The sequence below is a fragment of the Streptomyces sp. NPDC043726 genome (assembly GCF_056436565.1).
Map to the genome: position 1 here is coordinate 453711 of NZ_JBWKCI010000006.1, position 57671 is coordinate 511381.

A 57671-nucleotide genomic window follows, 5' to 3' on the forward strand; every position below is an offset into this window, starting at 1 on the left:
ACCGGACCGCTCACGGGGCCTGGCCGATCGTGCGGACTACTTCACGCTAATGACCGCGAGTGCGCCGATCCGGCTGGTGGAGCGGCAGTATGCGGGCAGTTCGGCAGGGCACTCCGAGCAGGGCGGTGGGCAGGATGCGGGGTCCGTACGTCGTCGTACGGACCCCGGCGCGCGCTGGATGTCAGATCCGGGCCGGCCGCAGCCTGCGCGCGAGTACCTCCCCGATCTCCCGCAGCGGTTCGGCCTCGGTCATCCGGGCGTGCTCGCAGTCGACGGCGAACTCCTCGACCCGGCCCATGACGTACGGCGCCCAGGCCGCCGCCCCCGACCGGTCGGCCGGGGTGCCGGTGGCGTCGAAGAACAGTGCGCCGCCGCCGAACCGCACGTCCGGCACATAGCGGTAGCGCATCCGCAGGTTGTCGGCCGTGGTCGCGACGACGGCCGCCGCCTGGGCGTGCTCAAGCCCTGCGAGCACCGGGTCCGTCCGCCGCAGCGCCTCGGCGAGCTCGGCGATGTCGGGGACCGTGTCCGCGCAGCGCACCTGGACCGTCTCGCCCCGACTGCCGAGGAGGGCGGTCAGCACATGCCGGCCGTCGATCTCGGGCGCCGTGAACCCGTCCGGGAGCGGATAGGAGTCGAGGAGGGCGAGCAGGGCCACGTCCTCTCCGGCCGCTTCGAGACGGGCGGCTACGGCGTGCGCGACGAGCCCGCCGAAGGACCAGCCGAGCAGGTGGTACGGGCCGTGCGGCTGAGCCCTGCGGATCTCCGCGAGGTAGTCGTCGGCCATCTCCTCGATGGACACGGGTGCGTTGTGGGTGCCGTCGAGCCTGCGCGCCTGGAGGGCGATGAGGGGCCGGTCGGCGCCGAGGTGCGGCAGCAGTCCGGCGTACCCCCAGCTCACGCCCGACACGGCGTGGAAGCAGAACAGGGGCTCCTCAGCGGCCGTGCCCTTCGCCGCCCTGATGGGCAGGACCGCGTCGAGCGGGTTCCCGCCGCCGCCCGCCGCGATGTGCTCGGCGAGCAGGGCCGGGGTGGGGCTCTGGAACAGGTCGCGGATGGTGATGCGGGTGTCCCAGACCGTGCGGACCCGGCTGATCAGCCGGGTGGCGAGCAGGGAGTGTCCGCCCCGGTGGAAGAAGTGGTCGTCGATGGTGACGGACGACAGACCCAGGGTGGCCGCGAACAGGCCGCACAGGATCTCCTCTGCCGGGTTGCGCGGGGCGCGGCCGCTGCTTTCCGCGTCGAGGTCGGGCGCGGGCAGGGCGCGGCGGTCGAGCTTGCCGTTGACGGTCCGGGGCAGCTCGTCCAGGACCACCAAGGCCGAGGGCACCATGTGCACGGGCAGCCGGGCCGCCATGTGCCGGCGCAGCGCCGCCGTGTCGACGCCCTCGCCCACGAGGTAAGCCACGAGTCGTTTGTCGCCGGGGCGGTCCTCTCGTACGACGACCGCGGCCTGCTGGACGTCCGGGTGTGCGGTCAACGCGGCTTCGATCTCGCCGGGTTCGATACGGAAGCCGCGCAGCTTGACCTGCTCGTCGCGGCGGCCGAGGTACTCCAGGGCGCCCTGCCTGTTCCAGCGGGCCAGGTCGCCGGTGCGGTACATGCGGGAGCCGGCCGGGCCGTACGGGTTGGCCACGAAACGGTCCCCGGTCAACCCCGGCTGACCGATGTAACCGTGCGCCAGGCCGTGACCGGCCACGTACAGCTCACCCGGCACACCCGGCGGCACCAACTCCAGGTTCCCGTCGAGCACATAGGCGTGCTTGCCGAACAGCGGCCCACCGACCGGAATCGCCCCCTGCTCGGCCCCGATGGTGTGCGTCGTCGTGAAGCCCATGCTCTCCGCCGGGCCGTAGCCGTTCAGCAGGTGCAGGTCGGGGAAGTGGGCCAGTGCCTTCGCCGTATGGACGGGGGATGCGGCTTCGCCGGCGGTCATGGCCTCCCGCAGGTACGTGAACACCGAGGGGTGTTCGTCGAGCATGTGGTTGAAGAGGCTGGCGGACATCTGCAACGACGTGACCCCGTGACGTTCCACGAGTTCCGCGATCTGGTGCGGGTCGGTGTGCTGCCCCGGCTGGAGAACGCACACACCACCGTGCAGCAACGGCCCGAACACCTCCAGCGCGAAGGCATCCCACGACACCGGGGAACACTGCAGGAAGGTCTGCTGCGGCCCGAAGGCCAGATAGTCCGGCCCGACGAAAGTCGCCGCGAGGGCCCTGTGCGAAGCGGAAACGCCCTTCGGCTTGCCCGTAGACCCGGACGTGAACATCACACACGCCACCGACTCCGGCGTCCCGCCCGACGTCACAGCTGCACCCAACTCCAAGCTGATCCGCGTGACTTCACGCGTCAAGTCGACAATCGCCGCATCCGTGCGAAGCTCCGCCAGATGCTCCTGCGTGATCACAGCACTCGGCGCCACCTGCTCCAGCACACCATTGAGCCGCTCCACCGGGAACTGCGGATCCAGCATCGTGTAACCGGCCCCCGCCTTCAGCACCGCCAACATCGCGGCCACCATGTGCGGCGAACGCTCCACATGCACACCCACCAGATCACCAGGCCGCACACCCCGCCCCGACAGATACCGAGCCAGCCGGTTCGACCACACATCCAACTCCCCGTACGTCACCTCCTGATCCTCGAAGATCAGGGCCGTCGAGTCCGGCATGCGCGCGGCCTGTCGCGTGAACAACCCGTCCAAGCCGAGCGACGGGGCCTCGGAGGCCGGGCCGGACCACGTGGTCAGCTGCTCCCGCTCCTCGGGCGCGAGCAGCGGGACCGAGCCCAGCGTGGTGTCGGGGTCGGCCGCGGCCGACTCCAGCAGGAGCAGCGTGCGCTCCAGCAGGAGTTCGACCGTCCTCGGCTCGTACAGGTCGGTGGCGTACTCGACGGTGATGTCGAGGCCGGCCGGGCTGCCGTCGGCGGCCCGGCGCTCACCGAACGCGAAGGTCAGGTCAAACTTCGCGATCCGCAACTCCGGCTCGAGGAAGGCCGTTTCGAGCCCTCCGAGGTCGGGGGCGTAGATGGCGGTGTCGCCGACGGTGAGCATGACCTGGAACAGCGGATGCCGGGACGCCGAACGCTCGGGGTTGAGCACCTCGACGAGCCGGTCGAACGGAAGGTCCTGATGAGCCCACGCGGCAAGATCCGTTTCCCGCACCCGGGCCAGCAACTCACGGAAGGTGGGATCACCACCCACGTCCGTCCGCAGGACCAACGTATTGACGAAGAAGCCCACGAGATCATCGAGAGCCTGATCCGTCCGGCCCGCGACCGGCGAACCGATCGGGACATCCGTTCCGGCGCCGCACCTCGCCAGGACCGTGGCGACGGCGGCCTGCGCGACCATGAACAGGGTGGTTCCGGTCTCGCGCGCCAGCCCGGTCAGGGCAGCGTGCGTGGTGGCGGGGGCGGTCACCTTGTGGGTGGCCCCGCGATAGGAGGCGACTGCGGGCCGCGGCCGGTCCGCCGGCAGCGTGGCCTCCTCGGGCAGCTCTGCCAACTCCTGCTGCCAAAAGTTGAGTTGGCGCTCCTCATCGGTGGCGAGGAGGTTCCGCTGCCACAGGGTGTAGTCGGCGTACTGGACCGGCAGCGGTGCCCACTCGGGGGCACCGCCCTGGCAGCGGGCCGTGTACGCGATGGCGAGGTCCCGCAGGAGCGGGCCGTTCGACCAGCCGTCGGAGGCGATGTGGTGCGTCACCAGCAGGAGCACGTGCTCCTCGGGGGACAGTTCCAGCAGATCCGCGCGGATGGGCAGATCGGCGGAGAGGTCGAAGGTGACACCGGCCGCACGGGCCAGCGCCTGGGGCAGGGACTCCTCCGTCACCGGGGTCACCGGGAGCGCGAGGTCGGTCTCCGCCGCGGAGCGGATCGCCTGGTGAGGCGTGCCGTTCTCGGAGGGGAACGAGGTCCGCAGCGCTTCGTGCCGGCCGAGCACGTCGAGGAGTCCGCGGTGCAGCGCCTCGGTGTCGAGCGCGCCAGTCAGCCGGACTGCGAGGGGGATGTTGTACGTCGGAGAGGGCCCCTCCAACTGGTCCAGGAACCACAGTCGTTGCTGAGCCGAGGACAGCGGCAGCCGCTCCGGCCGCTCCCCCGCCGCCAGCGCCGGACGCCCTTCCTCGGTGCCGCTCACCGCGATCAGCTCGGCCAGCCGTACCACCGTCGGGCACTGGAAGATCTCCCGCACTCCGAGTCGTACGCCGAAGGCCTCCCGGATCCGTGAGGTGAGCCGGGTGGCGAGCAGGGAGTGGCCGCCCCGGTGGAAGAAGTGGTCGTCGATGGTGACGGACGACAGACCCAGGGTGGCCGCGAACAGGCCGCACAGGATCTCCTCGGCCGGGTTGCGCGGCGCTCGGCCGTCGCTGGCCGCGTCGAGATCGGGCGCGGGCAGGGCGCGGCGGTCAAGCTTGCCGTTGACGGTCCGGGGCAGCTCGTCCAGGACCACGAACGCGGAGGGCACCATGTGCTCGGGGAGGCGGGCCGCGGTGTACCGGCGCAGGGCGGCCATGTCGACGCCGACTCCCACCACGTAGGCGACGAGTCGTTTGTCGCCGGGGCGGTCCTCGCGTACGACGACCGCGGCCTGCTGGACGTCCGGGTGCGCCGTCAGCACGGCCTCGATCTCGCCGGGTTCGATACGGAAGCCGCGCAGCTTGACCTGCTCGTCGCGGCGGCCGAGGTACTCCAGGGCGCCTTGCCTGTTCCAACGGGCCAGGTCGCCCGTGCGGTACATGCGGGAGCCGGCCGGGCCGTACGGGTTGGCCACGAAGCGGTCCGCGCTCAAGCCCGGCTGACCGATGTAACCGTGCGCCAGGCCGTGACCGGCCACGTACAGCTCACCCGGCACACCCGGCGGCACCAACTCCAGGTTCCCGTCGAGCACATAGGCGTGCTTGCCGAACAGCGGCCCACCGACCGGGATCGCCCCCTGCTCCGCGCCGATGGTGTAGGTCGTCGTGAAGCCCATGCTCTCCGCCGGGCCGTAGCCGTTGAGGAGGCGCAGTCCGGGGTGGGCTTCCAGGGCGCGGGCCACATGTGCCGGTGAGGCTGCCTCGCCGGCGGTCATGGCCTCACTCAAGTGCGTGAACACCGAGGGGTGTTCGTCGAGCATGTGGTTGAAGAGGCTGGCGGACATCTGAAGGGTGGTGACCTCGTGCCGCTCCACCAGCTCGGCGATCTGCTGCGGATCCGTGTGCTGCCCCGGCTGGAGAACGCACACACCACCGTGCAGCAACGGCCCGAACACCTCCAGCGCGAAGGCGTCCCACGACACCGGAGAACACTGCAGGAAGGTCTGCTGCGGCCCGAAGGCCAGGTAGTCCGGCCCGACGAAGGTCGCCGCGAGGGCCCTGTGCGAAGCGGCAACGCCCTTCGGCTTGCCCGTAGACCCGGACGTGAACATCACACACGCCACCGACTCCGGGAAACCACCGGTCGCCACAGCCGTGCCCAACTCGGAACTGATCCGGGCCACTTCACGCGTCAGATCGACGATTTCCGCATCCGTACGAAGCTCCGCCAGATGCTCCTGCGTGATCACAGCACTCGGCGCCACCTGCTCCAGCACACCATTGAGCCGCTCCACCGGGAACTGCGGATCCAGCATCGTGTAACCGGCCCCCGCCTTCAGCACCGCCAACATCGCGGCCACCATGTGCGGCGAACGCTCCACATGCACACCCACCAGATCACCAGGCCGCACACCCCGCCCCGACAAATACCGAGCCAGCCGGTTCGACCACACATCCAACTCCCCGTACGTCACCTCCTGATCCTCGAAGACCAGCGCCACGGCCTCCGGCGAGCGCGCCGCCTGGCCGGTGAACAGGCCGTCGAGGCCCAGCCGGGGGGCCGGGGTGGCGGGTCCGGCCCAGAGCGCGAGGCGTTCGTGCTCACCTTCGGTGAGGAGGGGCAGGCCGGAGACGGGCAGGTCGGGGGTGGACACGGCCGCGGTGAGGAGTCGTACGAGTCGGTGGGCCACGGCCTCCGCCGTGGCGGGGTCGTAGAGGTCGGTGGCGTACTCGACGGTGATGTCGAGCCCGTCCGGGCTGCCGTCGGCGGCCCGGCGCTCGCCGAAGGCGAAGGTCAGGTCGAACTTGGCGATGCTCAGTGAGGGGGTGACGAACCGCGCTGTCACGCCGGGGAGTTCAGGTTCGCTCACCGTCGTGTCGCCGACGGTGAGCATGACCTGGAACAGCGGATGCCGGGACGCCGAACGCTCGGGGTTGAGCACCTCGACGAGCCGGTCGAACGGAAGGTCCTGATGAGCCCACGCGGCAAGATCCGTTTCCCGCACCCGGGCCAACAACTCACGGAAGGTGGGATCACCACCCACATCCGTCCGCAGGACCAACGTATTGACGAAGAAGCCCACGAGATCATCGAGAGCCTGATCCGTCCGGCCCGCGACCGGCGAACCGATCGGGACATCCGAACCGGCGCCACAGCGTGCGAGGACGGTGGCGACGGCAGCCTGAGCGACCATGAACACGGTGGTTCCGGTCTCGCGCGCCAGCCCGGTCAGCGCCTGGTGCGTGGCGGCCGGGCAGGACACGGTGAAGGTATCGCCCTGGTACGAGGCGACTGCGGGCCGCGGCCGGTCCGCCGGCAGCGTGGCCTCCTCGGGGAGGTCCGCCAACTCCTGCTGCCAGAAATCGATTTGGCGCTCCTCGTCGACGGCTAGGAGGTTCCGCTGCCACAGGGTGTAGTCGGCGTACTGCACCGGCAGGGGCGCCCAGTCGGGTGCCGCTCCCTCGGTGCGGGCCGCGTAGGCGCGGGCCAGGTCGGCGAAGAAGGGCGCGTTGGACCAGCCGTCGGAGGCGATGTGGTGCGTGACCACGACCAGGACGTGGTCCTCCCCCGACAGCCGCAGGAGAGCGGCACGCATGGGGAGTTCCGCCGACAGGTCGAAGACCCCGGCGCACTCCTCCGCCAGCGCCTCAGCGAGGTTCTCCTCGGTCGACACCCGCACCGGCAGGCGTACGTCGATCTCCACTGCCGACAGGACGAGTTGGTACGCCTCCCCGTCCGCGACCCGGAAGACCGTGCGCAGCGCCTCATGCCGTACGACGACGTCACGCAGCGCGTGGCGCAGTGCACCGGTGTCGAGCGCGCCGGTGAGACGGACGGCGAGCGGGATGTTGTACGTCGGTGAGGGGCCCTCCAACTGGTCCAGGAACCACAGTCGTTGCTGAGCCGAGGACAGCGGCAGCCGCTCCGGCCGCTCCCCCGCCACCAGCGCCGGACGCTCCTCCGCGCCGCCGCTCGCCGCGATCAGCTCGGCGAGCTGGGCCACGGTGGGGTGCTGGAACATGTCGCGGACGGTGATCCGGACGCCGAAGGCGGTACGGATCCGGCTGACGAGCCGGGTGGCGAGCAGGGAGTGCCCGCCGAGGCGCAGGAAGTGGTCGTCGATGGTGACGGAGGGCCGGCCGAGGACGTCCGCGAAGAGTCCGCACAGGACCTCCTCGGCGAGGCCCCGGGCCGCGCGGCCCTCGCTGTCGGCGCTCAGGTCGGGCGCGGGCAGGGCCCGCCGGTCGACCTTGCCGTTGACGGTCAGCGGCAGGGAGTCCAGGGCGACGAAGGCGGCCGGGACCATGTAGTCGGGCAGCACCTCGGCGGCGTGGCGGCGCAGGGCGGCGGTGTCGATGTCCGCGCCGACGGCGTAGGCCACGAGGCGTTTGTCGCCGGGGCGGTCCTCGCGGACGATCACGGCGGCCTGCGCCACGGCTTCACAGGCGACCAGGGCCGACTCGATCTCGCCGGGCTCGATCCGGAAGCCGCGCAGCTTGACCTGCTGGTCGGCGCGGCCCAGGTACTCGATCTCGCCGTCCCGCGACCAGCGCACCAGGTCGCCCGTGCGGTACATCCGCGCGCCCGCCGGGCCGTAGGGGTCGGCCACGAACCGCTCGGCGGTCTGGCCGGGTCGGCGCAGGTAGCCGCGGGCCAGTCCGGCGCCCGCGATGTACAGCTCGCCGGGGACTCCGGGGGCGGCCAGGCCGAGGTGCTCGTCGAGGACGTAGAGGCGGGTGTTGTCCAGGGGGCGGCCGATGGGCAGGGCGCCCGGGTAGTCGAAGGGGCGGCGGACCGGGCCGGAGGTGGCGAAGGTGGTCGTCTCGGTGGGGCCGTAGCCGTTGACGACCTGGAGGCCGGGGCAGGCGTCCATGACCCGCCGTACCGCCTCCGGTGGGACCACGTCGCCGCCGGTCCACACCTCGCCGAGGCCCGCGAACACGGCGGGGTCCTCCTCGGCGACCAGCCGGAACAGGCCCGCGGTCAGCCACAGACCGGTGACGGACTCCGCTTCGAGTACGGCGGCCAGGGCGGCCGTGTCGAGGACGCCGGCCGGGGCCACGGCCACCGTCCCGCCGGTCAGCCAAGGCACCCACAGTTCGAAGGTGGAGGCGTCGAAGGTGTGCGGGGAGTGGAAGAGGACGCGCCGGTGCGCGGGGCGGGTGAAGCCTTGGTCGAGGGCGAGTTCGGCGACGTTGCGGTGGGTGATGGAGACGCCCTTGGGCACGCCGGTCGAGCCCGAGGTGAACATGACATAGAGCCACTGGTCGGGGTGGACGGCCACCTCGGGCGCCGGGCACGGGTCGGTCCCCAGGCCACCGGTCAGGTCGTCCACCGGCAGGACGCGTGTCCCGGACTCGGCCACGATCTCGTGGTCGGCGAGCGCCGGGTCCACCAGCAGCAGCGGCGCCGCGGTGTCGGCGAGGATGCGGGTGAGCCGGGAGGCCGGGTCGACGGGGTTGAGGGGTGCGTAGACACCGCCCGCCTTGACGATGGCCAGAAGGGCGAGGACGAGGTCGGCGGAGCGTTCCATGAGGACGGCGACGACGGTCTCGGGGCCGACGCCCTCGGCGACGAGCCGGTGCGCGAACCTGCTGGAGACGGCGTCGACTTCGGCGTACGTCCAGGTGCGTCCGGCGTGGCTGAGCGCGACCGCGTCGGGGGTGCGGGCGGCCCGCTCGGCGAACAGTTCGGCGAGGGAGGCGTCCGGGACGGGGCTTTCCGCGCCGGCCCAGGTGTCCAGGAGCAGGGTGCGCTCGGCCGGGTCGAGCAGGTCGAGGCCGGACAGCGGGGTGTCGGGGTGGGCGACGGCCTCGCCGATCAGCCGCAGGAGCCGGGCGAGCAGGGCCTCGACGGTCTCGGGGTCGTAGAGGTCGGTGGCGTACTCGGCGGTGATGTCGAGGCCGGCGGGGCGCCCGGCGGTGTCGAGGTGTTCGTCGAAGCCGACGGTAAGGTCGAACTTGGCGGTGCGGGTGGCCGAGTACTCCGCTCGCGCGCGCAGTCCGGGGAAGTCGGGGGCTTCGGTGGAGCCGGCCTGGACGAGGGTCAGCATGACCTGGAACAGGGGGTGGCGGGCGCCGCTGCGCTCGGGGTTGAGGACCTCGACGAGCCGGTCGAAGGGCAGGTCCTGGTGGGCCCAGGCGGCGAGGTCGGTGGTGCGCGCCCGATCCAGCAGCTGTCGGAAGGTGGGGTCGCCGGAGACGTCGGTGCGCAGGACGAGGGTGTTGACGAAGAAGCCCACGAGGTCGTCGAGGGCCTCGTCGGTGCGGCCCGCGACCGGGGAGCCGATCGGGATGTCGGCGCCCGCGCCGGAGGCGGCCAGCGCGGTGGCGAGGGCGGCCTGCGCGGCCATGAAGAGGGTGGCGCCGCTCTGCCGGGCGAGGTCCACGAGCCCGGCGTGGGTCTCGGGCGGGCAGTGGGCGGTCACGGTGTCGCCTCGGTAGGAGGCGACGGCCGGCCGCGGCCGGTCGGCGGGCAGTGTGGCCTCTTCCGGCAACCCGGCCAACCGGTCCTTCCAGTAGTCCAGTTGCCGGTTCATCAGGCTGTCCTCGGCGTCCGGCTCACCGAGCAGCTCGCGCTGCCAGAGGGTGTAGTCGGCGTACTGGATGTCCAGCGGCTCCTGGTCGGGGGCGCGGCCTGCCGTGCGGGCCCGGTAGGCGTGGGCGAGGTCGCGCAGCAAGGGGGCGATGGACCAGCCGTCGGAGGCGATGTGGTGCATGACGACGAGGAGGACGTGCTCGTCCTCGGTGAGCCGGATCAGCCGCGCCTGGACCGGCAGTTCGCGGGCGAGGTCGAAGACGTGCGCCGACTCGGCGGCGAGGACGTCGGCGAGGCCGTTCTCGTCCGCCGGGACGACGGGCAGCGCGACCCGGGCGTCCTCGACGGGCAGGATGTGCTGGTACGGGGTGCCGTCGCGCTCGGGGCACAGGGTGCGCAGACTCTCGTGCCGGGCTACGACGTCGCCGAGGGCGAGGTGCAGCGCGTCGGCGTCGAGGGCGCCCGTGAGCCGTACGGCGAGCGGGATGTTGTAGGTGGCGGAGGGGCCCTCCAGCTGGGCGAGGAACCACAGGCGCTGCTGGGCGTACGACAAGGGGATCACTGGGAGGCTCCCATCCGGCGCATCGGCCGCAGCTTGGGGCGCGCGCTCTCGGCGCGGTCGAGCCGCTCGGCCAGCCTGGCCACGTTCGGGTTCTCGAAGAGGGCGGGGACCGGCAGTTCGGCCCCGAGGACGGTCCGGATCCGGCTGATCAGCCGGGTGGCGAGCAGGGAGTGCCCGCCGAGGCGGAAGAAGTCGTCGTCGATGGAGACGGAGGGCAGTCCGAGGACTTCGGCGAACAGTCCGCACAGGACTTCCTCGCGCGGGTTGCGCGGGGCGCGGCCCGTGCTGTCGGCGCTCGGGCCGGGGGCCGGCAGGGCGCGCCGGTCGAGCTTGCCGTTGGCGGTCAGCGGCAGGGCGTCGAGGGCGACGAAGGCGGAGGGGACCATGTAGTCCGGCAGCGTCTGCTCCGCATGGCGGCGCAGGGCTGCGAGGTCGACGTCCGCGCCGACGACGTAGGCCACGAGCCGTTTGTCGCCGGGCCGGTCCTCGCGGACGACGACCGCCGCCTGCGCGACCGAGACGCAGGCCACCAAGGCGGATTCGATCTCGCCGGGCTCGATCCGGAAGCCGCGCAGCTTCACCTGCTGGTCCGCCCGGCCCAGGTACTCGATCTCGCCGTCACGCGACCAGCGCACCAGGTCCCCCGTCCGGTACATGCGGGAGCCGGGGGTGCCGTACGGGTCGGCGACGAAGCGTTCGGCCGTGAGCGCCGGCCGGTCCAGGTAGCCCTGGGCGAGTCCGCTTCCGGCGATGTACAGCTCGCCGGGGATGCCGGGGGCGACCAGGCCGAGGTGCTCGTCGAGGACGTAGAGGCGGGTGTTGTCCAGGGGGCGGCCGATGGGCAGGGCACCCGGGTAGTCGAAGGGGCGGCGCAGGAGGTGGGAGGTGGCGAAGGTAGTCGTCTCGGTGGGGCCGTAGGCGTTGAAGACGGTCAGGTCCGGGCAGGCGTCCATGACCCGCCGTACGGCCTCGGGCGGGACCACGTCACCGCCGGTCCACACCTCGTCGAGGCCCGCGAACACGGCGGGGTCCTCCTCGGCGACCAGCCGGAAGAAGCCGACCGTCAGCCACAGACCGGTGATGGACTCCTCGGTGAGCACGGCGCCCAGGGCCGCCGTGTCCAGCAGGCCGGGCGGGGCGACGACGAGGGTTCCGCCGGACAGCAACGGCACCCACACCTCGTACGTCGTCGCGTCGAAGGCGAGCGGCGAGTGCAGCAGGACCCGGCGGTGCGCGGGGGTGGTGAAGCGGTCGTCGGCGGCCAGCTCGGTGACGTTGCGGTGGGTGACGGCGACGCCCTTCGGCACCCCGGTGGAGCCGGAGGTGAACATGACGTAGGCGAGCTGGTCGGGGTGGACGGTCACCTCGGGTGCCGTGTCCGGCAGGGAGAGGGACGGGTCCTCCGTCACGTTCAATGCGCGTGCGCCGTCGGGGAGTTCGAGGTCGCGGTCGGTCAGGAACACGGTCGCGCCGGACATCCGTACGATGAGATCGATACGGTCCTTCGGGTAGCGGGTGTCCAGCGGGACGTACACCGCGCCGGCCTTGACCACCGCGAGGATCGCCACGACCGCCTCGACGGAGCGTTCCTGGAAGAGGACGACCCGCGAGCCGGGCCGGACGCCCTCGGCGATCAGCCGATGGGCGAGCTGGTTGGCGCGGCGGTCCAACTCCGCGTAGGTCAGGCGTTTTTCGCCGCGTGAGAGGGCGACGGCGTCCGGGGTGCGGGCGGCCTGCTCGGCGAACAGCTCCGGCAGCGAGGCGGGGGGAAGGTCGCGCTGAGTGCCGTGCCAGGTGTCGAGCAGGTGGGCGCGTTCGTCGTCGGCCAGGACATCGAGGGCTCCGATGGGGACGTCAGGGGTGTCGGCGGCGGCCCGCAACAGCCTGACCAGGCGTGCGGTGACGGCCGACACGGTGGCCTGGTCGTACAGGTCGGTGGCGTATTCGACGGTGATGCCCAGTCCGGCAGGGCCGCCGTCGGGCGCGCGGTGCTCGTGGAAGGTGAAGGTGAGGTCGAACTTGGCGATGTCGAGCGCGGTGAACTCCGACTCACCGCGCAGACCCGGCAGTTCGGGCACGGGGTTGGCCGCGTCGGTGACCGAGAGCATGACCTGGAAAAGGGGGTGGCGGGCGGCGGACCGCTCCGGGTTCAGGGCCTCCACCAGCCGGTCGAAGGGCAGGTCCTGGTGCGCCCAGGCCGCCAGGTCCGTCTCCCGCACCCGGTCGAGGAGTTCCCGGAAGGTGGGGTTGCCGCTCACGTCGGTGCGCAGCACCAGCGTGTTGACGAAGAAGCCGACCAGGTCCTCCAGGGCCTCGTCCGTACGCCCCGCGACCGGGGAACCGACCGGGATGTCGGTCCCGGCGCCGGACCGCGACAGCAGGGCCGCGGTCGCCGCCTGCGCGACCATGAACAGGGTGGTGCCGCTCTCACGGGCCAGCTTGGTCAGCGAGCCGTGCAGGCCCGCGGGACAGCGAACGGCCAGGGACGCGCCCCGGTACGAGGCGGTCGTGGGCCGCGCCCGGTCCGCCGGGAGCGTGACCTCTTCCGGCAGTCCGTCCAAGGCCCGGCGCCAGTAGTCGAGTTGGCGCTCCTCGTCGGCGGCGAGCAGCGCCTGCTGCCACAGCGCGTAGTCGGCGTACTGGACGGGCAGCGGCTCCCAGCCGGGCGCCGCGCCCGTGACGCGTGCGGTGTAGGCGGCGGCCAGGTCCCGCATCAGCGGGGTGCTGGACCAGCCGTCGGAGGCGATGTGGTGGATGACGAGCAACAGCACGTGCTCCTCGTCCGCGACCCGCAGCAGGTCGGCGCGCACGGGCAGGTCACGCGCGAGTTCGAAGGTCGTGGTGGACAGGTCGCGCAGTACGGAGGGCAGGGCGTCGCGGGTCGCCGGGATCAGTGCCATCGCGGGCCGGGCGTCCCCGGCCTTGAGCACCCGCTGGTACGGCGTGCCCTGGTCGGCCGGGAACACGGTCCGCAGTGCCTCGTGCCGGGCGACGACGTCACCCAGGGCGAGGTGCAGGGCGTCGGCGTCGAGGGCCCCGGTGAGCCGTACGGCGAGCGGGATATTGTACGTGGCGGAGGGGCCCTCCAACTGGTCCAGGAACCACAGCCGCCGCTGGGCCGCCGACAGCGGCACCCGCTCCGGCCGCTCCCCCGCCGTCAGCGCGGGCCGCCGGGGCGCCCCGGCGGAGTCGGCACCGGCTTCGGCCTCGATCTCCGCCATGAAGCGCGCGAGACCGGCGACAGTTGGGTGCCGGAACATGTCCCGCACCGACACCTGCGCGCCCAGCGTCCGCCGGATGCGGCTGACGAGCCGGGTGGCGAGCAGGGAGTGCCCGCCGAGGCGGAAGAAGTCGTCGTCGATGGAGACCGCGGGCAGCCCCAGCGCGTCCGCGAACAGCCCGCACAGCACCTCTTCCACCGGCGTACGGCCCTGGCGGCCCCCCGGCCCGGTGCCCAGCCTCGGTTCGGGCAGGGCGCGGCGGTCGAGCTTGCCGTTGGCGGTGAGCGGGAGCAGGTCCAGTTCCACGAAGGCGGACGGGACCATGTACTCGGCGAGACGCTCGGCGCAGTGGGCGTGCAGGGTCTCGGCGTCGGTGCCTCCGACGACGTAGGCGACGAGCCGCTTGTCACCGGGCCGGTCCTCGCGGACGATCACGGCGGCCTGCGAGACGTCCTCGTGGGCGACGAGTGCCGACTCGATCTCGCCGAGCTCGATCCGGAAGCCGCGCAGCTTCACCTGCTGGTCGGCCCGCCCTTCGAAGACGATCTCACCGTGCTCGTTCCAGCGGGCCAGGTCACCCGTGCGGTACATCCGTTCCCCGGCCGGTCCGAACGGGTCGGCGACGAACCGCTCGGCGGACAGGCCCGCACGCCCGACATACCCCCAGGCGAGGTGACTGCCGGCCACGTACAGCTCGCCCACCACTCCGGGCACGACCGGCCGCAGGCCCTGGTCGAGGACGTACATGCGCGTGTTGGCCATCGGAACGCCGAGGTGAAGCCGCTCGACGACCCGCTGCCCGGGCCCGAAGGCCTGGTAGCTGCAGAAGACCGTCGACTCCGTCGGACCGTAGGCGTGCACGACCGTCGTCTCCGGACAGACCTCCAGCACCCGCTGCAGCGCGGACGCCGACAGCACGTCACCGCCCGTCCAGATCTCGCTCAGGCCCGCCAGCGAGTCGATCGCCTCCGAGGCCATCGCGTCGAACAGTGCCGTGGTGAAGTAGGCGGCGGTGATGCGGTGACGGGTGAGCGCGTCGCCGAGTTCGGCCACGTCGACCTTGGTCACCGGAAGGATGACGGCGGTGCCGCCGCTGAGGAGCGGGACCCAGAGTTCGTAGGTGGAGGAGTCGAAGGCCAGCGGGGAGTACGCCAGAACCCGCCGGTGCCGCTCCCCCCACCACGGATCCAGCGCCAACTCCACGACATTGCGGTGGGTGTTGGCCACGCCCTTCGGCGTCCCGCTCGACCCCGAGGTGTACATCACGTACGCCAACTGGTCCACATGGACCGGAACTTCCAGCACGTCCCCCTCAGCCTCGACGTCCGGCGGGGCGAGCATCGTCAGGCCCTCGCCCAGGGTCGCCGCCGTCCGGTCGGTGACCAGGACCCGGGCCTCGGTGTCGGCGAGGATGAACGCCAGGCGGTCGGCGGGCTGGCGGGCGTCCAGCGGAACGTACGCTCCGCCGGCCTTCAGAACACCCAGGACCGCGACCACGTATTCGACCGACCGGTCCAGGAACAGCCCCACGGCCGCACCCGGGGCGACTCCCTCGGCGGCCAGGCGGTGGGCGAAGGCGTCGGAGGCACGGTCGAGTTGGCGGTACGACAGCTCGCGCTCCCCGCACACCAGCGCCACCGCGTCCGGAGTGCGCGCGGCCTGGGCGGCGAACAGCTCGTGCAGCGGGGCCTCGGGCAGGGCGACGGCCGTGTCGTTGTAGTCGTCGAGCAGGGCGCGGCGCTGGGCCCGGGTGAGCAGCTCGATGTCGGCGATCGCTACGTCCGGGTCGGCGATCACCGCGTCCAGGACCCGCGTCAGCCGGTCGGCTGCCGTCTCGATGGTGGCGGGGTCGTACAGGTCGGTGGCGTACTCGAGGACGATGTCGAGGCCGTGCGGGTGACCCGACCGGTCGCGGTGCTCGGAGAAGTTGACGGTCAGGTCGAACTTGGCCGTGCCCAGGTCGGGTTGGGCGGTCTCGGCGCGCACTCCGGGCAGCGCCGGGGCGGGTTCGGCGGCCTCGGCCAGGGTGAGCATGACCTGGAAGAGGGGGTGGCGGGCGGCGGACCGCTCCGGGTTCAGGGCCTCCACCAGCCGGTCGAAGGGCAGGTCCTGGTGCGCCCAGGCCGCCAGGTCCGTCTCCCGCACCCGGTCGAGGAGTTCCCGGAAGGTGGGGTTGCCGCTCACGTCGGTGCGCAGCACCAGCGTGTTCACGAAGAAGCCGACCAGGTCCTCCAGGGCCTCGTCCGTACGCCCCGCGACGAGGGAGCCGACGGGGATGTCGGTGCCGGTGCCGGAACGGGACAGCAGGGCCACCGTGGCGGCCTGGGCCACCATGAACAGGGTGACGCCGGACTCCCTGGCCAGCGCGGTGAGCGCCTGGTGGGTCTCCGCCGGGCAGTGCACGGTGTGGGTGGCGCCGCGGTACGAGGCGACGGCCGGGCGGGGCCGGTCGGCGGGCAGGGTGGCCTCGGCGGGGAGGCCGGCGAGCGCCTCGCGCCAGTGGGCGAGCTGCGCCTCCTCGTCCCGGGCGAGCAGATCCTGCTGCCACAGCGCGTAGTCGGCGTACTGCACGGGCAGCGGCTCCCAGTCGGGTGCCGTGCCCTCGGCGCGGTGCGTGTAGGCGGTGCCGAGGTCCCGCATCAGCGGGGTGCTGGACCAGCCGTCGGAGGCGATGTGGTGGACGACCAGGACGAGCACGCTCCGGGTCGGCGTGAGCGTCAACAGCGCCGCGTGCAGGGGGAGTTCGTGGTCGAGGTCGAAGAGGTGCGCGGACTCCTCGGCGATGCGGTCGGGCAGTTCGTCCTCGGTGACGGGGGTGACGGTGAGCGGCACGGCCACCTCGTCGGGGTGCGCGATGTGCTGCCGGGGTTCGCCGTCGGACACGGGGTAGCTCGTGCGCAGCACCTCGTGGCGGGCGATCACGTCACCGAGTGCCTGCCGCAGCAGTTCGGGGTCGACGGTGCCGGTCAGGGTCACGGTGAGCGGGATGTCGTACGTGGCGGAGGGGCCCTCCATCTGGTCCAGGAACCACAGCCGCCGCTGGGCCGTCGACAGCGGGAGCGGGTCGTCCGAGCGGGGGGTGACGGTGAGTTGGGGGCGCGGGGCCCGGCGGGCGCCGGTGGCGATGTGCTCGGCGAGCCGGGCGACCGTCGGGTACTGGAAGAAGTCCCGCAGTGACAGCTCGGTCGCCAGGGCCGTGCGGACGCGGCCGACCAGCCGGGTGGCGAGCAGGGAGTGCCCGCCGAGGTGGAAGAAGTCGTCGTCGATGGAGACCGCGGTGAGTCCGAGGGCGTCCGCGAACAGGCCGCACAGCACCTCTTCGGTGGGCGTCCGGGGCGCCCGCCCGTCACCGCCGCCGACCTGCGGGGCGGGCAGGGCGCGGCGGTCGAGCTTGCCGTTGGCGGTGAGCGGGAGCAGGTCCAGCCGCACGTAGGCGGAGGGGACCATGTACTCGGCGAGACGCTCGGCGCAGTGGGCGTGCAGGGTCTCGGCGTCGGTGTCTCCGACGACGTAGGCGACGAGCCGCTTGTCACCGGGCCGGTCCTCGCGGACGATCACGGCGGCCCGCGAGACGTCCTCGTGGGCGACGAGTGCCGTCTCGATCTCGCCGAGCTCGATCCGGAAGCCGCGCAGCTTCACCTGCTGGTCGGCCCGCCCTTCGAAGACGATCTCACCGTGCTCGTTCCAGCGGGCCAGGTCACCCGTGCGGTACATCCGTTCCCCGGCCGGGCCGAACGGGTCGGCGACGAAGCGCTCGGCGGACAGCACGGGGCGGCCCAGGTATCCCCAGGCGAGGTGGCTGCCGGCCACGTACAGCTCGCCGACCACTCCGGGCACGACCGGCCGCAGGCCCTGGTCGAGGACGTACATCCGCGTGTTCGCCATCGGGACGCCGAGGTGAAGCCGCTCGACGACCCGCTGACCGGGTCCGAAGGCCTGGTAGCTGCAGAAGACCGTCGATTCCGTCGGACCGTAGGCGTGCACGACCGTCGTCTCCGGACAGACCTCCAGCACCCGCTGCAGCGCGGACGCCGACAGCACGTCACCGCCCGTCCAGATCTCGCTCAGGCCCGCCAGCGAGTCGATCGTCTCCGAGGCCAAAGCGTCGAACAGTGCCGTGGTGAAGTACATGGCGGTGACGCGGTGTTCGACGATCGCGTGGGCCAGCTCGGCGAGGTCCAGCTTCGGCGCGGGCAGCACGACCGCGGTGCCGCCGCTGAGGAGCGGGACCCACAGTTCGTAGGTGGAGGAGTCGAAGGCCAGCGGGGAGTACGCCAGAACCCGCCGGTGCCGCTCCCCCCACCACGGATCCAGCGCCAACTCCACGACATTGCGGTGGGTGTTGGCCACGCCCTTCGGCGTCCCGCTCGACCCCGAGGTGTACATCACGTACGCCAACTGGTCCACATGGACCGCCACTTCCAGCACGTCCGCCTCAGCCTCGACGTCCGGCGGAGCCAGCACCCTCAGCCCCTCGGCGGGGGCCTGCGCACGGTCCGTCACGAGGAGCCGTGCACCCGTGTCGGCGAGGATGAACGCCAGGCGCTCGACGGGCTGGCGCGGGTCCAGGGGGACGTAGAAGCCGCCCGCCTTCAGGACGCCGAGGACGGCGACGACGTACTCGACGGACCGGTCCAGGAACAGCCCCACGGCCGTACCCGGGACGACCTCTTCGGCGGCCAGGCGGTGGGCGAAGGCGTCGGAGGCACGGTCGAGTTGGCGGTACGACAGCTCACGCTCCCCGCACACCAGCGCCACCGCGTCCGGCGTGCGCGCGGCCTGAGCCCTGAACAGTTCGTGCAGAGCGCCCCCGGGCAGGGCGACAGCCGTGCGGTTGTACGCGTCGAGGTCGACGGCGGAGTGCTGAGGAGACATGTTCTCGACACCATTCTCGAGAGTTCGGGGTCGCTGCTGCGAAGGGTCAGGCGGCCGGCCGCGTGGGCCAGGAGGACGGCAGGAACAGGTCCTCGGGGTCGAGGGCGCCCACGTGGTACTTGCCGACCGCGCTGGTCAGCATCCGCAGTTCGAGGGCGAGGGCCTCCACCAGGCGGCGGAGTCCGTCGGTTCGGTCCTCGTCTGCGGCCAGGAGGGCGGCCCGGCCGAGGCCGATGGCTCGGGCGCCGAGCGCGAGGGCCTTGACGGCCCGCGTCCCCTCCCACATGCGGCCGCTGGCCAGCAGGCAGCGGTCGGTGCGGCCGACGCGCCGCAGGCACTCGGCGAGGGGCAGTCCGACGTGGGTGAGGAAGCCGGTCGGCGCCCAGGCGGTGCCGCCCTCGGCGCCGTCGACGGTCACGGCGTCGGCACCGGCCGCCCAGGCGGTGGCGGCGGCGAGGGCCACATCGCGTCCGGGGTGCAGCTTCACCCACACCTTGACGCGGGGGAAGTTGTTGCGCATGAGCCGGATCTGCTGGCGCAGGATCTCCTCGGTGAACGTGCCGGGGCTGCTGACCCGCAGGACCTTGTCGCTGTCGGCGCCGAACACCTCGTCGGTGGCGTACTGTTCGGCGATCCGGCTCGCGGCCCCGCGGCCGAGGACGGTGAGGCCGCCGAGTCCGGGCTTGGCGCCCTGCCCGATCTTCAGCTCGAAGGCGAGCCGACCGGTGGCGAGGAGGGGTTCGCTGACCGGGTCGCTGTAGACGAGGTTCCAGACCTCGGCGTCGGCGTCCTCGGTGGACTGCTGCACGGCGACACCGCCGTGTTCGTCGTCGGCGGCCTCGGCGTAGGCGGCGATCCGGCCGAGCAGCGGGGAGACTCCGGCCTCGTCGGCGCTGCGGTAGCCGTTGACGGGGACGACGTTCTCGCCGATGACCAGGGGGACGCCGAGCCGGGCGGCCTGCCGGCCGACGGCCTCGCCGAGGTCGTGGCTGGCGACCTGGGTGGAGCCGAACGCCGACACGTACAGCGGGAGCCGGCTGGTGAACCCGCCGATGACCGTCTCGAGTTCGACGTCACTGTAGAGGGGTTCACGGGCGAGGTCGATGAGCTTCTTCAGCCGGTCCGGCATGAAGACCGGCGGAACGATCCGTATGCGCTCCAGCTCGTCGTCGAGGGGCACCGGGGCGGCGCCGAGGAGTCCGCTGCCGTAGCCGGACTCGGCGGGGAACACGGCGGCGGCGCCGTGGCGGGCGCGGGAGCGGACCAGTTCCTCGGGGAAGCCGTCCGCGACGAGTGCGGCGCTCATGCCGACACCACCCCGGGCAGCTTGGGGTAGGCGCTGGCCTGCCAGACGGCCCGGCGTCCGGTGACGTACCGCGTGAAGCGCTCCAGGCCGATGCCGAAGCCGGAGCTGGCGGGGATGCCCCGGCGGGCCAGGTCCAGGTACCAGCCGTACTTGGCGGGGTTCTCGCCGGTCTCCCGCATACGGGTGACGAGGGTGGCGTAGTCGTGCTCGCGCTCGCTGCCGCTGGCCAGCTCGCCGTAGCCCTCGGGGGCGATGAGGTCGAAGTTGCGCAGCACGCCCGGCTGTTCGGCGTTCTCCTTGTCGTAGAAGCCGCGCGAGCCCTTGGGGTAGTCGCTGATGAAGAAGGGCCGGTTCGCTGTAGCGGAGACGATCTCCTCCCCCTGCCAGTCGATCTCGGCGGCGGGGTCCTGCGGGTGTCCCGCGGCGATCAGCTCGGCGGTGGCCTGCCGGTGTCCCACCCGGCCGAACGCGTCGGCGACGGCCACGCGCAGGGCGTCGGCGTCCCGGCCGAGCAGCTCCAGATCGGCCGGCATCGCGGTGACGGCGTCGGTGACGACGTGGGTGACGAGCTGCTCGGCGAGGTCCATCGCGTCCTCACGGCGGGCGTCACGGATCTCCACGTCGATCTGGTGGAACTCGGCCAGGTGCCGGTGGGTCACGGCCGTCTCCAGGGGTTCCAGACGGACGTTGGGGGCGATGTAGAAGATCTTGTCGAAGGCGAGCAGCGAGGCCTGCTTGTAGAGGATGGCGCTCGTCATCAGCTTGTACTTGTGGCCGTAGAAGTCGACGTCCACCTGCTTGGAGCCGCGGATGCCGGGGTCGGTGACCGGGCCGATGACGGGCGGCAGCAGCTCCTGGAAGCCGCGCGCGGTCAGGAAGGCCCGGGTGGCGGTGAGCATCCGGCTCTGCACCCGCAGGGTGGCCCGGGTGCGGGGGTCGGCGAGGTGGGCGTCGGGCGAGGACGGCAGGGCGCCGAGCACCTCGTCCACGGCCTCGGGGATGGTCGCGGTCATGGTCATACCTCCAGAAGCTCGTGGGCGTGCGCGTCGTAGCGGCACTGCACGTGGGTGAGGGCGTCGTACAGGCCCGCTGCGGTGAGCCGGGCGCCGCGGCGCGCGGTGACCTTGCCGATGGGCAGGGCGCCGATGTCGGACCAGGTCAGGCGGCCGTCCGCGTCGATGTGGCTGCGGGTGCGGCCCGCGTTGTCGGGGTGCAGGCAGTAGGGGACGTCGAGGTAGCCGCGCTCGAACGCCTTCAGCAGGGCGGTGCCCAGGTCGGGGTGGAGGTCGAGGACGGCGTCGACCAGGGCGCGGCCTTCGTCGTAGACCGGGTTGTCGGTGTGGTCGTACGGCTCCGGAGTGGCCCGCGCCGCCGCCGTGGCCGCCGTGCGCAGGGCGCGTACGTTCTCGGTGACGGTCGGGATGCGGTGGGCCTCGGCGTCGGTCTTCACGATCAGTCGCCGGGCGCCCGCTCGGACGGCGAGCTCGGCTGAGTGCTCCAGCAGGCGGTCGGCGCCGCGCCGGGTCCTGGGGTAGACGCCCATGTAGGTGTAGACGACGACGTGCCAGTCGGTGTCGGGCAGCAGTTCGGCGGCGAGCCTGCGCAGGGCGCGTACGGCCTGCCGGTCCTGTTCGGGGCTGGTCTGCTGGGCGTAGCTCAGGGAGATGGAGCGCAGCCCGGCGCGGTGGAAGAAGACGCCCTCCAAAGCGCTGATCGCGACCAGCAGTCCGGGCGGGCAGAGCTGGCCGAGCATGCAGCCGCCGAAGCTCTCCAGGTGGGGCTCGGCGCCGTTATCACGCAGGGCGGCCAACTGCTCGCAGGCCTCCCGCCAGTTGCGGACCGAGTCGACGAGCGGGGTGCGGCCGTAGGGCAGGCAGTAGGAGACGGGGCCGCCCTCGGTGGCGGTCAGGCCGAGCCGGGTGAGGGCGGCGACGATGCGCTGCGGGTGCGCGGAGCCGTGCCGGACCTGGACCGGGAAGGAGGCGTCCGGGATGCCGTCCAGGACCCAGCGTGAGGTGTGCGGGCTGTAGGAGGTGATGGGGTAACCGTTGAGCGGGACATCGGCGTTGAGAGCGCGCAGGGCGGACGGTTCGTCGCCGACGCGGGTGTAGCTGTCGATGGTGAGGGTGCCGGCCACGGCGTCGGCCGCGCCCTTGGTGGCGAGCAGCCCGGCCCGCATGCGGGCGGGTGCGGCGAAGCCCATGCGGGGCTGCACCACGAGGGCCCCGCGGGCCGCGGCGGCGGCGACGAACCGGCCGAAGGAGGTCACCGTACGGCCCCTTCCCGGGAGTCGGCCAGGGTGGTGACGTACGCCTCGAACGCGTCCAGGTCCCCGTCCTCCTGGAACACCGCGTCGAAGCCCGCCCGCAGCAGCCGCCCGCCGGACTCGCTCCGTCCCGCCGCGCCGTGGACGCCCAGCTTCCCGCCGATGACGGCGGGCAGCCGAACCAGTTCCCAGCGCTGCCGGAGCGCCCGGACCAGGTGCTCGGCGTCGTGGAATCCATGGCCGTTGACGCTGCTCACCACCAGCAGGTCGGGCTGGAACTTGCAGCAGGACTCGACGATTTCGTCCTGGGGAACGCACGGCCCCAGATTGACGACGTGGTGTCCCAGGTCTTCGAGCAGCAATTGAATGAAGACGAGATTCCAGGTGTGCGCATCGGACGGCAGTCCGGTGACAACGACGTCCAGCGGCCCAGAACGATCCCGGGACGCCAATTCCACAGGCTGCATCATCACTTGGTCCACATCAGGCGATGTCAATGGGAGAAGGAGCTCCTGGATTCGCTCGGAACTTCCTTTCGGCATCGATCGTAGGAACGCGCCACCCGCCGTACCGGCGTCGCGGGCGGCAGCCGGGCGGCAGTTGCCGCCGGCGGTCCCGCCGCTCGCCCCGGGCCCGCATACAGTCGATTTCCGTCGCCGCACCCGTTCCGTCGAGGATTTCGAGAATTCCGAAGGAGTGGACCATGTCCCACATCGCCCCCGCCGATCTGCTCACCGAGGCGCTGCGCGAGGCCATGACCCGGGCCGATCGCCATGAGCCCGTGGGAGAGGCCAAATTCGCGGTGCTGGAAGCGGCGGTGCAGCTGCTCGACGCCGACCGCCCCGAACTGGCCGACCAGCCCCAGCTGCGGACGGAGCTGCTGCGTGAGGCGCTCGGCTCGGTCCGCGCCGCCGCGGTCGCCGCCGGGGTGGCCGTCACGCGGGCCCACCAGGTGGGGACAGGGTCGGGAATGCCGGGGCCGGGAATGCCGGGGCCGGGAATGCCGCCCAACTGCCGTACGGGCTGCCCGTAGTGGCCGGCGCGGGCGCCTAGCCTCGAAACAGCGGTGTGGCGCCGTGATCCAGTTCTTTCTCCCATTTCGTTCTCACGGACCGACTGAGGTGAATTCCATGGCAACCAATCCGTTCGACGACACCGACGGCCGTTTCGTCGTCCTGGTCAACGACGAGGGCCAGCACTCCCTTTGGCCCGCCCGTGTCAGTCGCCCGGAGGGCTGGCGGCAGGTGCGGGAGGAGGGCAGCAAGCAGGAGTGCACCGAGTACATCGAGGCCAACTGGACGGACCTGCGCCCTCGTTCGGTCGTCGCCGCGATGGGCGGCTGACCGGAAGCGCACTCACGACGCGGCGGCGTCGGTACGGCCTTGAGAGCCGTACCGACGCCGCCGCGTGTGTCGTGTCAGTGTCCGTCCGCGCCCACCACGCACCACTCCAGGACCGCCATCGCGGCCGTCATCTTGTGGTAGGCCTGGCGCCAGGCGAGGCTGCGCTCGCCGTCGAGGACCTCGTCGGTGACCTCCTGGCCGCGCACGGCGGGCAGGTCGTGCAGGAAGACCGTGTGCGGACCGCTGTAACGGTCGAAGAAGGCCTGGTCGACGGCGAATCCCTCGAACGCGGTCAGCCAGTCGGGGTCGGCCTTGGGCACGCCCATGGTCTGCCACCGGCTGGTGTAGATCGCGTCCACCGGGCCCTCCACGGCCTCCGGGTCGGTCACCTGGCGCACGCCATGGCGGCCGCCGCTGATCTCCTCGACCAGGTCCAGAGTGCTCTTGGGCACCTCGTAGTCCGGCGGGCACAGCAGGGTGATCCGCAGACCGGGGGTGAGCGCGCCAGCCAGGGCGAGGGCCGCCCCGGAGCTGTTGCCCTCGCCGACGACGAGCAGATGCCGCCCGGCGAGGTCGCCGAAGTGCTCGGTGAGGGTGGTCAGATCGGCCACGGCCTGGGTGGGGTGCTCGTCCAGGCTGAGCGCGTTGATCACGGCGAGGTCCGGCCTGCCGCCGAGCCGGCGCATCTCCTCCACGTCGCCGTTGGTGCGGACGACTAGCGCGTCCAGGTACTGGCCGAGGACCCGGCTGGTGTCCTCCACCGTCTCGCCGGTGCTGAGCTGGAGTTCGTCCGGTCCGAAGGTGATCACGTCGGCCCCGAGGCGGGTGGCGCCGCTCCAGAAGGACGTACGCGTGCGGGTGGAGGACTTGCGGAAGTAGACGCCCACCTGGCGTCCCGCCAGCGGACGGTCCGCGACATCACCGCGGCCGAATGCGACGGCGCGGGCGACGATCTGGGACAGCTGCTCGGGGGTGAGATCGGCGAGGGAGATGAAGTCGCGCATGGGAGAGGGCCTTTCGATCGAGGTCGGGAGGGGTCTGTTCAAGCCATGTCGACAGGGTTTTCGCTCAGTGCACGAGGGCAGCGGCCCGCGTCGCCGACGAGGCGGCGCGCTCGGCGGCGAGCCGGCGAACCAGGTTGAGGACGCCGAAGCGCGCGGCACCGTCCGGTCCGGCGGGCAGCCTGCGCACGAGGCCGCGCAGCAGCAGCGCGTGGACGTCACGGACCACGGCACCTGTGGCGACGGACAGCGCGGTGGCGGCCTGCTCGGCCGTCCAGCCGTCGGACAGCGCGCTCAAGTCGCCGAGTAACGCGGCGGGTTGGTCGTCAAGACCGTTCACGGTCTCGGTCAGCAGCACGGCGAGCGCCGCGCCGCCCGGGTCGGCGAGGGTCGCGTCGTCCACGATGTCTAGCGGCCGGGTCCGGGCGACCCGCAGCAGGTCTTCAAGGGAGTGCAGCAACAGCCAGGAGGCGGCGGACTCCATCGCCCGGGGCACCCCGTCGAGGGCCCGGCAGATGTCGGCCACGGTGCGCACCATGGAATCCGTGGGCAGCAGGTCGGGGCGGATGTGGCCGACATGGGACAGCATCAGTTCCACGGCGGGCTCCCCGGCCGTGAGGGACTGCCCCGGCGGAGTCGTCCCGGCGTCGGGGCCGGGGACCGGCAGTGGGGCGAGCGGCAGGAGCCGGTTGCCCGGGACGCGGTGCGGTTCCCGCGCGGTGACGAGCACTTGGAGGCGTTCGCAGGCGTGCAGCAGGTCCGCGAGCCGCGGCACGAGGTGCGCGGCGGAGTCGTGGCCGTCGAGCACGAGCAGTGTGGCGCGGTCGCGTATCACCGAGGCGAGTTCCTCGAGTCCGCCGTCGCCGGTGGCCAGGGAGCGGGCCCAGCCGGTCAGCGCCGAGCGCGGGGTGCGCGGCGCGGCGGGGGCCGGCGCGGCGGCTTCGGCCATGTCGACCCAGAGGACGGGCATCCGGTCGCGGGTGTGCAGGAGGGCGGCCGCCTCCTGGGCCAGCCGGGTCTTGCCGACGCCCGGCAGGCCCACCACGGTCAGCAGCCGGTCGTGCTCGCCGGCCAGCAGCCCGGTGAGGGCCCGCAGTTCCTCGGCCCTGCCGACCAGACGGCACAACGGCGCGGGCGGCGGGGCGAGTTCGGCCCCGAAGGCCTCGTGCATGACCGGCCCGGCGGAGGCGCCCTCGACGGCGAGTTCCAGGGCGGCGCGGCGGGCGTCGCTGAGCCGCATGGCGTCGGCGAGCAGCCGGAGTGTCTCGCGGCGCGGGTGCCGTACCCGGCCCTGCTCCAGATCGCGGATGGCCCGCACGCTGACGGTGGACAGGCCGGCGAGCTGTTCCTGGGTCAGGCCCGCCCACCTGCGTGCCGCCCGTAACTGTTCGGCGAGTCCGTCCGTCGCTGATTGCTCGGTCATACGAGTCTCCTTGTACTCCGCGTGGGGGGCCGATCGCTGGGGCCGATGGCCGGGGCCGTTCGCTCGGGCCGCTGGGGGCCGTTCGCTGGGGCCTGAAGCCGGTGCGGCTTGCTGGATCCCACCGTGAGGGGAGTGCTTACCGAAGCCGTACCGCCTCGTTACCGAGGGGCACGGGAACGGGCTATCATCCGGAGGCTGCGTGGGGAAATCGGGGGGATTCCGTGACCGGGGGAGGCTCGCCGGCATGACCGATGCCGAGGCGGATTCGCTGCGCTTCAATGTGCTCGGCCCCATCGAGGGCTGGGCGGGGGAAGACAGGCTGCGGCTGGGCGGACTGATCCAGGAGCGGGTCCTCGTCACCTTGCTGCTGGAGGCGGGACGCGTCCTGCCGATCGCCCGTCTCGTCGAGGCCGCGTGGGCGGACAATCCACCGGCCACCGCGTCCCACCAGGTGCGCAAGGCGGTCGCCGACCTGCGGCGGCGCATTCCCGGGGGCGGCGACGTCCTGGTCACCGACGGCCCCGGCTACCGGATGACGCTGGGCCCGGAGCAGCTGGACCTCACCGAGTTCGGGCTCCTGGTGCGGGCCGCCAAGGAGGCGGCGGCCGAGGGCCGGCCGGCCGACGCGGTCGCGGCGTTACAGCGGGCGCTCGGCCTGTGGCGCGGCCCGATCCTGTCCGGTGCGGGCGGACCGGTGATCGAGGCGGCGGCGACCGCACTGGACGAGCGCCGGCTCACGGCGACCGAACAGCTCTTCGCGTTGCGCCTCGGCCTCGGCGAGGCCGCTGAACTCGTCGGCGACCTGCGGGACGTGGTCCAGCGCCACCCGCTGCGCGAGACACTGCGCGCGCAACTGATGCTGGCCCTGTACCGCTCGGGCCGGCAGGCGGAGGCCTTGGAGGAGTACGGCAAGGTCCGCGAACTCCTCGTGGAGGAACTGGGCGTCGACCCCGGCCCCGGCCTGACCAAGGTGTACGAGGGGATCCTGCGCGAGAGTCCCGAGCTCGCCGCGCCGGAGCCGCCGCCCGCCCCGGCCCCGGCCGCGCAGCCGGCCACCCCGCCCGCGCCCGCCGAGGCCCCGAGCACCCTGCCGTACGACCTCGCCGACTTCACCGGGCGCGAGCGTGAGCTGCGTGAACTCCTGGACTCGGCGGGCCGGGACTGCGACCGCCACTCACGGATCGTGGCCCTGGACGGCATGGGCGGCAGCGGCAAGACCTCCCTCGCCGTCCACGCGGCCCACACCCTGGCGGGCGACTTCCCCGACGGCCGCCTCTACATCGACCTGCGCGGCTACACCCCGGGCGAGCAGCCGGTCACGCCCGGCGGAGCGCTGGACATCCTGTTACGTGCCCTGGGCGTGCCCGGCGAGCGCATTCCGGAGGACACCGCGGGGCGCACGGCTCTCTGGCGGGCGACCATCAGCGGCAGGCGGCTGCTCCTCCTCCTCGACAACGCCGTCGACGCGGACGGCGTACGGCCGTTGCTGCCGACGACGCCGGGCTGCCTGGTGCTGGTCACCAGCCGGGCCCGGCTGGTGGACCTGGACTCGGCGCACTGGATCTCGGTCGACGTGATGTCGCCCGAGGAGTGCGCGCGGCTGATCGCGGAGACGCTGGGCGAGGCGCGGTACGCGGCGGAGCCGGAGGCCGCCGCCGAGCTGGCCCGGCTCTGCGGGCATCTGCCGCTGGCGCTGCGCATCGCCACCGCCCGGCTGCGCAACCGCCCGCGCTGGACCCTGCGTTACCTCACCGACCGGCTGCGCGACGAGACACGGCGACTGGACGAGCTGAGCTCGGGACAGCGCAGTGTCGCCGCGACCCTCCGCCTGTCCTACCAGGCCCTGGACCAGGAGTGCCGGACGGCGCTGCGCATCCTGGCGCTGCATCCGGGCGGCGACATCGACGTCCACGCCGCCGCGGCGCTGCTCGACACGGACCCACGTGACGCCGAGGACCTTCTCGAACTGCTGCTGGACGTGCACCTGTTGAAGCAGCCGGAGATCGGCCTGTACACCTTCCACGACCTGGTCCGCAGTTTCGCGCACAGCCTGCGGTCGGGGGCGACTGAGGACGACGACGCGGCCTCGGTTCGGCGCCTGCTCGACTACTACGTCACGGCGACGGAGACGGCGTGCCGGGTGATGTTCCCCGGGCGGCGCCGGATCCCCACCGGTATCGACGAAGTGTCGCTGGCGGTACCGGAGTTCCCCGACCGGGCGCAGGCGGAGGGGTGGTTCGCGAGGGAACAGAGCGCGGTGGTGGGCACGGTCAACCTGTCGGGGCGGCTCGGCCACGACCGGCACGCCGTGTTCCTCACCCGCAATCTCGCCTTCCAGCTGAGCGTGCGCGGCCAGTTGGAGGAGTTCCGGAGCATGGCGCTGATCGCGGTGGAGGCGGCCCGGCGGCTCGGCGAACTGCCGCTGCTCGGGGTCAGCCTGTCGAACCTCGGGGTCGCCTGCTGGAAGCTGGGCCGGTTCGCCGAGGGCCTGGAGATCGCCACCGAGAGCCTTGAGGTGGCCGAGCGGCTCGGGGATCTCCAGACGGTGGCGCACAGCGAGAGCTCGCTGGGCCAGCTCAACAGCATGCTCGGACGCTTCCCGGAGGCGCTGTCGCATCTGGAGCGGGCGATCGCGCACCAGCGGGAGTTGGGCGCGAGCAGACCCGAGGCGGAGAGCCTGACGATGCTCAGCACCCTGTACGAGCAGTGGGGCAGGCACGAGGAGGCCGCGTCGGCGGCGCTGCGGGCCATCGCGCTGGCGGACGAACTCGGGCGCCATGAGAACAAGTTGGCCGCGCTCACGGATCTGGCCTTCGCCCACTCCTGCCTCGGGGATCCGGAGGCGGCCGAGGTGAGCCTGAAGCAGGCCCGCACCCTGTGCGAGGAGAACCGCGACCCGGGGCACGTGGCGCTGGCGCTCGCGCTGTCGGCGGACGTGGGGCATCGGCTGGGGCGGGACGCACAGGCCGGAACGTACGCGGACCGCGCACTGACGACCATCAGCTCAAACGTTTCTCCTCCGCGTCGGGCCAAGGTCTGGAACACCGTCGGGCGCTATCTGCACCGGCGCGGCGAGTACGCCTCCGCCCTGGAACTGCATGAGCGGGCGCACGAGATGGCGAGCTCCCTGGACTTCCGGATCGAGCTGGCCTACGCACTGTCCGGCATGGCCCGGGCGCAGGCGTGCCTCGGCCGGCCCGAGGAGGCGGAGCGGAACGAACGGGCGGCGGAGGAACTGTTCACGGCGATGGGCGTGCCCGCGGATCGCCGCCGATCCTGAACGCGCCGGTGCCCCGCACCAGGTCGGAACACCTGGGCGGGGCACGGTGGGGGATACCGCGGCCTCAGATACCGAGGCTGGTGGGACCGCCGTCGTCGTTGGTGGTGGCGGAACCGGAGCCGCCCTTGCCGATGACGGTGGGGCCGCCGTCGTCGTCGGTCGAGTCGGAACCGGCGGCGAGCTTGCCGATCACGGTGGGACCACCGTCGTCGTTGGTGGTGGCGGAACCCGAGCCGCCCTTGCCGATCACCGTGGGACCGCCGTCGTCATCGGTCGAGTCGGAACCAGAGCCGCCCTTGCCGATCACGGTGGGACCGCCGTCGTCGGCGAGGATCCGCGCGCCGGCCTGGTGGCCCTGCGGGTGCCCCGTCTCGATCGTGGACACCAGCCCGAGGGTGAGGGCGGCGGCAGTGACGATCCCGACGAGGCCGGCCGACGTGCGTCCCATGTCGTATCCCCTTCACGCGGTTTCTCCGGTTCTGCTTCCGACACCACGCACTGTTCCGGGGCCCGTTCCTGACCCGTTCCTGAGCCGATACCGCCCCCGGGCCGCGCACGGGAACGGGAGCGGTAACGCCAGGTCAGCCCATGGTTCAGTCGCGTCCGGGCACGCGTTCGCGGACGAACACCGTGTCTCCGGCGCCGACCCGGCAGCTCGCCACCCGCGGCCCGTCACCGGTCAGCACGACGGTGGTCCAGGCGCGCCCGGCACAGACGCCCGCGAGATCGAGCAGAGCCCGCACGGTGGAGCGCAACACCACGACCTCGTCACCGCTCGGCCCGTCCCAGCCGGGCGGCCTCGGGCCGTGATCGCGCAAGCTGATGTCCACCACCGTGTGCATGCCGCTGTCGCTGACGGTCTCGACACTGAACTCGGGTCCGTCCCAGGGCCCTTCATCGACACAGGGCCCTTCATCGACACAGGACCTTTCGTCGACACAGGGCCCTTCCCGTCCGCCGCCGCCCTCGACCGACCGCTCGACGGCGGACAGTTCCTCGAGAATGTGGCGCAGCCCCACCGCGCCGTCGATCCAGTCCGGGGGATGCTTCATCGCAGACTCCTCCTGCAGAGAACTACTCCAGCACCCTCGGGCCCCCCGATCCCGTTCCCGTCCCGTCCGCCTCCCGCCCCGGCCCTGCGCCGGTCAGCGGCAACCTTTTTACGTTCCGCGGCGACAGAGCCGTAGAACCCGGTTCGATCCTCGGAGTGGTCAGACATGCAGACACCCAGGCAGGCAGCACGGCAGCGCAGGCACAGACGGAGGGTGATGGCCGGTGCCGCGACGGCGGCGGCTGTCGTGGTCGCGCTCGTGTGTGCCGCGCTGCTCCCCGGCTCGGACGACGACGCGGAGTCGGTGGCTGTCGCGCCCGCCACCAGCACCCGGGCAAGCACCACCGCCGAAGCACCGCGCCGGACGGGATCCCCCAGCCCGTCAGTCACCTCGAAGGCGACGAAGAAGGCGAAGGCGACCAAGGAGGCCGACCCCGCCCAGTCCCCCGCGCCCAAGGCGACAAGGACGACCGCTCCCCCGGCCGCCCCCTCGGCCGGTCGCATCCAGCCCGGCGTCACCCGCCATGGGGTCGCCACCCACTACGAGGCCGGGAACGGCGACGGCGCCTGTCTGTTCGGAGCGAGCGACGACATGATGATCGCGGCGATGAACACCGCCGACTACGAGACGTCCCGGGCCTGCGGGGCGTACGTACTAGTCCGCGCGGCGAACGGCCGTACCGTCACCGTGAAGATCACCAACGAGTGCCCGCTGCCCTGCGCGCCGGGCCAACTCGACCTCAGCAAACAGGCCTTCGCCGAACTCACCGATCTGAAGGAGGGCCGGATCCCGATCAGCTGGAGCCTGCTCAGCCCCAGCACCTCCGACACGATCTCCGTCCGCTACAAGACCGGCTCGAGCGAGCACTGGTGCGGCATCCAGGTCATCGACCACCGCAACCCGGTCACCGGCCTGGAAGTCCGCACCGCCGACGGCTGGCGGAAGCTGCCCCGTACGGACTACAACTACTTCCTCGCCGAGGACGGCAACGGCTGCGGTGGCGCGATCCGCATCACCGACCTCTACGGCGAACAGCTGACCGTCGAGGGGATCGCCGTACGCCCCGACGTCGTCCAGCCGACGCAGGTCCAGTTCAGCCGGCGCTGAGCCACTCGCGTGGCGCTCGCCGTCGTCAGACCAGGGTCGGCGTCCGGCCTGGGCGCCCGAAGCGCACCGGGACGCCCGGAGACCACAGGACGCTGACCGGGTCGCCGGACGGCTCGGGCAGACCTGCCGCGGCCACCAGGTTCTCTTCGCAGCGCACCAGTTGCGCCCGGTGGAGCGGCCAACGGGGATGGGTGTTGGGGAGGTAGCGGGAACGTCCGCCCAAGGCGATGTGCATGCCCCACCGCGCGGTCATGCGGGACCACACGTACGGGAGCCGGAACGCGGCCCGCCCGATCGCCACGGCCGCTCGGTCGCCTGCGGCGGGTCGGCGGTCACGGGGTCCGGTTCGGGAGGGACCGGTTAGGGAGGGACCGGTTCGCGGGGTGTGGGGAGCCGTGGGACTTCGGCCTCGTACACTCACGGTCCTCGGCGCTACGACCGACCACCCCTGCCGTCCGAGCCGCCGTACGCCCCTGCGAGGACGCCGCCGACCAGCAGCCCGGCCGAAATGGCGGTGACGATGGTGACCAGCTTCATCAGGTCCGCGAAGCCCTCGATGAGATAGCCGCCGGCCAGCGTGGTGAGGCCGCGCATGCCCAGCGAACCGACGGTCAGGGTGAAGAAGCCGGGCAGGATCAGGATCAGCCGGGGCGGATTGCGCGGACCGCGGGCGATGAGCGTGGCCGCGGCGGCGAGGACGACCGCGGCGACGAACGTGCCGCCCGTCTCCCCGACGAGCTTCGTGAACGCCGACTGCACGCCCACCGTGACATAGACGAGCACCAGCAGCGGCCAGAAGAACCGCACCGGGACGGCGAAGGCGAACAGCGTGCCCACTGTGAACACGATCCACGCCAGGAACAGCGCCCACCGGGGCAGATCGGCGTCCGCGGCCACGTCGAAGAGGGCACGGGTCGGGGTGCCGGTGACCAGGACGCCCAGCAGGACGCCGAGATAGAGCTGGACCAGCAGGAAGACCGAGTAGACCAGACGGATCGCACCGGTGGTGATCAGGCCGGCGGCCAGCTCGGCGGTCGCCGCGCTCAGGTAGTCGCCCGGTACGAAGTAGAACAGCGCCGGGAGCATCAGCAGCACCGGTCCGCCGCGCGCCGGTTCGTCGGCGAACAACTCGATCGTGACCACGGACACGGCGGTGGCCACGACCAACGGCAGGATGCGGGCCAGCCGGGGCACCCGGTCGGAGGCCACCGCGAGCGCGGCGGCGATCGCGCCGAGCACGGCCGTGGTCGCGATCTCGTACCAGGTGGGCTGCATCAGCGGGGCGAAGCCCAACGAGAACAGCACGATGCCGAGGAACTTCAGCCACCACGGGTACGGCGCGGGCGCAGCCTCGATCGCCACCAGCCTCCGGTCCGCCTCGGCCAGGTCGACCCCACCCGCCCGTACCTCGGTGAGGAGCGGCTTGAGCGCGGCCACCTGGTCGAGGCGGAAGACCTCGGGAAAGCCGTGGACCGTGAGGGTACGGCCGCGCCCGTCCGACGCGGTGACGGTGAGGACGGCCGCCTCCGGCACCAGCAGCAGGGACGCGCCGCCGCCGAAGGCACGGGCACTGTCCGCCACGGCCCGTTCGACGAGGTGGGTGCCCTCGCCGGAGCTGCGCAGGAGGAGGGCGGTCAGCCGGGACAGAAACGCCGTGAGCGTGTCGAGGTCCGCGGCCGCACGCTGATCCACGCCCGCCTCCTCACTCCAAGCCCGGGTGTTCCAGCCTGCGGCGGCGGCCGGGAAGCGGCATCTCGGACAGGGCCGGCGCCTTCCCCCACCCGACCTCTGTCACTCGAACGGCCTACTCGATCTGCGCCCCACGGTCCACCTGCCGAGTCTGTGCAGTAACTCGTCAACACCTCCCGGGGAGGGATCCATGGCGTCGATGGACGTACCGGCCGATCGGCCGAGGCCTGCCGAGCAGCCGAGGCCGGCGGTGCGCACCGAGGCGAGGGCGGTGGCGAACCCCACCCTGACCTGGCTGACGCTGGCGTTCATGACCACGGCTTCCGTGGCCAGCCTGCGCGCCGCGCCCACGATGGCCGTGTACGGCCTGGCCTGTGTCTTCCTCTACCTCGTCCCGGCGATCGTGTTCCTGCTGCCGACCGCGCTGGTGTCCGCCGAACTCGCCTCCGGCTGGTCCGGCGGTGTCTACCGCTGGGTGAGCGAGGGGCTGTCCAAACCGCTCGGATTCCTCGCCGTCTGGTGCCAGTTCGCGATGACGATCTTCTACTACCCGAGCCTGCTGGCCTTCGTCGCCAGCACCATCGCGTACGTCATCGATCCGTCCCTCGCCTCCAACGGGCTCTACACCGCGATCGTCATCATGGTCCTGTACTGGACGGGCGTGTGGGTGTCGTCGCGCGGCACCAAGGCCCTCGCGGGACTGTCGAGTTGGGGACTGATCATCGGAACCCTGGTCCCGGGCACGCTGCTCGTCGTGCTCGGCATGGTCTTCCTCGGCCAGGGCAACGCCTCCGCCGCCCCCATGACCGCCTCCCACCTGCTGCCGGCGTGGACGGGTCTGGCCAGCCTGGTGCTGATCGTCAACAACTTCCTGTCGTACTCCGGCATGGAGATGAACGCGGTCCACGTCTCGTCGCTGAAGGACCCGGCGAAGGAGTACCCGAAGTCGATGTTCCTGGCGATGGGTCTGGTGCTGCTGATCTTCATCCTGCCCGCGCTCGCCATCAGCTGGGTCGTGCCCGCCCACCAGCTGAGCCTGACCGCCGGGGTGATGCAGGCGTTCGAGGCGTTCTTCTCCTACTTCCACGTCGGCTGGCTGACCCCCGTCGCCGCCGTGATGCTCGTCTCGGCGGCTCTGGGCGGCATGCTCACCTGGCTGGCCGGACCGTCGAAGGGCCTGCTGGAGATCTCCCGCAACGAGGGCTACCTGCCACCCTTCCTGCAACAGCTCAACAAGTACGGCATCCAGCAGAACATCCTGGTCACCCAGGGCGTCGTCACCACGGTCATCGCCCTGATGTACGCGCTGATCCCGAACGTCTCCAACGTCTACTGGATCTTCTCGACGATCACCACGCAGGTGTATCTCGTCGTCTATCTGCTGATGTTCGTCGCGGCGATGCGCCTGCGGAAGACCCAGCCGGACCACCCGCGCGGCTACCGCGTCCCCGCCCTCGGCCTGATGTGTGTCGTCGGCCTGCTCGCCTCCGCGGCCGCCATGATCATCGGCTTCGTGCCGCCCTCGCAGTTCGGCGGCGGCAGCGTCTGGGGCTACGTCGCCTTCGTCGGCTGCGGCCTGATCGTGCTGGGCTTCCTCATCCCGTACGCCTTCCTCAAGCTGCGCAAACCGAGCTGGCGCACCGAAGCGGCCGAGGGAGGCCAGTCATGAGCCCCACCCGTTTCGCCTCCGAGCACAGGTGGATCTACATCGGCGCGATCGTGGTGCTCGTCGCCCTGGTGGTCATCGGGATCATCCAGTACGAGAAGGTCAAGTCCACCAACGAGGCCGCCGAGAAGGCCAACCAGCTCGCCGACGCCGCCGAGGACGCCGGCTGGCCCCGCCCCGACACCAGGACGATCGAGCGGACGCTGGGCACCGACGGCGGCATCGTCTGCGACGACCCGGCCAGCGCGCTCGAGTCGGCCCTGTGGAAGCTCAACGTCTCCAACGGGGCGGCGTTCGTGGGCCAGCGCCCGGTCATCGGTGACGAGAGGGCACTGCGGGCCGAGGCCAAGATCCTGGAGATCTACTGCCCGGAGAAGCTCGACGACTTCGAGGACGAGTTCGAAGACCTGGAGACCGACGACACGGTGAGGAGCTGACCGGTGAGTGAGCTCGCGGAGACGATCGCCGCGTTGATGCCGCGGGCGAAGGCGGACCTCGCCGAGCTCGTCGCCATCCCGTCCGTGGCCGACCCCCGCCAGTACCCGCCCGAGGAGTGCCACCGGGCGGCCCAGTGGGTGGCCGACGCGTTCACCGAGGCGGGCCTGCGGGACGTCCACCTCGCCGAGACCCCCGACGGCAGCCACGCCGTCATGGGCCACCGCCCGCCCCCGCCCGGGGCGCCCACGGTGCTCCTCTACTGCCACTACGACGTCCAGCCCCCGTTGGACGACACCGCCTGGACCACCCCGCCCTTCACCCTCACTGAGGGAGCGGACGGCCGCTGGTACGGCCGCGGCACCGCGGACTGCAAGGGCAACATCGTCATGCACCTCACCGCGCTCAGGGCGCTCAAGGCGCTCGGCGATGACCTGCCGGTCGGGCTGAAGTTCGTCGCCGAGGGCTCGGAGGAACAGGGCACGGGCGGCCTCGAGGAGTACGTCGCCCAGCACCCGGAGCTGTTCCTGGCCGACGCCCTGCTGGTGTGCGACACCGGCAACGCCGAGGTCGGCACCGGCACCGCGACCGTGACGCTGCGCGGCCTGGCCAATCTCGTCGTCGGCGTCGAGACCCTGAAGGGCGAGGTCCACTCGGGCATGTTCGGCGGCCCCGCCCCCGACGCGCTCGCCGCGCTGATCCAGATGCTCGCCTCCCTCCGCGACCCGGCGACGGGCGCCACCCGCGTCGACGGCCTGGACTGCGAGGGCACCTGGGACGGTGTCGCCTACGACGAGGCGACCTTCCGCCGGGACGCCGGTGTCCTCGACGGCGTGCGTCTCACCGGCACCGGCACGGTCGCCGACCGTCTGTGGGCCCGTCCCGCCGTCACCGTCCTCGGCATCGACTGCCCGCCCGTCGTCGGATCCGCCGCCGCCGTCCCGGCGACCGCCCGCGCCCGCGTCAGCCTGCGGGTACCGCCCGGCACGGACGCGGGCGCGGCCCGGGCGGCCCTCACCAAGCACCTGACGGAGGCCGCCCCTTGGGGTGCCCGCGTCACGGTCGAGACAGAGGGCACCGGCTCCCCGTTCCGAGCCGCCACCGACGGCCCCGCCTACGCGGCCCTGGGCAGGGCGATGCAGCACGTCTACGGGCGGCCCCTGGCCTTCCTCGGCCAAGGCGGCTCGATCCCCCTGTGCAACGTCCTCGCGGCGGCCTACCCGCGCGCCGAGATCATCCTGATGGGCGTCGAGGAGCCACGCTGCCTCATCCACGCCCCGAACGAAAGCGTCGACCCCACCGAGATCGAGCACATGGCCCACGTCGAGGCCCTGTTCCTGAGGGAGTTCGCGGCGGCGCTGCGCAAGTGAGGGGACCTCAGCCCAGGAAGCTCAGTCGCACCTGACGGTCGGGGTTGTCCTTGTTGGTGTCGACCAGGCACACCGACTGCCAAGTCCCCAGTTCGAGACGGCCGTTGAGGACCGGCAGTGTCGCGTGCGGTGGCACGAACGCGGGGAGGACGTGGTCGCGGCCGTGGCCGGGGCTGCCGTGGCGGTGTTGCCAGCGGTCGTCGGCGGGGAGGAGGGTGTGCAGGGCCGCCAGGAGGTCGTCGTCGCTCCCGGCACCCGTTTCGATGACGGCGATGCCCGCCGTGGCGTGCGGGACGAAGACGTTCAGGAGGCCGTCGCGGCCCTGGGCCGCCTCCCGCAGGAAGGCCTCGCAGTCGCGGGTGAGATCGACGACGCGCTCCGCGGAGCCGGAGGAGACGTTCAGAACTCGGGTGGTGAAGGCGTCTGACATGCCCTCCATCCTCCTTCATCCGGGCCGCGTCGCGCGCGAGGACGCGACGCGGGTGTGACGCCGGCGTTAAGCGACGTTAAGCCCCGTGAAGTTAGCCGGACCGCCGTTGACCTGCGCGAGGACGCCTCATTACGGTCAGCCGCATGTTGCGTTCAGCCCTGCTCACCACGCGCGGTCACATCGACCTGCTGCGGGTGGCCTCCGCCGCCTGTCGTCGCGGCCGCTGACGTCACTTCCTCGCAGACCTTCGCGCGCACGGACAGCGCGCCCGCTCCTCCTCGCTCGCTTCCCTTCGCTCGTTTCTCCTCGCTCCTTTCTCGTCGCTCGCCCCTCGGAGCCGCCATGAGCATCAGCCATGCCCCGCCCAGCCCACCGGACGCGGATATATCCCGCAAGTCCGACCCCGCCTCCCCCGACCTCGTCCCCCTCCTCCCCGCCTCGTCCCGCCGCACCCGCCTCCCCCGCTGGCTCCGCCGCACCACCGGGCCCCTGCTCCTGCTCGCCCTGTGGCAACTCCTCAGCAGTACAGGCGCCCTGGCCCCCGACGTCCTCGCCTCCCCCGGCCGCATCGCCGATGTCGCCGGAGACCTGATCGGTGACGGCTCGCTCGCCTCCGCCATGGGCACCTCGCTCCAGCGGGTCGCCGGTGGGCTGCTCCTCGGCACCGTCATCGGTACCGGACTCGCCCTCCTCTCCGGCCTGTTCAGGATCGGTGAGGATCTCGTCGACGCACCCGTCCAGATGCTGCGGACCGTGCCGTTCGTGGGGCTCATCCCGCTCTTCATCATCTGGTTCGGGATCGGGGAGGCCCCGAAGATCGCCATCATCACCCTTGGCGTCACGTTCCCGCTCTACCTCAACGTCTACGCCGGAATCCGCGGCGTGGACGCCCAGTTGATCGAGGCCGGGGAGTCCCTCGGGCTCTCCCGGTGGGGGCTGGTGCGGCACGTCGTCCTGCCGGGGGCGCTGCCCGGCGCCCTGACGGGACTGCGCTACTCCCTCGGCATCGCCTGGCTCGCCCTCGTCTTCGCCGAGCAGGTCAACGCCGACTCCGGCATCGGGTTCCTGATGGTCCAGGCCCGGGACTTCCTGCGCACCGACGTGATCGTCGTCTGCCTGATCGTCTACGCCTTCCTCGGCCTGCTCGCCGACCTCGTCGTCCGTACCCTCGAAAGGCTGCTGCTGCAATGGCGACCGACGTTCACCGGCCGGTGAGCTCCCCCACCGCCGTACGGGTGGACGAACTCACCCGCTCCTTCGACGGGCGTCCCGTCATCGACCGGCTCCACCTCGACATCCGGCCGGGCGAGTTCGTCGCCCTCCTCGGCCGCAGCGGCTGCGGCAAGTCCACGTTGCTGCGCATCCTCGCCGGCCTCGACCGTGAGATCGAGGGCACCGTCCTGGTCCCGCGCCGCAAGGCCGTCGCCTTCCAGGCACCCCGCCTCATGCCGTGGAAGCGGGTCTGGCGCAACGTCCTGCTCGGCCTGCCCGGCAAGCCCGAGCGCGCCGTCGCCGAGCGCGCCCTCGACGAGGTCGGTCTCGGCCACCGTACGACCGCATGGCCGAAGACCCTCTCCGGCGGCGAGGCCCAGCGCGCCTCCCTGGCCCGGGCGTTGGTGCGGGAACCCGATCTGCTGCTGCTCGACGAGCCGTTCGGCGCGCTCGACGCGCTGACCCGGCTCAAGGCCCAGCGGCTCGTCGGGGAGTTGTGGCAGCGACGCGGCTGCGCCGTGCTGCTCGTCACGCACGACGTCGAGGAGGCCGTACTCCTCGCCGACCGGGTGCTCGTGATGGACGGCGGTGTCATCGCCCACGAGCAGCGGGTCGACCTCGACCGGCCGCGTGACATCACGGACCCCCGGTTCGCCGAACTGCGCGCCGGCCTCCTGCGCCGCCTCGGCGCCGAAGCCGCCTGACCCGTCCCCCGTCCTTCGACAGGCTCACCCCCTCTGACTCATCCCCGAGAACGGAATCACCATGCGACGACGCCTCGCCCCCGCCGCCCTGCTCCTCCCGCTCGCCCTCCTGCTCACGGCGTGCGGCGGGAACTCGGCCGCCTCCACCTCGACGGACACGGACGGACAGGGGTCGCTCACGCTCAATGTCGGGGACCAGAAGGGCGGTTCGGAAGCCATCCTGCGGGCCGCGGGTGAGCTGAAGGGCCTCGACTACAAGATCAAGTGGTCCACCTTCACCTCAGGCCCGCCCCTGCTGGAGGCCGTGAACGCCGGTGCCGTCGACATCGGCGGCGTCGGCAACACGCCTCCCGTCTTCGCGGCGGGCGCCGGCTCGAAGATCAAGGTGGTGGCCGCCTTCCACGGCACGTCCAAGGGCGACACGATCCTCGTGCCCAATGACTCGAAGCTGACGAAGACCGAGCAGCTGAAGGGCCGGTCCGTCGCGGTCGCCCAGGGATCGTCCGCCAACTATCAGCTCGTCGCCTCCCTGAAGGCCGCCGGGCTCGGCCTCGACGACATCGACGTCAAGTATCTGCAGCCCGCCGACGCTCTCGCCGCGTTCACCTCCGGGAAGGTCGACGCCTGGGCCGTCTGGGATCCGTACACCTCTCAGGTGCTGCAGGCGAAGCAGGGACGGATCCTGACCACCGGGGAGGGGATCACCAACGGGTTGACCTTCCAGGTGGCGGCGCCCTCGGCGCTCGACGACACGAAGAAGGCCGCCGCCATCGAGGACTACCTCCAGCGGCTGCGGCGCGCGACCGCGTGGGTGTACGACCATCAGGAGGAGTGGGCCGAGGTCTGGGCGAAGGACACCGGGCTGCCCTACGACGTCGCGCTCGCCTCGGTGAAGCGGACCAATGCCACCCGGATCTCCGTGGCCGTCGACGAGCCCCTCATCGCCTCCGAGCAGGAGATCGCCGACGCCTTCACCGAGCTGAAGCTCATCCCCCGGAAGGTGGACTTCGCCGACTTCGTGGACAAGCGGTACAACGGCGATCTCCCGCCCTCGACCACTCCGGCCCGCGCCTCGGAAGAGTCCTGAGACCGAGGGCTCGGGAATAGCGAGCGATCGGGAATAGCCGAGGGCTCGGGAAGATCCGGGACGGCCACCTGGTTAGTAGAACCGTGAACAACACCGAGGTAGTCGTCATAGGCGCCGGGCAGGCAGGGCTCGCCGGCGCCTATCACCTGCGGCGCACGGGGTTCGAGCCGGACCGCGACTTCGTCGTCCTGGACCACTCCCCCGGCCCGGGCGGCGCCTGGCAGTTCCGGTGGCCCTCACTGACGTACGGCAAGGTGCACGGTATGCACGCGCTGCCGGGCATGGAGCTGACCGGCGCGGATCCGGCGCGGCCGTCCGCCGAGGTGATCTCCGCGTACTTCGCCGACTACGAGCGCGCCTTCGATCTGCGGGTACGACGGCCGGTGGACGTCCACGCCGTGCGCGAGGGGGACGGCGGCCGGCTGCTCGTCGAGACCTCGGCCGGGGTGTGGTCGACCCGGGCGCTGATCAACGCGACCGGCACCTGGGACCGGCCGTTCTGGCCGCGCTACCCCGGCCAGGAGACCTTCCGCGGACGGCAGTTGCACACCGCGCACTACCCGGGCCCCGAGGAGTTCGCCGGGCTGCGGGTCGTGGTCGTGGGCGGGGGCGCCTCGGGGACGCAGCATCTGCTGGAGATCGCCCCGTTCGCCGCCTCCACCACCTGGGTCACCCGGCGGCCCCCGGTCTTCCGCGAGGGCCCCTTCGACGAGGGCGCGGGGCGGGCTGCCGTAGCGCTGGTGGAGGAGCGGGTGCGGCAGGGGCTGCCGCCGAAGAGCGTGGTGTCGGTGACCGGGCTGCCGCTCAACGACGCGATCCGGCAGGGTCTCGCGGACGGTGTCCTCGACCGGCAGCCCATGTTCGACCGGATCACTCCCGACGGTGTGGAGTGGGCGGACGGCCGGCGGGTGGCCGCCGACGTCATCCTGTGGGCGACCGGCTTCCGGGCCGCCATCGATCATCTGGCACCGCTGAAGCTGCGCGAGCCGGGTGGCGGGATCCGGATCGAGGGGACGCGGGCGGCCGCCGATCCGCGGGTCCACCTCGTCGGCTACGGCCCCTCGGCGAGCACCATCGGCGCCAACCGGGCGGGCCGCGCGGCCGTACGGGACATCAGGCGGCTGCTGGCCGAGGCACAGCCCGTGGCCGCCTGACCGCTCCTGTCACTTCGCCTTGGGCGAGCTCTGCTGCTGATTGCGGTTGAACTCCGCGACATTGCGCTGGTGTTCGGCGTAGTCGGCGGTGAAGCGGGTGTCGCCGGGTTTGACCGTGACGAAGTACAGCCAGTCACCCGGGGTGGGGCTGATCGCGGCGCGCACCGCGTCCTCGCCCGGGTTGTCGATCGGGGTCGGGGGCAGCCCCATGCGCTGGTACGAGTTGTACGGGCTGTCGATCCGGGTGTCGGCCAGCGAGGTCTTCAGCGTGGAACGGTTGAGGGCGTAGTTGATCGTGGAGTCCATCTGGAGCGGCATGCCGCGCTCCAGGCGGTTGAAGACGACCCGGGCCACCTTGCCCATGTCGGCCTTGGTGGCCGCCTCGGCCTGGATGATGCTCGCGATGGTGACCGCCTGATAGACGTTCATCGCGTTGCGCTGGGCGCCCGCGGCGATCGGGGCGCCGTTGAACTTCTTGTTGGCGGTGTCGACCATGGCCGTCAGCAGGGACTCGGGCGTGGCCTTCGTGCCGTTCTGCTCCAGCGGATACGTCGCCGGGAAGAGGTAGCCCTCGGGGTTGCCCTCGGCGTCGTTCGGCAGCTTCAGATTCGCCTTGGTCAGGGACTTCTTGGTGGTGCCCGCGGGCAGGGCGAGCACCTTGTCGACGGCGTCGTAGACCTGGCCGGCCCGCCAGCCCTCGGGGATCACCAGGGTGGTGGGTTTCTGCTCGTCTTCGCCGCCCAGGCTCAGCAGCGGCACCGCCACGGCGGTGGCGGCCACGACGGCCCCGGTCGCGATGAGGACGAGTCGGCCCCGGCGCGTAAGTCGCATCGTGCTCCGTGGCGGAGTGTTCATGTGCATGCGGGCACGGTAACCCGCTAAAGCACATAAACCCGACATATCGTCATCTTGTCGGCTCCAGTCGGGCGTCCCTGCGGACCAGCGCCGCGTACCGCCCCTCCCGCTCCAACAGCTCCTCGTGCGTACCGCGTTCGACGGCCCGCCCGGAGTCCAGGACCACGATCTGGTCGGCGCCCCGAATGGTGGACAGGCGGTGGGCGATGGTGATCGTGGTGCGGTTGGCGGACAGCGCGTCGATGGCCTCCTGCACGGCGTGTTCGGTCCGGGTGTCCAGGGCACTGGTCGCCTCGTCCAGGACGAGGACCGGCGGGTCGCGCAGGATCGTGCGGGCGATGGCCAGGCGCTGTTTCTCGCCGCCGGAGAAGCGGTGTCCGCGCTCGCCGACCACCGTGTCGTAGCCGTCGGGCAGGGACGCGATGTGGTCGTGGATCTGGGCCGCCTTCGCCGCCGCCCGCAGCTCCTCGTCGGTGGCGTCCGGCTTGGCGAAGCGGAGGTTGTCGGCGACCGAGGCGTGGAAGAGGTACGTCTCCTGCGAGACGACGCCGACCGCGCGGGCGAGGGTGTCGAAGTCCAGGTCACGGACGTCGACCCCGTCGAGGGTCACCCGGCCGCCGGTGACGTCGTACAGCCGCGGCACCAGGTGCCCTAGCGTGGACTTGCCCGCTCCGGTCGGGCCGACGACCGCGAGGGAGCCGCCCGAGGGGACGGTGATGTCGACGCCGTCGAGGATGGGGGCGCCTTCACCGTCGTAGCGGAACTCGACGTTCTCGAACCGGATCTCGCCCTTGATCTCGTGGAGGCGCACCGGGCGTTCCCGTTCGGTGATGTCTATGGGCAGGTCGAGGTATTCGAAGATGCGCTGGAAGAGGGCGAGCGAGGCCTGGATCTGGACGCCGGTGCCGAGCAGGCTGACGGCCGGCCGGAACAGGCCCTGCTGGAGCGAGACGAAGGCGACGACCGTGCCGATCGAGACCTCGGGGCCGCCGATCTGCAGGGCCATGCCCGCGGTCCAGTAGATGACGGCGGGCATCGCGGCCATGACGATCGTGATGACGGCCATGCGCCAGCGGCCCGCCATGTTCGAGCGGACTTCCAGGTCGACGAGCTGCTCCGACTCGTCGGCGAAGGCGCGGGTGAGGGAGTCGGAGCGGCCCATCGTGCGGCCGAGCAGGATGCCGCTGACGGAGAGCGACTCGGTGACCGTGGCGGCCATCGCGGCCATCTGCTTCTGGCGCTGGGTGGTGATCTTCTTGCGTTCGTTGCCGACCCGGCGGCTGATCCACACGAAGACCGGGAGGAGCAGCAGGGAAACGGTGGTCAGCCGCCAGTCGAGGGCGAGCATCGCGATGATGGTGGCGATCACGCTGGTGGCGTTGGAGACCAGCGAGGTGGCGGTGGACGTGACGGTGGCCTGCATGCCGCCGATGTCGTTCCCGATGCGGGACTGCACCTCGCCGGTGCGGGTCCGCGTGAAGAAGGCGAGCGACATGCGCTGGAGCCGGCCGTAGACGGCGGTGCGCAGGTCGTGCATGACGCGCTGGCCGACGGTCGTGGAGATCAGGGTCTGCAGCACGCCGAAGACGCTGGTCAGGACGGCGCTGAGGATCATGCCGAGGGCGAGCAGGCTGAGCAGCCCGGTGCGGCCCTCGGGAATGGCGACGTCGAGGATCGCCTTCAGCAGGAACGGAGTGGCGACGGACACGAGCGAAGCGGCGCCGACCAGCAGGCCGACGACGGCGAGACGCCCCCGGTAGGGGCGGAACAGTCGCAGGATGCGGCGCACCTGCCGGGGCTCTTGCCTCTCTTCGGCCGGCGGTGTCCAGGCGGGTTCGTGATCGGGGTGCATGGGCTCCTACGGAGGGGGTTCGGTCGGGACGGAGTGAGCGTAGCTCATTGTTACCTATACTCACAATGAACGGCGTCCTGATATTGTTCCCGCATGACCACCCCCGATCCGGTGACTTCCTCCGACCCGGTGAACACCCCCGATCCCGAAGGCCTGCTCGCCGAGCAGCTGCTGCGGTTCACCCGGCGCGTGCACCGGATCCAGAAGCGGCACATAGAGCTTTCGGGGCTGGGCGTGACCCCGGCCCAGTCACGGCTGTTGCGCACTCTCGCGCACTACCCCTCGCCGCCCCGCATGGCCGACCTCGCCGAGCGCCTGGAAGTGGTCCCCCGGGCCGTGACCTCCCTGGTCGACGGCCTGGAGGCGAGCGGCAAGGTGCGCCGGGTACCGGATCCGACCAACCGGCGCGTGATCCGCATCGAGCTCACGGAGGAGGGCCGCGCGTCCCTGCGGGAGCTGCACGCGGCACGACGAGCCGCGGCACGGGAGATCCTGGGACCGCTGACCGATCTCGAGCGCGAGGTGCTCGGGGCGCTGCTGGACACGCTGGTGGACGGGGACGGGCGCTGCTGAGGCGTGCGGGCGGCAGGCGTACGGGCCGCTCCACGCCAGGCACGCCAGGCACGCCAGAGCACGGTCTTCGGTACGCGACGACAGCCGGCGCGCTCCAGCGTCCAGCGACCTGCGACCTGCGACCTGCGACCTGCGACCTGCGACCTGCGCTATTGAGGCATACGCGACGCAGACCTGCGCCACTGGCCGGTGGCGGCCGCCGCTCCGGGGCGTCGGAGCGGCGGCCGTGCACTCCTGGACTCGCCGCGGGCCCGGTCAGCAGCGCAGGCGATCCTCCGTCAGCACACCCTGCGCGGTGGCCAGCGAGCGGTCGTAGCAGCCGCCGGGCGCCTGCGAGCCGTAGAGCCGGTAGCGCTCACTGGACGTGCCGACCGCGTGCCGCTGGTCGCGCGGGACGTTGACGGTCCAGGTCGCGTCGCCCGTGTACCTGTCGTCGAGCGTGGACCAGGCGGTCCGGCGGCCGTCGCGCGTGGTGACGGAGGTGGCCCGGTCGCCGAGGGTCAGCACCGTGCGCAGCCGGTCGTCCGCGCCGAGGGTCGTGGTGCCGTCCATCTCGTACGTCCGCTGCGTGCGCGTCGTCCTCGCCGGTCCCCGTCCGTCGACCGTGACCGACTCGTCGTCACGCCAGGTGGCGTCGAGTGCGTCCATGGTCTCGCCGTCGGTCCAGCGATGGACGGAGAAGTGCGCCAGGGAGCGGCGGACGGTGGTGGTCACGCGACCGTGCGAAGTGTCGAGGTATCCGGCCACGGTCAGCCGGTGCGCGCTGCGCGTGTCCAGCCGGTGCTCGGAACCGGGCGTGTACGTGGCGGAGTTGGCGAGTGGACCGGCGTCGTGCTCGGTCAGCTTCCCGGTCACATGTGCGCGGCCCTCGTCCTGCCAGACCAGGATGTTCACCGGGGCGCTCCAGCCCGGCCGCCCCTCGGGCAGTCCGGCCACGGACACCTCCACATGGTGCGGGCGGCCGTCGTTGAGGATCCCGGCGAACGGCGTCAGGTCGTACTCGATCGGCCTGACGTCGAAGGCACGCGGCCCCGGGACGACGTACCAGAGGAAGGGGTTGGACCATCCGCCGGTCCAGACGTGCGGGAACGGCGCGGCGACGCCCGCCAGTTGCCCGTCGACCCTGATCTGCACCTCACGGTTGGGCCCGTCGGCGGCCTGGCAGGAGTAGGGCGCGGAATCGGGCACCGTCAGATACCAGTACTCCTCGCAGCCGCCGCCGGATCCGGTGGCGTACACCTCGGCGATGATGCGTTCGCTGTTGCGCGGGGTGGTGAGGGTGGTTCCGTCGGCCCCGTCGGTCAATGGGAGCACTTGGTCGGGCGTGCTCGCGGGCCCGCCGGTGTAGAAGGTGAGGGTGACCTCGACGTCGATGACGCCGGTGTAGGTGTCGTTGACGACGTTTCCGATGAGCATCTCGACGTCCTGGCGCTCGCGGAGGGTGTCGCTGTAGCGCGTGACGTCCTTCTCCACGGACCACTCGATGCCGTCGGGCGAGGGCTGCGGGGTCGAGGTGCGGAAGATCTCGACGCCGCCCACGCTGACGTGGCCCAGTCGGTCGTACTGGCGGCCCTTGACCTCGCCGTCGAGGCGCAGCACGACCTTGTTCCAGCGCTCGCCGCAGTCGGCGGGCGGGGTGTAGGTGCCCCGATACGGGGTGAAGTCGCGGAACTGTGCTTCGGCGAGCGTCACCTGGCAGGACCGGGTGTCCGGGGCGGTGACGGGCGGGGCGGCCGTGACCGGGTCGTGCCAGTCGCTGCCGAACTCGGCGGGGACGTCGGCCGGTTGTGCGGACGCGGGGCTCGCTCCGAGGAGCGTGCTCGCCAGGAGGGTCGCTCCCGCGAGCATGGACATGGCGATCCGTCTCTTCATGGGCGTGTTCTACGGGGGGTTGCGGGCCCGCGCAATGGCACCTCCGACGACCCGCGGGGGCACTCGGGGACTCGCCTGCGCGGACGGCCTCGCGCCCGCCCTGTGTGGCGACCGGAGTCCCTGGGTCCGGTGTGGCCCCTGAAGGCAGCCGGATCGTTTCGCCTGTTACGGAAAACCGCTTGCCAGCGACCACGCTGCGACGCGAACCTGTCACGGTTTGCTGCCACTGCGCGCAGTGGACATCGCTTTCTCAGCCCGTTTCTCAACCCGCCTCTCAACTTGCCTCTCAGCCCGCTTCCTCAGCCCCCTTCTCATCCCCGATCCGAGCCACTGGGACGTCATGCAGATTCAAGACCTTCCGTATCCCGACCCGGGCGTCCCGGACGCCCGCTCGGGGCCCCGCTTCCTGTGGTGGCTCTTCCGCAATCAGCTCGGCGGACAGCTGAAGTCCCTGGCCTGGGGTCTGTTGCACTTCGCGTCCGTCAGCTCGCTGCCGTTCTGCGTCGGACTCGCCATCCAGGCCGTCGTGGACCGTTCCGGCGGCCGGCTCGCCCTCGCGGGCGGGCTGATGGCACTGGCCTGCGTCGGCATCGCCCTCGGCGACACCTTCCTGCACCGCACCGCCGTCACCAACTGGATCACCGCCGCCGCCCGCGTCCAGCAGCTGCTGGCCCGCAAGGCCGCCCTGCTCGGCGCCGCGCTCACCCGGCGCGTCGCGGCCGGCGAGGTCGTCGCCGTCTCCACCGGTGACGTCGAGAAGATCGGCTGGTTCGTGGAGGCCGTCTCCCGGTTCACCGCCGCCGCGGTCACCATCGTGCTCGTCTGCGTCGGCCTGGTGCTCTACCAGCCCGCGCTCGGCGTCGTCGTCGCGATCGGCCTGCCGGTGCTGGCGCTCGCGGTCCTGCCGCTGCTGCCCCGGGCGACGCGGCGCGCGGACTTCCAGCGGGAGAAGGCGGGGCGCGCCACCGAACTGGCCTCGGACACAGTCGCCGGACTGCGCGTGCTGCGCGGCATCGGCGGCGAGGAGCTCTTCCTCGACCGCTATCGCCGCGCCTCCCAGGAGGTCCGCCACGCCGCCGTGCGCAGCGCCCGGATGTGGGCCCTGATCGCCGCGATCCAGGTGCTGCTGCCGGGGCTGCTGCTGATCGTGGTCGTCTGGTACGGCGTCCATCTCGCCCGGGACGGCCGCATCGCCGTCGGTGAGCTGGTCACCGCCTACAGCTCGATCATGCTGCTCACCTACCCGCTGCGGCACTTCGAGGAGATCGCCATGGCGTACTCCTTCTCCCGGCCCTCCGCCAAGCGGGCGGCGCGGGTGCTGTCACTGGAACGCGCCACGGACTCGGACGGTTCGCGTGCCGGGCAGGACGTGCCCTCCGGCGACCTGTACGACCCGGCCACCGGACTCCTCGCGCCCGCCGGCCGGTTCACCGCCGTGGTGTGCGGCGACCCCGACGCGGCCGGGCGGCTGGCCGAACGGCTCGGCGGGCACCCCGCGGAGCCCGGCACGTCGGTACGCCTGGGCGGAGTGCCGCTGGACGAACTGCCGCTCGACAGCGCGCGCACGGCCGTCCTGGTCCAGGACAAGGATCCGGTGCTGCTGTCCGGCACGCTCCGCGAGCTGTTCGACGTGCCCCAGTCGGGCGGGGTCGGCGCGGCGGAGGCACTGGCGGCGGCGCAGTGCGAGGACGTGCTGGCGGCGCTGGCCCAGGGTTCGCTCGACGTGGCGGACCCCATGGACGCGCTCATCACCGAACGCGGCCGCTCCCTGTCCGGCGGCCAGCGCCAGCGCCTGGCCCTCGCCCGGTCCCTGGTCACGGACCCGGAAGTGCTCGTCCTCGACGAACCGACGTCCGCCGTCGACTCCCACACCGAGGCACGCATCGCGGGCGGTCTGCGGGATCTGCGCGCGGGCCGCACGACCGTGGTGTTCACCTCCTCACCCCTGCTGCTGGACCGCGCGGACCGCGTCGTCCTCGTCGACGACGGCGAGGTCACGGCCGTGGGTGTGCACCGGGAGCTGCTCCACAAGGAGCCGCGGTACCGGGCCGTGGTGACCCGGGAGACGGACGAGGAGGCGGCGGCACGGGACGGCGCGGCGAGTTCCGACGGGAGTTCCCGGCTGAGCGACGGGGCGGCGGCACTGCACACCCTGGAAGAGATCGAGGAGAGCGCATGATCGGCGTGGCGCCACCGGCCTACGACCCCGCGGCCCCGACGACGGCGAACACGCTGCCCGTCGGCGCCCCGGCCACCGTACGCGCCTACGTGACCGAACTGTTCCGCCGGCACCGCCGGGCCTTCCTGATCCTGATCGCCGTCAACACTGCCGCCGTCATGGCCTCCATGGCCGGACCGTGGCTGCTCGGCGACCTGGTCGAGCGGGTGTCGGACAACGCGCGCGAGCTCCACCTGGAACTCACCGTCTCGCTGTTCCTCGTCGCGCTCGTCATCCAGGCGGTGTTCGTCCGGGAGGTACGGCTGCGCGGGGCGATACTCGGTGAGCGCATGCTGGCCGACCTGCGCGAGGACTTCCTCGTCCGGTCCGTCGGACTGCCCCCGGGCGTGCTGGAGCGTGCCGGAACCGGAGATCTGCTGTCCCGGATCACCACCGACATCGACCGGCTCGCCAACGCCATGCGCGAGGCCGTGCCCCAGCTGGCCATCGGCGTGGTCTGGGCGGCACTGCTGCTGGGCGGTCTGGTGATCACCGCGCCGCCGCTGGGCGCCGCCGTGCTCATCGCCCTGCCGCTGCTGGTCACCGGCTGCCGCTGGTACTTCAAGCGGGCACCCTCCGCCTACCGCTCGGAGGCCGCCGGGTACGCCGCCGTGGCCGCCGCGCTCGCCGAGACCGTGGACGCCGGGCGCACCGTCGAGGCCCACCGGCTCGGCGAGCGCCGCATCGAGCTGTCCAAGCAGCGCGTGAAGGAGTGGACGGCCTGGGAGCGCTACACGCTCTGGCTGCGGTCGATCCTCTTCCCGGTCATCAACATCACCCACGTCACCGTCCTCGGCTCGGTCCTGATGCTCGGCGGTGTCTTCGTCCTCCAGGGCTGGATCGACGTCGGCCAGCTGACCACGGGCGCGCTCATCGCGCAGATGCTCGTCGACCCGGTCGGCCTGATCCTGCGCTGGTACGACGAGCTCCAGGTCGCCCAGGTGTCGCTGGCCCGGCTGGTCGGCGTCCGGGACATCGAACCGGAGGCCGGGGACGCCTCGCTGGCCCCCGAGGGCCGCGACGTGCACGCCGACCGGGTGCACTTCGGCTACCTCGCCGGGGTGGACGTCCTGCGCAAGGTGTCCCTGGAGGTGGCCCCCGGCACCCGGCTGGCGCTGGTCGGCCCCTCCGGCGCGGGCAAGTCGACGCTGGGCCGCCTGCTCGCCGGGATCTACGCGCCCCGCGAGGGCCGCATCGCCCTCGGCGGTGCCGAACTGTCCCGGATGCCGGCGGAGCGGGTCCGCGAGCACGTGGCCCTCGTCAACCAGGAGCACCACGTCTTCGTGGGTTCCCTGCGCGACAATCTGCTGCTCGCCCTCCCCCACTCCCGCCTCCCGTCGAGCGCGGGGGCGTCGGAGGACGCCGTCGACGCCGAGCTGTGGGCGGCGCTCGAGGCCGTCGACGCGGACGGCTGGGCCCGCGCCCTCGACGAGGGCCTGGACACCGAGGTCGGCTCGGGCGGCTTCGCGTTGACCCCGGCGCAGGCGCAGCAGATCGCGCTGGCCCGCCTGGTGCTGGCCGACCCGCACACGCTGGTCCTGGACGAGGCGACGTCCCTGCTCGACCCACGGGCCGCCCGCCATCTGGAGCGCTCCCTGGCCCGCGTCCTGGACGGCCGCACGGTCGTGGCCATCGCCCACCGCCTCCACACCGCCCACGACGCCGACGTCATCGCCGTCGTCGAGAACGGCCGCATCAGCGAACTGGGCAGCCACGACGACCTCGTCGCGGCGAAGGGGGCGTACGCGGCGCTCTGGCGGTCGTGGCACGGGTGACGGCAGCGGGTGCGCCGGGCTGGAGGTGCGGGTCGGGCTTGAGCGGGTAGGGCAGGCCTGGCCGGGGCGGGCGGGTGCCCCGGGTGGGCCCCCGCCCGTCGGCCGACGTGGCCCCGGCGGGGCCGGGTGGCCGCCCGGCGCGCCGAGCACGCACGGAACCAATCGGTCCGGCAGCCGGCCGCACAGGTACGCATCAGAACGGACCCCCGACCGGCCACGCAGGCACCCGCGGGACCGCCCCGGCGACCAGCCGCTCAGGCGCCCACCGAATCGGCCCGGCAACCGGCCCCGCAGGCGTCCACCCAGCCGCCACCGTGGGCGTTCGGCCCCGCCCGTCCGCCCCGAGGCGACGGGGGATTCACCCGGCCGGAAGCCAGGTCCCGGAGGTGTCCCTGCCACGCCCCGGACCCGTGCCGTTGCGCAGGGGTGAAAAGGGGTGGAAGGCTGGATAGCGGCACCGGTTCGGGGAGCGCCCGGGAAGCCTGCGGCTCGCGCCGTGCACAGCCTGTGCCCCGCGCGCCGGCCCGTCGTCGATCGCGATGTCGACGGGCCCGTCCCCTTCACCAGGAGGTACCCGTGAACAGCGCCGACGGATGGGGTGACGACGTCTACCAGCCCGACTCGTCCGACGTTCAGGACGACGCGGGGCTGCTCGACGCCGAGGACACCCTGGACAACGACGGCGTCGGCGACCCTCTCGACCGCGGATGGTCCCCGCCGGATCGACCATGGGCGGTGGAGCGCGCCGGAGTGACGGCCGCGGAGCGCCGGCAGGGCGAGACGCTGGACCAGCGGCTCGCCGAGGAGGTGCCGGACCTCGCCACCCCCGACGGCGACGGCCTGGGCGACTCCTCGGAGACCGACGGCGAACTGCTGGACAACGAGGTCGGCGCCGCCCGCTCCGGCCGGCTCGTCGCCCCCGACGAGGGCGCCCACGAGGACGAGGAGAGCGCGCTGGTCGCCACGGACGTCGGTATCGACGGTGCCGCGGCCTCGGCCGAGGAGGCCGCCATGCACATCGTCGACGAGGACGCCCTGTCCGGCTGATCCCGCCGCCCCGGCACCCGAGGAGCCTTCATGCAGCAGGACAAGCACCCCGACTACCACGCGGTCGTCTTCCGGGACCGCGCCGCCGGGTACGCCTTCCTCACCCGGTCCACCGCGACCAGCGGCGAGACCATCGAGTGGGACGACGGCGAGACCTACCCGGTCGTGGACGTGGAGATCTCCTCCGAGAGCCACCCCTTCTACACCGGCAAGGCCCGCACGGTGGACTCCGAAGGCCGCGTCGCCCGCTTCGAACGCCGCTACGGCGGGGCCGGCGCCGAGGGCGCCTGAGGGGCTCACCCCGCCGCGCTCGCTCAGATCACGTTGAGCGCCGCCGCGCAGCCCACTCCCCCGAGCAGCATGAACGCCGGCATCAGCACCTTCAGCTCCACCCAGCTGCCCGCCCGGAACCGCATGAACTTCGGCGGGCCGATCGGGTACCAGCGCTTGCGGCCCAACGGGATCGGCCACAGGATCGGGCAGCCCGACACCGTCAACGCGTCCCCGATGTCGTGCACCAGCGCGCCCAGCACGACCGGCAGCCCCAGCCACAGGTACTCCTGGCCCGGCGCCGTGAACAGCCAGTCCGCGCCGTTGCCCGGCTTGTCCAGCACCCCGGCCAGGATCCAGGCACTGGTCGCCGCCAGCAGCCAGACCAGGACGTCGCTGCTGGAGCCCCGCGTCGCCCGCCACAGCAGACCCTCGATGGCGAGCACCATGTGCGCGAAGAGGATGCCCAGCACCGCCCACCGGCCCCCGGTGATCGCCAGCACCGAGGCGCCCGCCCCGATCAGGACCGCCCACAGCCAGGTGTGCGTGAGCGTACGGTGACCGCCGGAGCGACGCGCGTCGCCCGGCTTCTTGGTGGCCTTGTAGACGGCGTAGGAGAGCTTGTCCACGATCTCGCACAGCCCGCGCGAGAGCGGCCCGAAGGCCCGCGAGATGGTGGCGGCCTTGTGGTCGAGGTCCGGGGCCAGCGCCGCTCCGGCGCAGATCAGGGCGCCGACCAGGACGACCGGCCACGGCATCGGGTGTCCGGCCGCCGCGGCCGCCGCCCCGACACCGAGCCAGGCCGCGGCGCCCGACAGTGAGTGTGCTGGTCCCATCATGGCCGTTGCCCGCCCCATTCCTCGTGTGCCGCTGTCCAGTTGACGATGTGCGTTGACGTGTCGTCGGCGACACAGCGTAGCGTTCGCGATCTTCAGACCGGCAGCCGATTCCCCTGACAGCCGGGAGGCCAGGCAAGATGGGTGCGTGACCCTCATCGATCAGCTGCCGCAGACCGCCGACCCCGACGCCCTCTACGAAGCCTTCGAGTCGTGGGCCGAGGAACGCGGTCTGACTCTCTACCCCCACCAGGAGGAGGCGCTGATCGAGGCGGTGTCCGGCGCGAACGTGATCGTGTCGACGCCCACCGGCTCCGGCAAGAGCATGATCGCGGCGGGTGCGCACTTCGCCGCCCTCGCCCGCGACGAGGTCACCTTCTACACCGCTCCGATCAAGGCGCTGGTGTCGGAGAAGTTCTTCGAACTGTGCAAGCTCTTCGGCACCGAGAACGTCGGCATGCTCACCGGCGACGCCTCCGTCAACGCCGACGCCCCCGTCATCTGCTGCACCGCCGAGGTCCTCGCCTCGATCGCGCTGCGCGACGGCAAGCAGGCGGACGTCGGCCAGGTCGTGATGGACGAGTTCCACTTCTACGCGGAGGGCGACCGCGGCTGGGCCTGGCAGATCCCCATCCTGGAGCTTCCCCAGGCACAGTTCATCCTGATGTCGGCGACCCTCGGCGACGTCTCGATGTTCGAGCAGGACCTCACCCGGCGCACCGGCCGCCCGACGGCGGTGGTCCGCTCCGCGACCCGTCCGGTGCCGCTGTCCTACGAGTACAAGCTCACACCGCTCACCGAGACGCTGACCGAGCTGCTGGAGACCAAGCAGGCGCCGGTCTACATCGTGCACTTCACCCAGGCGCAGGCCGTCGAGCGGGCGCAGGCGCTGATGAGCATCAACATGTGCACGCGCGAGGAGAAGGACCAGATCGCCGAGCTCATCGGCAACTTCCGCTTCACGACCAAGTTCGGCCGCAATCTCTCCCGCTACGTCCGCCACGGCATCGGCGTCCATCACGCCGGCATGCTGCCCAAGTACCGCCGCCTGGTGGAGAAGCTCGCCCAGGCCGGCCTGCTGAAGGTCATCTGCGGCACCGACACCCTGGGCGTCGGCGTCAACGTGCCCATCCGCACGGTGCTGTTCACCGCGCTGACCAAGTACGACGGCAGCCGCGTCCGCACCCTGCGCGCCCGTGAGTTCCACCAGATCGCCGGTCGGGCCGGGCGGGCGGGCTTCGACACGGCGGGCTTCGTCGTCGCCCAGGCGCCCGAGCACGTCATCGAGAACGAGAAGGCGCTGGCCAAGGCCGGCGACGACCCGAAGAAGCGACGCAAGGTCGTCCGCAAGAAGGCGCCCGAGGGCTTCGTCGGCTGGACGGAGAACACCTTCGAGAAGCTCATCTCCTCCGACCCGGAGCCTTTGACGTCCCGCTTCCGGGTGACGCACACCATGCTGCTGTCGGTGATCGCCCGGCCGGGCAACGCCTTCGAGGCGATGCGGCATCTGCTGGAGGACAACCACGAGCCCCGCAAGCAGCAGCTCCGGCACATCCGGCGGGCGATCGCCATCTACCGCTCGCTGCTGGACGGCGGCATCGTCGAGAAGCTGGACGAGCCGGACGCCACCGGCCGGATCGTCCGCCTGACCGTCGACCTCCAGCAGGACTTCGCGCTCAACCAGCCGCTGTCCACCTTCGCGCTGGCCGCGTTCGAGCTGCTGGAGCCGGAGTCGCCGTCCTACGCCCTCGACATGGTGTCCGTCATCGAGTCCACCCTGGACGACCCGCGGCAGATCCTCGTCGCCCAGCTGAACAAGGCCAAGGGCGAGGCCGTGGCCGCGATGAAGGCCGACGGCGTCGAGTACGAGGAGCGCATGGAGCGCCTCCAGGACATCAGCTACCCCAAGCCCCTGGAGGAGCTGCTCTTCCACGCGTACAACACGTACCGCAAGAGCCACCCCTGGGTCGGCGACCACCCGCTGTCCCCGAAGTCGGTCATCCGGGACATGTACGAACGGGCGATGTCCTTCACCGAGTTGGTGTCCTTCTACGAGCTGGCCCGCACCGAGGGCATCGTGCTGCGCTACCTGGCCAGCGCCTACAAGACCCTCGACCACAACATCCCGGACGACCTGAAGTCCGAGGACCTCCAGGACCTGATCGAGTGGCTGGGCGAGATGGTCCGCCAGGTCGACTCCAGCCTGCTGGACGAGTGGGAGCAGCTCGCCAACCCGGAGGAGATGACCGCCGAGCAGGCCCAGGAGAAGGCGGACGAGGTCAAGCCGGTCACCACCAACGCCCGCGCCTTCCGCGTCCTGGTCCGCAACGCGCTCTTCCGCCGGGTCGAGCTCGCCGCCCTCGACCAGGTCGAGGAGCTGGGCGAGATGGACGCCGACGCCGGCTGGGACGCGGACGCCTGGGGCGAGGCCATGGACAAGTACTGGGACGAGTACGACGACCTCGGCACCGGCCCCAACGCCCGTGGCCCCAAGCTCCTGGTGATCGAGGAGGAGCCGGCGAACCGCCTGTGGCGGGTCCGTCAGATCTTCGACGACCCGAGCGGGGACCATGACTGGGGCATCAGCGCGGAGATCGACCTCGCCGCCTCCGACGCGGAGGGCCGCGCGGTGGTCCGCGTCACCGACGTAGGCCAGCTGTGAGCACAGGAGAATCCCACCCATGACGACGAATCCGGCCGAGAGGCTCGTCGACCTGCTCGACCTGGAGCAGATCGAGCTCAACATCTTCCGTGGCCGCAGCCCCCAGGAGTCCCTCCAGCGGGTCTTCGGCGGCCAGGTGGCGGGCCAGGCACTGGTCGCAGCCGCGCGAACCACGGACGGCGACCGTCCGGTGCACTCGCTGCACGCGTACTTCCTGCGCCCGGGCCGGCCGGGAGTGCCGATCGTGTACCAGGTCGAACGGGTGCGGGACGGGCGGTCGTTCACGACACGCCGGGTCACCGCCGTACAGCAGGGCCGCACGATCTTCAATCTCACTGCCTCCTTTCACAAGCCTGAGCAAGGGAGCTTCGAGCACCAGCTGCCGCCGGCCCGCGAGGTCCCGGACCCCGAGTCGCTGCCGACGGTCACCGACGAGATCAGGGAGCATCTGGGCGCGCTGCCAGAGCAGTTGGAGCGGATGGCACGCCGCCAGCCCTTCGACATCCGCTATGTGGACCGGCTGCGCTGGACGCCCGAGGACGTCAAGGACGCCGAGCCGCGCAGCGCGGTGTGGATGCGGGCGGTCGGTCCGCTCGGCGACGACCCGGTCGTGCACACCTGTGCGCTGACCTACGCCAGTGACATGACCCTCCTGGACGCCGTACGCATCCCGGTCGAACCCCTGTGGGGCCCGCGGAGCTTCGACATCGCGTCGCTGGACCACGCGATGTGGTTCCACCGGCCGTTCCGCGCGGACGAGTGGTTCCTGTACGACCAGGAGTCGCCGATCGCCACGGGTGGGCGCGGTCTGGCCCGCGGGCGGATCTACGACCTCCAGGGACGGCTGCTGGTGTCCGTCGTCCAGGAAGGGCTGTTCCGCGCGCTGTGAGGTCAGGCGCTTCTGCGGCGCAGCCAGCCGAGCAGGCGGTGCCGGGCCTCCCCGGGTTCCGGCGCCACGGCAACGGGCTGCGCCGCGGGGTCGGCTGACCGTGCCGTGGGACGCGGCGCGGGCCGATGGTCGCGCGCCTCCTGCATCGCCCGGGTGAGGTCCGCGCGCAGCCAGCCGATCTCGTCCGCGTCGTCCGCCGTCATGATCCGCTCGCACCGGTGCGCGGCCGGTGAGCCCGGCGCTCCGTGCGTCGGCGGTCCGGGCCGGAAGCGGTTCAGGTGGGAGCGTTCGTAGGGGTCGGGGACGATCTCCGCGATCTGGACGGGGTCGAGGAAGGCGGCCACGGCTCCGGCCTGTTGCCAGGGGTCCTCGGTTTGCCGCAGCAGGAATCCCAGGTGGCGTCCGCGCCAGTTGCGTGGGCGCAGGTCCAGGCCGGCCTCCAGTTGATCGCGCAGCCCCTCCGGCGTGCGCGCCTTCAGTAGCGGGACGTTCTTCTCGTCGGCCGCGAACCGCCGTAGCTCCTCGGCCAGATACATCCAGACGACGGTCCGGTAGCGGTTGAGGTAGAAGGACACCGGCACGACCAGGCCCAGGCGGGCGAGGCGGGTGAACCGGCCGGCCGACACCTGCATCAGGGCCGCGCCCTCGGTGGTGCCGACGGCCTTCACTCGTTCCAGCAGTGCCTCGGGGAAGCCCTCTCCCGCACGCAGGCGCTCGATCTCGGAGCGGACGACGCGGCGGGCGCCGCCACCCCCTCCTTCGTCGGGCACGGTCCTGATGTGTCCGAGGTGGACGGCGAGGTCGAATTCACGCCGTTTCAGGCCCAGTTCCCGCGCCGCGTGTCCGGGCGTGCAGGAACTGCCCGGCCGTCCGGTGATGGTGTCGCCTGCCATGGTCGATCTCCCCCGTGGAGTCGGATGCTCACGCTGTGTGCGTTCGCCGTGACAGAACCGTAGCCAATCCGGCGGACCTTGAGGTGAGCCTGTGGATAACTCCACGAGGAACAGAGGACGTGCAGGTCAGAGGTCTGTGAGGGAATCCCGTTCGGGCATCCGGGCGTCGACCGCGAGGTGCTCGCCGACCCGGTTGACGAGCAGGGTCATCTCGTAGGCGATCTGGCCGATGTCGGCCTCCGCGCCGCTGAAGACGCACAGGCAGCTGCCGGATCCGGCAGCGGTCACGAACAGCACGGCGTCGTCGAACTCGACCATCGTCTGTCGCACTCTGCCCGCGCCGAAGTGGTGGCCGGAGCCCTTGGCGAGGCTGTGCAGCCCGGAGGAGACCGCGGCCAGATGCTCCGCGTCCTCCCGGCGCAGCCCCGTGCTCGCACCCGTCACCAGGCCGTCGTTGGACAGCACCAGTGCGTGCCGCACATGCTCCACACGCTCCGTCAGATCGTCCAGCAGCCAGCCGAGTCCTTGATTCTGCGCCATGTCCCGTCTCCCCGTGCGACGTCTCCCCCCTGGCCGGGGGAGGATCTGCTCGCCAGCCTTCCGGACGAGTCGGGCTCCGGGCAAGGAGGATGGGGACATGGCACGCAAGATGACCGACAGGGAGTGGCGGGAGTTCGTCTCGCACGGCACTCGCACCGCCAAGTTGTCCACGGTCCGGGCGGACGGAAGTCCGCACGTGGCCCCGATCTGGTTTCTCCTCGACGGGGACGAGGTGGTGTTCAACACCGGTGGCACCAGCGTGAAGGGGCGCAACCTCGCCCGTGACGACCGGGTCGCGCTGTGCGTGGACGACGACCGGCCGCCGTTCGGCTTCGTGGTGATCCAGGGCAAGGCCCGAATCTCGGAGGATCC

General features: G+C 71.8%; 38 protein-coding genes and 1 pseudogene (1 of these 39 only partly in view). 20 read left to right on the forward strand and 19 right to left on the reverse strand.

Going from position 1 to position 57671, the window contains the following annotated elements:
• Positions 1-181: 181 nt before the first annotated feature.
• Genes AC068Z_RS20245 through AC068Z_RS20270 form a run of 6 tightly spaced genes read right to left on the reverse strand, consistent with a single transcriptional unit; the run spans position 182 to position 22534 of the window.
• Positions 182-10396, reverse strand: a complete 10215-nt coding sequence (locus AC068Z_RS20245) for a non-ribosomal peptide synthetase (RefSeq protein ID WP_478557108.1) — start codon at positions 10394-10396, stop codon at positions 182-184.
• The gene (locus AC068Z_RS20250; RefSeq protein WP_478557110.1) at positions 10393-18492 is read right to left on the reverse strand and encodes a non-ribosomal peptide synthetase; all 8100 of its coding nucleotides are present in this window, start codon (positions 18490-18492) and stop codon (positions 10393-10395) included. Before AC068Z_RS20250 ends, AC068Z_RS20245 begins: the two co-directional genes overlap by 4 nt.
• A gap of 46 nt (positions 18493-18538) precedes the next feature.
• The gene (locus AC068Z_RS20255; RefSeq protein ID WP_478557112.1) at positions 18539-19798 is read right to left on the reverse strand and encodes a glutamate synthase-related protein; all 1260 of its coding nucleotides are present in this window, start codon (positions 19796-19798) and stop codon (positions 18539-18541) included.
• Entirely contained in the window at positions 19795-20811 is a 1017-nt protein-coding gene (locus AC068Z_RS20260) for an asparagine synthetase A (protein WP_478557114.1), read from the reverse strand. The genes AC068Z_RS20255 and AC068Z_RS20260 overlap by 4 nt, the downstream gene beginning before the upstream one ends.
• A 2-nt stretch (positions 20812-20813) precedes the next feature.
• Complete coding sequence (locus AC068Z_RS20265; RefSeq protein ID WP_478557116.1) at positions 20814-22067, reverse strand: methylaspartate mutase; 1254 nt, start codon at positions 22065-22067, stop codon at positions 20814-20816.
• On the reverse strand, positions 22064-22534 hold the full coding sequence (locus tag AC068Z_RS20270) for a cobalamin B12-binding domain-containing protein (protein ID WP_478557118.1): 471 nt from the start codon (positions 22532-22534) through the stop codon (positions 22064-22066). The genes AC068Z_RS20265 and AC068Z_RS20270 overlap by 4 nt, the downstream gene beginning before the upstream one ends.
• Before the next feature lie 233 nt (positions 22535-22767).
• Here AC068Z_RS20270 and AC068Z_RS20275 point away from each other — a divergent pair, with 233 nt between their 5' ends.
• Together AC068Z_RS20275 and AC068Z_RS20280 are read left to right on the forward strand one after the other, a co-directional pair.
• The gene (locus tag AC068Z_RS20275) at positions 22768-23097 is read left to right on the forward strand and encodes a hypothetical protein (RefSeq protein WP_478557120.1); all 330 of its coding nucleotides are present in this window, start codon (positions 22768-22770) and stop codon (positions 23095-23097) included.
• 97 nt (positions 23098-23194) lie between these two features.
• On the forward strand, positions 23195-23407 hold the full coding sequence (locus AC068Z_RS20280; RefSeq protein WP_478557122.1) for an MbtH family protein: 213 nt from the start codon (positions 23195-23197) through the stop codon (positions 23405-23407).
• A 74-nt stretch (positions 23408-23481) separates the two neighbouring features.
• On the opposite strand, the gene AC068Z_RS20285 is transcribed toward AC068Z_RS20280, so the two are convergent.
• Both AC068Z_RS20285 and AC068Z_RS20290 read right to left on the reverse strand, forming a co-directional pair.
• Positions 23482-24411 carry an ornithine carbamoyltransferase gene (locus tag AC068Z_RS20285; protein ID WP_478557124.1) on the reverse strand — a complete coding sequence of 310 codons (930 nt, stop codon included), beginning with the start codon at positions 24409-24411 and terminating at the stop codon, positions 23482-23484.
• A gap of 64 nt (positions 24412-24475) precedes the next feature.
• Entirely contained in the window at positions 24476-25831 is a 1356-nt protein-coding gene (locus tag AC068Z_RS20290; RefSeq protein ID WP_478557126.1) for a helix-turn-helix domain-containing protein, read from the reverse strand.
• A gap of 244 nt (positions 25832-26075) precedes the next feature.
• Here AC068Z_RS20290 and AC068Z_RS20295 point away from each other — a divergent pair, with 244 nt between their 5' ends.
• Positions 26076-29111 carry an AfsR/SARP family transcriptional regulator gene (locus AC068Z_RS20295; RefSeq protein ID WP_478557128.1) on the forward strand — a complete coding sequence of 1012 codons (3036 nt, stop codon included), beginning with the start codon at positions 26076-26078 and terminating at the stop codon, positions 29109-29111.
• 64 nt (positions 29112-29175) lie between these two features.
• On the opposite strand, the gene AC068Z_RS20300 is transcribed toward AC068Z_RS20295, so the two are convergent.
• Positions 29176-29559, reverse strand: a complete 384-nt coding sequence (locus AC068Z_RS20300; protein WP_478557130.1) for a hypothetical protein — start codon at positions 29557-29559, stop codon at positions 29176-29178.
• Positions 29560-29704: 145 nt separating this feature from the next.
• Positions 29705-30163, reverse strand: a complete 459-nt coding sequence (locus AC068Z_RS20305; protein ID WP_478557132.1) for a hypothetical protein — start codon at positions 30161-30163, stop codon at positions 29705-29707.
• A 216-nt stretch (positions 30164-30379) separates the two neighbouring features.
• Here AC068Z_RS20305 and AC068Z_RS20310 point away from each other — a divergent pair, with 216 nt between their 5' ends.
• Positions 30380-31270, forward strand: a complete 891-nt coding sequence (locus AC068Z_RS20310) for an expansin EXLX1 family cellulose-binding protein (protein ID WP_478557134.1) — start codon at positions 30380-30382, stop codon at positions 31268-31270.
• A 25-nt stretch (positions 31271-31295) separates the two neighbouring features.
• On the opposite strand, the pseudogene AC068Z_RS20315 reads toward AC068Z_RS20310, so the two are convergent.
• A pseudogene (locus tag AC068Z_RS20315) lies at positions 31296-31571 on the reverse strand (DUF2071 domain-containing protein); the annotation flags it as partial.
• 131 nt (positions 31572-31702) lie between these two features.
• On the reverse strand, positions 31703-32962 hold the full coding sequence (locus AC068Z_RS20320; RefSeq protein WP_478557136.1) for a threonine/serine exporter family protein: 1260 nt from the start codon (positions 32960-32962) through the stop codon (positions 31703-31705).
• Between the two features lie 187 nt (positions 32963-33149).
• Between AC068Z_RS20320 and gadC the strand changes: the two genes are divergently transcribed.
• Genes gadC through AC068Z_RS20335 form a run of 3 tightly spaced genes read left to right on the forward strand, consistent with a single transcriptional unit; the run spans position 33150 to position 36430 of the window.
• Positions 33150-34628: a glutamate/gamma-aminobutyrate antiporter GadC gene (gadC, locus tag AC068Z_RS20325; protein WP_478557138.1), complete on the forward strand. Its 1479-nt coding sequence runs from the start codon at positions 33150-33152 to the stop codon at positions 34626-34628.
• The gene (locus AC068Z_RS20330; RefSeq protein ID WP_478557140.1) at positions 34625-35062 is read left to right on the forward strand and encodes a hypothetical protein; all 438 of its coding nucleotides are present in this window, start codon (positions 34625-34627) and stop codon (positions 35060-35062) included. Before gadC ends, AC068Z_RS20330 begins: the two co-directional genes overlap by 4 nt.
• 3 nt (positions 35063-35065) lie before the next feature.
• On the forward strand, positions 35066-36430 hold the full coding sequence (locus AC068Z_RS20335) for a M20/M25/M40 family metallo-hydrolase (RefSeq protein ID WP_478557142.1): 1365 nt from the start codon (positions 35066-35068) through the stop codon (positions 36428-36430).
• A gap of 7 nt (positions 36431-36437) precedes the next feature.
• Here AC068Z_RS20335 and AC068Z_RS20340 read toward each other — a convergent pair whose 3' ends face one another.
• Positions 36438-36860 carry a secondary thiamine-phosphate synthase enzyme YjbQ gene (locus tag AC068Z_RS20340; protein WP_478557144.1) on the reverse strand — a complete coding sequence of 141 codons (423 nt, stop codon included), beginning with the start codon at positions 36858-36860 and terminating at the stop codon, positions 36438-36440.
• Between the two features lie 143 nt (positions 36861-37003).
• On the opposite strand from AC068Z_RS20340, the gene AC068Z_RS20345 reads away from it, so the two are divergent.
• The 5 genes from AC068Z_RS20345 to AC068Z_RS20365 all read left to right on the forward strand — a co-directional run bounded on the left by AC068Z_RS20345 (position 37004) and on the right by AC068Z_RS20365 (position 41017).
• The gene (locus AC068Z_RS20345; RefSeq protein WP_313884353.1) at positions 37004-37087 is read left to right on the forward strand and encodes a putative leader peptide; all 84 of its coding nucleotides are present in this window, start codon (positions 37004-37006) and stop codon (positions 37085-37087) included.
• A 115-nt stretch (positions 37088-37202) separates the two neighbouring features.
• Positions 37203-38075 (forward strand): ABC transporter permease, encoded by an 873-nt coding sequence (locus tag AC068Z_RS20350; protein WP_478557146.1) that lies wholly within the window; start codon positions 37203-37205, stop codon positions 38073-38075.
• Entirely contained in the window at positions 38048-38776 is a 729-nt protein-coding gene (locus AC068Z_RS20355) for an ABC transporter ATP-binding protein (RefSeq protein WP_478557148.1), read from the forward strand. The genes AC068Z_RS20350 and AC068Z_RS20355 overlap by 28 nt, the downstream gene beginning before the upstream one ends.
• Before the next feature lie 61 nt (positions 38777-38837).
• Positions 38838-39863, forward strand: coding sequence for an ABC transporter substrate-binding protein (locus tag AC068Z_RS20360; protein WP_478557149.1), 1026 nt, complete (start codon positions 38838-38840; stop codon positions 39861-39863).
• A gap of 83 nt (positions 39864-39946) precedes the next feature.
• Complete coding sequence (locus tag AC068Z_RS20365; protein WP_478557151.1) at positions 39947-41017, forward strand: NAD(P)-binding domain-containing protein; 1071 nt, start codon at positions 39947-39949, stop codon at positions 41015-41017.
• Between the two features lie 9 nt (positions 41018-41026).
• On the opposite strand, the gene mltG is transcribed toward AC068Z_RS20365, so the two are convergent.
• Positions 41027-41878: an endolytic transglycosylase MltG gene (mltG, locus tag AC068Z_RS20370; RefSeq protein ID WP_478557153.1), complete on the reverse strand. Its 852-nt coding sequence runs from the start codon at positions 41876-41878 to the stop codon at positions 41027-41029.
• A gap of 43 nt (positions 41879-41921) precedes the next feature.
• Positions 41922-43724 (reverse strand): ABC transporter ATP-binding protein, encoded by a 1803-nt coding sequence (locus AC068Z_RS20375; protein WP_478557155.1) that lies wholly within the window; start codon positions 43722-43724, stop codon positions 41922-41924.
• 129 nt (positions 43725-43853) lie between these two features.
• On the opposite strand from AC068Z_RS20375, the gene AC068Z_RS20380 reads away from it, so the two are divergent.
• Positions 43854-44297, forward strand: coding sequence for a MarR family winged helix-turn-helix transcriptional regulator (locus tag AC068Z_RS20380; protein ID WP_478557289.1), 444 nt, complete (start codon positions 43854-43856; stop codon positions 44295-44297).
• Positions 44298-44552: 255 nt separating this feature from the next.
• On the opposite strand, the gene AC068Z_RS20385 is transcribed toward AC068Z_RS20380, so the two are convergent.
• On the reverse strand, positions 44553-46169 hold the full coding sequence (locus AC068Z_RS20385; RefSeq protein ID WP_478557157.1) for a peptide-N4-asparagine amidase: 1617 nt from the start codon (positions 46167-46169) through the stop codon (positions 44553-44555).
• Between the two features lie 340 nt (positions 46170-46509).
• Here AC068Z_RS20385 and AC068Z_RS20390 point away from each other — a divergent pair, with 340 nt between their 5' ends.
• The 4 genes from AC068Z_RS20390 (at position 46510) to AC068Z_RS20405 (ending at position 51500) form a co-directional block, all read left to right on the forward strand.
• On the forward strand, positions 46510-48348 hold the full coding sequence (locus AC068Z_RS20390; RefSeq protein ID WP_478557159.1) for an ABC transporter transmembrane domain-containing protein: 1839 nt from the start codon (positions 46510-46512) through the stop codon (positions 48346-48348).
• On the forward strand, positions 48345-50162 hold the full coding sequence (locus tag AC068Z_RS20395) for an ABC transporter ATP-binding protein (RefSeq protein WP_478557161.1): 1818 nt from the start codon (positions 48345-48347) through the stop codon (positions 50160-50162). The genes AC068Z_RS20390 and AC068Z_RS20395 overlap by 4 nt, the downstream gene beginning before the upstream one ends.
• 576 nt (positions 50163-50738) lie before the next feature.
• Complete coding sequence (locus AC068Z_RS20400; protein ID WP_478557163.1) at positions 50739-51209, forward strand: DUF5709 domain-containing protein; 471 nt, start codon at positions 50739-50741, stop codon at positions 51207-51209.
• A 30-nt stretch (positions 51210-51239) separates the two neighbouring features.
• Complete coding sequence (locus tag AC068Z_RS20405; protein WP_478557165.1) at positions 51240-51500, forward strand: type B 50S ribosomal protein L31; 261 nt, start codon at positions 51240-51242, stop codon at positions 51498-51500.
• A gap of 23 nt (positions 51501-51523) precedes the next feature.
• Here AC068Z_RS20405 and AC068Z_RS20410 read toward each other — a convergent pair whose 3' ends face one another.
• Positions 51524-52318 carry a metal-dependent hydrolase gene (locus AC068Z_RS20410; protein WP_478557167.1) on the reverse strand — a complete coding sequence of 265 codons (795 nt, stop codon included), beginning with the start codon at positions 52316-52318 and terminating at the stop codon, positions 51524-51526.
• Between the two features lie 145 nt (positions 52319-52463).
• Between AC068Z_RS20410 and AC068Z_RS20415 the strand changes: the two genes are divergently transcribed.
• Complete coding sequence (locus AC068Z_RS20415) at positions 52464-54977, forward strand: DEAD/DEAH box helicase (RefSeq protein ID WP_478557169.1); 2514 nt, start codon at positions 52464-52466, stop codon at positions 54975-54977.
• A 19-nt stretch (positions 54978-54996) separates the two neighbouring features.
• Entirely contained in the window at positions 54997-55866 is an 870-nt protein-coding gene (locus AC068Z_RS20420) for an acyl-CoA thioesterase (protein ID WP_478557171.1), read from the forward strand.
• A gap of 2 nt (positions 55867-55868) precedes the next feature.
• Here AC068Z_RS20420 and AC068Z_RS20425 read toward each other — a convergent pair whose 3' ends face one another.
• A complete protein-coding gene (locus AC068Z_RS20425) occupies positions 55869-56759 on the reverse strand; it encodes a DUF6397 family protein (protein ID WP_478557173.1) in 891 nt (296 codons plus the stop codon).
• Positions 56760-56885: 126 nt separating this feature from the next.
• Complete coding sequence (locus tag AC068Z_RS20430; protein WP_478557175.1) at positions 56886-57299, reverse strand: roadblock/LC7 domain-containing protein; 414 nt, start codon at positions 57297-57299, stop codon at positions 56886-56888.
• Positions 57300-57396: 97 nt separating this feature from the next.
• On the opposite strand from AC068Z_RS20430, the gene AC068Z_RS20435 reads away from it, so the two are divergent.
• Positions 57397-57671, forward strand: partial view of a PPOX class F420-dependent oxidoreductase gene (locus AC068Z_RS20435; RefSeq protein WP_478557177.1) — the 5' portion only. Its footprint extends 154 nt past the window's final position; only the first 275 of its 429 coding nucleotides appear in the window; it begins with the start codon at positions 57397-57399; its stop codon lies off the right edge, out of view.

What these genes read in the sequence shown, in the direction of transcription:
- AC068Z_RS20395 (WP_478557161.1), top strand. Translation starts at nt 48,345, where the DNA reads ATGATCGGCGTGGCGCCACCGGCCTACGACCCCGCGGCCCCGACGACG.
- AC068Z_RS20350 (WP_478557146.1), top strand. Translation starts at nt 37,203, where the DNA reads ATGAGCATCAGCCATGCCCCGCCCAGCCCACCGGACGCGGATATATCC.
- AC068Z_RS20425 (WP_478557173.1), bottom strand. Translation starts at nt 56,759, where the DNA reads ATGGCAGGCGACACCATCACCGGACGGCCGGGCAGTTCCTGCACGCCC.
- AC068Z_RS20305 (WP_478557132.1), bottom strand. Translation starts at nt 30,163, where the DNA reads ATGAAGCATCCCCCGGACTGGATCGACGGCGCGGTGGGGCTGCGCCAC.
- AC068Z_RS20340 (WP_478557144.1), bottom strand. Translation starts at nt 36,860, where the DNA reads ATGTCAGACGCCTTCACCACCCGAGTTCTGAACGTCTCCTCCGGCTCC.
- gadC (WP_478557138.1), top strand. Translation starts at nt 33,150, where the DNA reads ATGGCGTCGATGGACGTACCGGCCGATCGGCCGAGGCCTGCCGAGCAG.
- AC068Z_RS20285 (WP_478557124.1), bottom strand. Translation starts at nt 24,411, where the DNA reads ATGCGCGACTTCATCTCCCTCGCCGATCTCACCCCCGAGCAGCTGTCC.
- AC068Z_RS20420 (WP_478557171.1), top strand. Translation starts at nt 54,997, where the DNA reads ATGACGACGAATCCGGCCGAGAGGCTCGTCGACCTGCTCGACCTGGAG.
- AC068Z_RS20280 (WP_478557122.1), top strand. Translation starts at nt 23,195, where the DNA reads ATGGCAACCAATCCGTTCGACGACACCGACGGCCGTTTCGTCGTCCTG.
- AC068Z_RS20295 (WP_478557128.1), top strand. Translation starts at nt 26,076, where the DNA reads ATGACCGATGCCGAGGCGGATTCGCTGCGCTTCAATGTGCTCGGCCCC.
- AC068Z_RS20250 (WP_478557110.1), bottom strand. Translation starts at nt 18,492, where the DNA reads ATGTCTCCTCAGCACTCCGCCGTCGACCTCGACGCGTACAACCGCACG.
- AC068Z_RS20270 (WP_478557118.1), bottom strand. Translation starts at nt 22,534, where the DNA reads ATGATGCAGCCTGTGGAATTGGCGTCCCGGGATCGTTCTGGGCCGCTG.
- mltG (WP_478557153.1), bottom strand. Translation starts at nt 41,878, where the DNA reads ATGCACATGAACACTCCGCCACGGAGCACGATGCGACTTACGCGCCGG.
- AC068Z_RS20410 (WP_478557167.1), bottom strand. Translation starts at nt 52,318, where the DNA reads ATGATGGGACCAGCACACTCACTGTCGGGCGCCGCGGCCTGGCTCGGT.
- AC068Z_RS20375 (WP_478557155.1), bottom strand. Translation starts at nt 43,724, where the DNA reads ATGCACCCCGATCACGAACCCGCCTGGACACCGCCGGCCGAAGAGAGG.
- AC068Z_RS20300 (WP_478557130.1), bottom strand. Translation starts at nt 29,559, where the DNA reads ATGGGACGCACGTCGGCCGGCCTCGTCGGGATCGTCACTGCCGCCGCC.
- AC068Z_RS20360 (WP_478557149.1), top strand. Translation starts at nt 38,838, where the DNA reads ATGCGACGACGCCTCGCCCCCGCCGCCCTGCTCCTCCCGCTCGCCCTC.
- AC068Z_RS20385 (WP_478557157.1), bottom strand. Translation starts at nt 46,169, where the DNA reads ATGAAGAGACGGATCGCCATGTCCATGCTCGCGGGAGCGACCCTCCTG.
- AC068Z_RS20430 (WP_478557175.1), bottom strand. Translation starts at nt 57,299, where the DNA reads ATGGCGCAGAATCAAGGACTCGGCTGGCTGCTGGACGATCTGACGGAG.
- AC068Z_RS20390 (WP_478557159.1), top strand. Translation starts at nt 46,510, where the DNA reads ATGCAGATTCAAGACCTTCCGTATCCCGACCCGGGCGTCCCGGACGCC.
- AC068Z_RS20330 (WP_478557140.1), top strand. Translation starts at nt 34,625, where the DNA reads ATGAGCCCCACCCGTTTCGCCTCCGAGCACAGGTGGATCTACATCGGC.
- AC068Z_RS20260 (WP_478557114.1), bottom strand. Translation starts at nt 20,811, where the DNA reads ATGACCGCGACCATCCCCGAGGCCGTGGACGAGGTGCTCGGCGCCCTG.
- AC068Z_RS20405 (WP_478557165.1), top strand. Translation starts at nt 51,240, where the DNA reads ATGCAGCAGGACAAGCACCCCGACTACCACGCGGTCGTCTTCCGGGAC.
- AC068Z_RS20255 (WP_478557112.1), bottom strand. Translation starts at nt 19,798, where the DNA reads ATGAGCGCCGCACTCGTCGCGGACGGCTTCCCCGAGGAACTGGTCCGC.
- AC068Z_RS20355 (WP_478557148.1), top strand. Translation starts at nt 38,048, where the DNA reads ATGGCGACCGACGTTCACCGGCCGGTGAGCTCCCCCACCGCCGTACGG.
- AC068Z_RS20290 (WP_478557126.1), bottom strand. Translation starts at nt 25,831, where the DNA reads ATGACCGAGCAATCAGCGACGGACGGACTCGCCGAACAGTTACGGGCG.
- AC068Z_RS20345 (WP_313884353.1), top strand. Translation starts at nt 37,004, where the DNA reads ATGTTGCGTTCAGCCCTGCTCACCACGCGCGGTCACATCGACCTGCTG.
- AC068Z_RS20310 (WP_478557134.1), top strand. Translation starts at nt 30,380, where the DNA reads ATGGCCGGTGCCGCGACGGCGGCGGCTGTCGTGGTCGCGCTCGTGTGT.
- AC068Z_RS20275 (WP_478557120.1), top strand. Translation starts at nt 22,768, where the DNA reads ATGTCCCACATCGCCCCCGCCGATCTGCTCACCGAGGCGCTGCGCGAG.